Raw genomic sequence first — 57,671 nt, 5'->3', positions numbered from 1 at the left:
TGTCTGTATTTTCAGGTGAATATTTTATGGCATTATAAATTAAATTTGACAAAATTAATTCTAAAATCCGCTCATCTTGATGTAAGTTAAATTCATCACTATTTTGAGATATATTAATTCTTTGTCCACCTTTTAATAGCATATTTGCATTATAAACCACCTCGTTTACGACTTTACTCAGATTAAAATCAGTAAATTTATAGGTTACTTTTCCTAATTCTAAACGTTCAATTGATAAAAAATCATTGAGAATATTGTTGAGGTAATGTACTTTGCTTGTAATTATATTTAAGTGTTTATCTCTTTTTTCTTGTTGTGCAGTGAGTTTATATTTTTCTAGTAAAATAGTTGATGTTAAAATGCCACTTAAAGGTGTTTTAAATTCATGCGATACTAAAGATAGAAATTTTGTTTTAAGCTCGTTTAACTCTTTTTCTTTAGTCAGGGCTATTTTTAATTGTGCTGTTCTTTTTTCGACCGTATTTTCTAACTTTTCAGTATAGTTTTTTCGTTCTGTAATATCTAAAATTATAGCAACCAGTAATTCTTGATCTTCAGATGACGAAATTTGTAAGTGTACCTCAATAGGGTAGGTAGAGCCATCTTTTCTTTGATGCACGGCTTCAAATTCAATTTTTTCTTTTTCCTTATTAAGTAATGGAGCTATCATTGTTCGAAAATCACTTTCGGTAATTTCCGGTTTAAGGTCTAGAGGCGTCAATTCTTTTAGCTCTTCTAATGTATAACCTATATTTTTTTGTGCCCCTCGGTTAACATTTAAAAATTTTAATGATCCTTTATCGAAAATAAATATTTCATTTAAAGATTCATCAAAAATGGAAGCCCAGTGCTTAAGTTCTTGCTCGGCATACATTCGTTGCGTAATATCATTTTGGATTCCAATAAAATGGGTAACAATTCCTCTATTGCTTTTTATTGGAGTTACAGATAGATCATTCCAAAATAAGGTGCCATCTTTTTTATAATTACGCAGTATGACCTTGCAACTTTTTCCTTCTTTTATAGCGATACGAATTTGTTTTAAGTTTTCTTGATCTCTATCATCAGTTTGTAGAAACCGGCAATTTTTATTTAAGATTTCTGATTCTGAATATCCAGTGAGTCTAATAAAAGCCGAATTGCAATAAATGATAGGGTTATCATCCTGTGAAGCATCCGTTATTACAATACCGTTTGCAGCGGATTGCAGTGCTTCGCTTTTTAGGAGTAAATTTCTTTCATTTTCTTTTCTTTCAGTAATATCAATCAATAAAACCATGATATAGGTTTTACCATAAACCGTAAAAGGGTTTAAACCAATTTGTATAGGGAAAACTGCTCCATTTTTCTGTAATCCATAAAGCTCTATACTATCTGAAATTTGTCTTTTTTCACCTTTTTTTATAAATTTTTTGAAGAGAACCTTTTGAATTTTATGATATTTTTTTGGAATAAGCTTTTCTAGAGATTTGCCTATTAATTCAGTAGATGGATAACCAAAAACTTTATTGGTAGACGAATTTGTTGATACAATTTTTTGATCATTATCTATAATGATAATGCATTCAGAAATAGCTTCAGAAAGGATGCTAAATATATCTTGATTTTGTTGAAACATTGTACAAGATCTTTTACATGATAATAAGAGTAGTAAAGTTACAAAATTTACATAAGCATAAGCATAATATACTATTAAACTATAATTAGTTGCTTTTTAGATGATATGTATCATTTTTAAGGACTTGACTATTTATTAACTTTATTGCAAATATTAATCAATGCTTGAAAGCTATGCATATAGTAGACGTTGTTAAAAATTGGATTGCTGATAATCCATTTGTAGTGGGAATCGTTAAATACTTATTATGGGTGCTTTTTATTATTATCGTTATAAAATTGACGAGGAGAGTTTTAAGAAGAAGAATTACAAACACAAGTGCCAGGTATAAATCTCAAAAAGGCATTGAAATATTAGGGTATATATTATTAATTCTTTTATCTCTTTTCTATTTTTCAGGTTCAATGAAAAATTTCACTATTGCTATTGGTGTTTTTACGGCAGGTATTGCTTTTACATTACAAGAATTGATTTTGAGCTTGGCTGGATCCGTTTATATTTTTTTAGTTAAAGTGTACAAACCTGGAGATAGAATTGAAATTAATGGTATTAAAGGCGATGTTATTGATGTTGATAGCATTTATACCACCATGATGGAAATTGGCCAATGGGTAAGCAGTGATAACTACAGTGGTAGAATTGTAAAATTAAGTAACGCCTTTGTGTTTAAAGGCCCCATTTATAATTATTCTCAAGATTTCCCCTTCATTTGGGATGAGTTTAACTTACCCATTAAATATGGATCGGACATTGAATTAGCAAAACTTATCGTTATTAAAATAGCACGTAAAATATTATCAGATTATACCTTAAACTCAAAGGCTAAATGGAATGATGTTGTAAATAAATATTATATAGAAAATGCTGAGGTAGATCCAGCTTTAGCGATAACCTTAAATGATAATTGGATTCAATTCAATCTTAGATATATTGTTGATTATAAGAAACGCCGTGGTACAAAAGATGTATTGAATGATGAAATTAGAAAAGAAATTTATTTGACTAATGGAAAGGTAATGTTAGCATCTACAACATTGGAATTGATAAAAATACCTAAACTAGAAGTAGATGTAAATAAAGCGAAGTAGTTGCATTTGACACAACTGACATTGGTCATTTTAAAACATTTAATTTCTTATTATTTTTAGTAAAAATATTAAAGGATGATACAGGTAGTTAAAGATAAAGAGTTAATTCAAATACTCAGTTCCAATTATATCGGTTACCTAGGGTATATATTTCAGAGTAGGCCATTTGTTGTACCTATAACATACTATTATTGTAAAGAGAATAATTGTATAATAGGATACACAGAAGGTGGTCAAAAAACAATGGCTATGCGAAAGAATAATTTTGTTTCATTAGAAGTTGCAGAAATTCAATCGCCTAGTAATTGGAGATCTGTGCTTGTACATGGTGAGTATGAAGAATTATCAGGTATTGATGCTAAATATTATCTTCATGATTTTTCTATATGTATAAAGGAGATAATTAGAAAAAAAGAACTGAAAGACCTTCATTTTATTAGTGAGTTTTCAAGTAAAATTTATGATGATGGGGAGCCTATTGTCTTTCAGATTAAAATTAATGAAATAACAGGAAGGAAAAGAAAAAATTAAAGTCAATTTATAATTATTTATTTTACATGCTGGCTTTAACATATATATATAATTCTAACTATCTAAATTTCCGAATCATGATTACTAAAGAATTACAACAATTAAGATTGGAGAATAATTTTAAACATTTTTATGTAAAAATTTCAAGCTTTATACCTAGTCTTAAAGATTTTATAGCAAGAAAGCTAAATATTGCTGAGGATTTAGGGGTGATAGATAAGAATTTTTTTAATCCTAATGATATTTTGGATGAGGTATACCTTGACGTTTTTGAAAATTTCAATAATAAAATTGCGAAAAAGGATTTAAGAAGAATGCTTTTTGAAAAAAGTGTTGAAAAAATTGATGAAATAACCATATTAGGTCACCAATTTGAAAATAATATAAATATTGGTGAAATATTAAAAGAGGAATTACAAGCCATGGATGAAAGGTATACTGTTGATGGCGATGGTGACTTTATATTATATGAGGAATTAGATGATATTTCTTACCATCAAAACGATTTTAAGCCTAAACATATTCTCTTAGATCAATCCATAGAAAAACTAATTACAAATAAACTAAATTTAGAAGATTTGACATTACAATCTGCTAAAAAACGACAATTATTAGGAAATCTATTTTTTAAGATGCCACCAAGAAGTAAAGCTATTATTGAATTATATGTTTTTGCAAATCAGAGTGTTAGTGAGATATCTGAAATTTTGATTATAGAAGAACTGATGGTCAAAGAAGTGGTCAATAAAATAAAAGAAAAATTTGGCCTTTTTCTTTAGATGAGTTCTGTATTGATGAACATATTTTATAAAAAAATTGAATAATAATTTCAATGATTATAAATGATCTAAATCATTTTATTACATAAATATCAGTGGTAAATTTGTATTGATATGAAATCCAAATCAACACAATTAGCAACGAAATTTAAATCTTTTTTTGAAGAAATAGGTGATCTGGCATATTTTGCAGGTCGTTTTTTTAAAGAAGTCTTCACGAGACCTTTTGAATTTAAAGAATTGTTACGACAATGTTATAATATGGGTATCCGTTCGTTGTTATTGGTGGGCGTAACTGGTTTTATTTTAGGTTTAGTTTTTACACTGCAATCACGACCCACTTTAATGGAATTTGGAGCCGAATCTTGGATGCCTTCCATGGTTAGTATTTCTATAGTGAGAGAAATTGGACCCGTTATTATTGCATTAATTTGTGCAGGAAGAATTGGCTCTGGTATCGGTGCTGAACTAGGTTCTATGAGAGTGACAGAGCAAATTGATGCCATGGAGGTATCAGGTACAAATCCCTTTAAGTATTTAGTAGTAACACGTATTTTGGCCGCTACATTAATGCTACCTTTACTTATTATTTTTGGTGATGCTGTTGCATTAGTTGGCTCCGCAATTATAGAGAACCTTAAAGGCGAAGTATCATTTTTACTCTATTTTAATAAAGTGGCAGATGCATTAGAATTTTCTGATGTTATTCCGGCAACTATCAAAACATTTTTCTTTGGTTTTGCCATTGGTTTGGTGGGTACATTTAAGGGGTATTATTGTAAAAAAGGAACTGTTGGTGTTGGTGAAGCTTCTAATTCTGCTGTAGTTTATACTTCTATGCTCCTTTTTGTAATAGATTTTATAGCTGTTTTTATAGTTGATATATTTTTTGAAGTTTAAATATGGAAAAAACAAACAACAAAGAACCCGTTTTAAAAATAGTAGACTTGAAAAAAAGTTTTGGAGATAATCATGTGCTTAATGGATTTTCTTTGGAGTTATACAAAGGCGAAAGTTTAGTTATTATGGGAAAATCAGGTTCTGGTAAGTCTGTAATGATTAAATGTTTAATGGGCTTGTTAGTGCATGATAGTGGTCTTATTGAAATTATGGGTCATGATCTGTCTAAACTCACACTGAATCAATTAAACGACTTAAGATCACAAATAGGGTTTCTTTTTCAAGGTAGTGCTCTCTATGATTCTATGACGGTACGTGAAAATTTGGAGTTTCCACTCCGTAAAAATAAAGAAAAATTTAAGCAAAAAGATGCATTAGTATTAGAAGCATTAGAAAGTGTAGGTTTGGCTCATGTCATGGATTTAATGCCGGAAGAACTCTCAGGAGGTATGAAACGTAGAGTTGCTTTAGCGAGAGCCATTATTTTAAAACCTAAAATAATAATTTATGATGAACCAACCACGGGATTAGATCCGATAACGTCAAAAGAAATTATTCAATTGATGAGAGATATTCAAGAAAAATATGGAGCTTCATCGTTAATAATAACGCACGATGTTGATTGTGCTAGAGTAATTGCGAACAGAATGATTTTGCTAATTGATGGTGTAAATTATGCCGAAGGTAGTTTTGCAGAATTGGCATTATCAACTGATAAAAATATTAAAGCATTTTTTAAATAATTAAGTTATGCAACAGACGAAAACACAGAAATTTAAATTGGGTTTATTTATAATTGCGAGTACACTATTATTAATTTTTGCACTTTATTTTATAGGGAATAAACAAAATATTTTTGGTAAAACCTTTAGAATAAGTGCTGTGTTTAACAACGTTAACGGACTACAATTAGGTAATAATGTTAGATATTCTGGTATTAATGTTGGTACCGTAAAAAATATCGAAATGATTAATGATACTACAATTTGTGTAGACATGATAGTTGAAGATAAAATTTTACAACATTTAAAAAAGAACGCATTAGCAGCTATAAGTTCTGACGGTTTGGTGGGTAGTATGATTATTAACATTGTTCCTGTAAAAGAAACCTCTGAAGCATTAATGTCTGGAGATACGATTAAATCATTTAGCAAAATTTCAACGAGCGATATGATGTCAACATTAAATACTACCAATGAAAATGCAGCACTATTAACGTCAGATTTACTAAAAATAACCACCGAAGTTAATCAGGGAAAAGGAACGCTGGGAATGTTAATCAATGATGAAAACTTGGCGTTAACTATAAAAGAGACTTTTTTAACTTTAAAATCCGCCAGTATTGGTGCTTCAGAAACTATAGATAAACTAAATAAAATTATGAATTCTGTAAATTATAATGAGAGTGTGGCGGCTGTCTTATTGAGTGATTCTATTTCAGCCAATAAAATGAAATCTATCATACAAAACCTTGATTATTCTAGTAGTAAAATAGATTCAGTGTTAAGTAATATCAATAATGTGGTTTTAGGAATACAATCAGGTAATGGAGCACTCAATTATATGATTAATGATACTGTTTTTGTTAAGAATATTGACAGTACTATGACGAACTTAAAGGATGGTAGTACACTTTTGAATGAAAATTTAGAAGCGTTAAAGCATAATTTTTTATTCAGAGGTTATTTTAAAAAATTGGAGAAGAAGAAACTGAAAGAGAATAATAAAGACAATTAAAAGATACCACAGTGTTAAATTATAAGGTTGGTAGTAGAATTACAATTCATTAATCAAAGGTGAACTACAGAGACCAATCTTCTTCAATCTAGTTATTCATTTTTTTGTATTAAGTTTTGTTCTTCTAATACAAACACTACTAAATTAACATAATCTTTTACCGTTTCTTTTATGGAATTAGGGTCTATAATATCAATATAACCTTTCCAAATGAGCGTTCTCTCTTCGCCTTTACAAATACAATACAATGAGGTTTCTACATGATATACTTTATATTCATCATAATAATTGCTATTAAAATATATTTCTTGATTATTGTAATAATCATATTTAAACCCATAGTTTGTGTCTTTGTCAAATTTATTAAAAAATGCCGTACGGTCTTCTACACCTGCAACTTTTGTTAACAAAACGCTGTCGAATCCATCTTTTATTAGGCTGTCTTCTAGTGAAATTAAGTCCTCTTCAGTTCGTCTAAAACTCATAAAAGATTCCTCAAAAAGCTCGTAACTCGCTACTGCTTCAGTACCTCTTGATAGGTATTTTTGTTTTAATTTCTCTTCAAATTTTTGTCTAGCCTCGTCATTAGAAGTCATTCCGATTATTAATATTTTACCTGGAGCGAAGGAGTCAATATCCGGATTTTTCCAATTGTTTACTAATTCAGCCGAAGAACAGCTGACAAGTATAAACCCAAGTAGTATACTGATTATATTTTTCATAATAGTGCTACATTTAGTTCTTTAAATTTAACACTATAATTTTATAACCTAAATGATATTCATCAGTTTGATATGAAATGAATAGATTAAGAGCAATGCGTTAACTTTACAGAAAAAGCAACTATTAGAATAATAAGATTTATAAGTTTTGTTTATGCTCTATATTTAGTTTTTGAGACCCTTAAACAATACTAAATGGGTATTACTAATAGAGGTATAGCACTATGAAAGCTTACTTTTTTTATGACAGCTTCTTCTATTAATTTTTTAAGGAATTTTTTTTCAGAATTTACTAAGCACACTAAATCAGAATTGTGGTTTTTGCTGAAATTCATTATTGATTTTGCAACTTTACCTTCTAATTCGGTTTGTTCAAAAGAAGTGGAGCTATCCTTGAATAAAGCTTTGATATCTTTTAAATTATGAAATTGCGTTTCATCTAAATCATCACCTTCGTTTATATTCAATAAACAGATATTACTTTTATGAATCGCTTGCAATTCAATTAGAGAAAAAAGTTCAATGGAGTAGAATCTTCTTTTTAAATCACTAGCAAAAATGATGTTTTTCAATTCTGTAAATTCATAATCTTTTGGCACTGTTAATACGGGGCAAAGTTCTATATGATTAATAACGCTAACCGCATTGCTTCCCATAAAAATCTCCTTTGCACCAGTAGCACCAGTAGTGCCCATAACAATAATATCAATATTGTAATTCGTAACAACTTGTTTAATCTGAAAAACTAAATCACCGGCCTGAGAAATTGTTTGGTATTTGTGATCGTCATTTAATAAATTTTTATCTAAATAATTTTGAATTTTTTTAAGTCCTTTTTCTGATTCTTCTTTTAATACCCTATGAAGATGAGTATTTCTATACTTAGACATTCGGTTACTAGTTCTAGAAGTACCAGCTTGGTAGGTATGTAAAATATAAAAATGGGCAGGAATAGCATCGTACAATCTAATGGCATAGAGTAACGCATCCCAGGCATTATCAGAAAAGTCGGTAGGTATTAAAATATTTTTCATTAGTACTAATTTTAATTAAACAAATTGTAATCAGTATTTTAACAAATAATACTCTGTTTTTAAATATATTATTCAGGTATTACTAAAAGCGGAATTCTAGGATGAAAAGCTAATTTTTTTATCACAGGTTCCTTTAGCACATTCTCAATAGGACCATGTTCATAATTTACCATGGCAAGCATGTCTATCTTATAATCATTGATAAACATAATTATGTTTTCTGATTTTTTTGAATTGTCATCGATATAATGAAAATTGTATTTTTGGTCGGCCAAATAGTTCTCTAGTCTTTCTATATTATGTTTTTGAGAAAGCGTTAAACTTTTTTCGACATTGATATGTACAATTCTTATTTCAGAATTATATAACCTGGTCATATTTTTAAGTGTCTCTAATTCTCTATCTGTGTATTTGCGGTTATAATCTGTTGGAAAACCAATTTGTTTTGGAGCAACAAAACTATATTCGTCTGGAATGACTAAAATGGGGCAATTTTTAACTTTATTAATTATTTCAACGGTATTACTACCGGCAAAGAATTCAACAGCGGCAGTACACCCTTTGGTGCCCATTATTACAAGCTCAATATCATTTTGTTTAATGGCTTTATCAATGGCGGTATGTAATTTGTCATTGCTTATAATGTTCTTATAATCATGTTTTACACTCGCATTTTCCCTTTTAGTTTTTAATTCTAATTCTTGTATTTTTTTTAACGCTTTTTTATGTGATTCCTCAACATAATGTGGTGTTATGTATGTTCTAGAAGTAGAGTTAATAAAATTAGTAGAATGTAAAAAGTAAAAAGTACAAATCTCATTTTTATATAACTTTAATGCATATTGTACGGCACTTTTTGAATTTTCAGAAAAGTCAATGGGTATTAATATATTTTTCATGTTATTTAAATTAAAAATTAGAAGGAACAACCAAGAATGGAACCGTTAAATGAAACCCAATTTGATTGATAATTTTCTTGAAAAACAAGTTTTCTAAAAAAGTATGTTTATTTTTAATCATCATTAACATGTGAACATATGTAGATTTCTGAAATTCATTAATTGCTTGTGGAATTTCTTGATCTTTTACGGAATAAAATTCTTTATTTCTTGAATTTAATAAATTATCTAATTTAATTTTATGGGAGTTTTCTTCCTCATTTAAATCTCTATTTGAAGAAACGTGCAGTATATGCACTTTAGATTTGTATATACTGCTAATTGTTTCTAAAATATCTAAATGCTTAGCTGAGTAATCAATTTTATAGTCCGTAGGAAAAAGAATATCTTTTGGTTTTTCAAAGAAAAAACCATCAGGTATTGCCAAAACGGGACATTTGACTTTTTTTATGGTATGAATGGTATTTGTACCAAAAAGTACTTCTTCAACACCAGAAGCTCCTTTTGTACCCATAATTATTAAATCTAAATTCTTTTGAGCTACTAGTAAATCAATTTCATCGGTAAGTGTGCTAAATGAGGAGATTAATTCAAATTCGTGCTTGGGGTTGTTATATTTTTCAATTACATATTTTTCAAGGTCATTAAGTGCTTCTAATGAATTGTTTCTTATAACATCTACAACATTACCTATATAAGCACCGCTACTCATTTGATAATCGTAATTATATATAATAGGCGTATAGGTATTTAAAATATAAAATTTACACGGTTCATTATTAAATAATTCTAATGCATAATTAATAGCATTTTTAGAATTTTCAGAAAAGTCTGTGGGTAAAAGTATATTTTTCATGATGATTAATTTTTTTTCAAAAGAACAATAATTGTAACTTAAATAAAATGACCTAAATCAGTCTTACTTTTTCTAAATCAAGAAAGATTTAGTTTTAGACAATTACTAACATTAAAACTAATCAGTGGATATTTACCATAATCATTCATTAACAATACGGTATCTTTATTTAATAATTTTTTTATAAATCCACCTTTCTTACGATCAAGCATCGCTATTAAATCAGCATCATTTTTTTCAGCATATAAGCGTAATGAATTAAAAACGTCATCTGAAGAAATAACTTCAAAGCTAATCTTATCATATTTTATTTTATTAGCAATCATTTCTTTAAACCATGCCATTTGAACTTCACCCGGGTATTCATTTTTTAAAGAAGCATGTACTACTTTTATTTCTGATTTTAAAGGTTCTGCAATTTCGGTTAATTTACAAATAGCATGTATGTCATCTTCTTCAAAGGCAGTAGCATATACTATCGTTTTTATTTTTGAGATTTTTTTTTGATAAGGAATTGATAGTATAGGAAACAAACTTTTTTCTATTAAATTTTTAGTGGTATTACCCATTATAAAATCTTTAATTGTCCCATTACCTTTTGTACCAACAACTACAAATGTTGAATCTAATTCTTGAGCTTTATCGATAATTCCGTTTAAAACAGATTTATTCTCAACAGCTTCAACAGTTATATTTGTTAAATCATAACCTAAATTATCGATACAAAATTGTTCTAATTTAGAGGCGTGTTTTTCAAAATAGTTTACGCCAAAGTCTGGTTCAGTATCACCAACTATATTTAATAATGTAGATGGATAGTGAAACACATGAATTACCTTTAATTGGATATTCATTTTTGTGCTTAAGCGATATGCATATTGTAACGCGGTAACAGAATACTTTGAATAGTCAGTAGCGTAAAGTATATTTTTCATGGCATCTACTTTAAAAATTGTATGGTAAATTTAGGAGTTAAAACCTATAAAAAAAATGATAATTATCATGATAAGAATAACGACAATATTTTATGTAATTGCAATAGGTAAACTCTAAACGATATATTCCGTGTTTTTTCTTTGCATTTATTTGATATTCTTATTGTTAGATTGAGAAAAAATCAATACTTTTGCACTCCTTTTTACGAGTACAGATTTAGAAAGGAATTAGAAAACAAAAATTAATATAAACTCTTTTATTGATATTGTCGTTAAAAATCTGAATTTCAATAAAATACAAAATTTATTAGACCATATGTCTAAACTACAAGAAAAAATAGATCAATACACAGAAGAAGTTAACAAATTAGGTTTAAAATTAGATACTAATTTATTAGCAAGTGTAACCAAAGGATTAGGTCCTTCAATCTACAAAGTTGATGCTGAAAAAGTATCAAGTTCTGATACAAAAGAATTAGATACTGTAAAGAAGAATTTTTTAATCAAAAAATTAGGATTAGAAGATACTCCAAAATTAGATGAAGCTATCCAAAAGGCTATTGAAACAATAGGGTCTTCAAACAGAAATAAGTACAGAGCTATTTTCTATACTATTTTAGTTGAAGAATTTGGAGCACAAGCAGTATATGCTGAAGATGCAAAAGAAGAAGTTGAAGCTCCACAAGAAGAAGTTGAAGCTCCAAAAGAAGAAGTAGCAGCTAAAGAGACTCCTAAACAAGAGGAGAAAGCAGCTGTTGTTGAAGAAGTAAAGGAAGAGGCTCCAAAGAAAGAAGAAAAAGAAGTTGTTGCTAAAACTGAAGAAGTTAAAGCAGAAGCTCCTGCTCCGGAACCAACGAACACTCAAGAATTTTTAGATAACTTTAACTGGCATAAATACGAAGAAGGTATTGAAGCAGTTGATGAATCAAAATTAGAAGAATTTGATAAAGCACTTAAAGGAACTGTAGGTTTTGTTGAGGAGCGTCAAGTGATAGATGGTGAAGTTATTAGATTGACAGATAGAGAAGCGATTATTGATATCAATTCAAAATCAGAAGGTGTAATTTCTTTAAACGAATTTAGATATAACCCAAATTTAGCAGTAGGTGATACTGTTGAGGTATTGGTAGATAAGCGTGAAGATAGTACTGGTCAATTAGTATTGTCACATAAAAAAGCAAGAGTAATCAAGGCTTGGGAACGTGTTAATACAGCACATGAAACTCAAGAAGTGGTTAATGGTTACATCAAATGTAGAACTAAAGGTGGTATGATTGTAGATGTTTTCGGAATCGAAGCATTCTTACCAGGTTCTCAAATTGATGTTAAACCAATTAGAGATTACGATCAATATGTTGATAAAACAATGGAATTCAAAGTGGTTAAAGTAAATCACGAATTTAAAAACGTTGTAGTATCTCACAAAGCATTAATTGAAGCTGATCTTGCTGAACAGAAAAAAGAAATCATTGGCCAATTAGAAAAAGGACAAGTACTAGAAGGTATTGTTAAAAATATTACTTCTTATGGTGTATTTGTTGATTTAGGTGGTGTTGATGGTTTAGTTCATATTACAGATTTATCTTGGAGTAGAATTAATCACCCAAGTGAAGTACTTGAATTAGATGAGAAAATAAATGTAGTAATCCTTGATTTTGATGATAACAAATCTAGAATTCAATTAGGATTAAAACAATTACAGAAACATCCTTGGGAAGCGTTAGATAATGAACTTAAAGTTGGTGATAAAGTAAAAGGAAAAGTTGCTATCATTGCTGATTATGGTGCATTTATTGAAGTAAGTCAAGGTGTTGAAGGATTAATTCACGTTTCTGAAATGTCATGGTCTACACATTTACGTTCTGCACAAGATTTCGTGAAAGTAGGTGATGAAGTAGAGGCAGTAATCTTAACTCTAGATAGAGAAGAGCGTAAAATGTCTCTTGGAATGAAACAATTACATCCTGATCCTTGGACAGATGTAACAACTAAATATCCTGTAGGTTCTAAACATACTGGTACCGTAAGAAATTACACTAATTTTGGTGTGTTTGTTGAGTTAGAAGAAGGAATTGACGGTTTAGTTTATATTTCTGATTTATCTTGGACAACTAAAGTAAAACATCCATCTGATTTTGTAAAAGTTGGTGATAAATTAGAAGTTGAAGTATTAGAATTAGATGTTGAAGGACGTAAATTAAATTTAGGTCATAAACAAACTACTGAAAATCCTTGGGATGCTTATGAAGATAAGTTCTCAATTGATTCTGTTCATGCAGGTGAAGTAACTTCTGTAACTGACAAAGGAGCTTTAGTTTCTTTTGGAGATGATGATGTTGAAGCATTTGTGCCACAACGCCACATGGAAAAAGAAGATGGATCTAAAATCGTTAAAGGAGATAAAGTTGACTTTAAAGTTTTAGAATTCAATAAAGAATATAGAAGACTAGTAGTTTCTCATACCGCAAACTTTAGAGAGCAAGAAGAGAAAACAGTTAGAGCAACTAAAAAGAAAATGGACGATAATATAGAGAAATCTACATTAGGAGATATTTCTGCTTTAGCAGCTTTAAAAGATAAAATGGATGCTGATAAAAAGTAATCATTAAATCTTCATAAATTTTAAAGCCGTCTCAATTAATTGAGATGGCTTTTTTTATGTTGTAAAATGATTTTTTACTTTTTATATAATAAAGATTTACCTTTAAATACTTCTTTAAATTTTTGTTTCAATTTTAAAAGTGAATGTTTTATCAAGTAGTTGTATAAATTATGATAATCTTCTAATGAATTACATTTATTTATGGTTACCATTTCTTTTGGTAGTTCAGCATTCATCTGATCGCATAGGAAAGCTACATAATCGATCATATTATACTCAGTTACTGCTTTAATCTTACCGTCTTTAATGTATGCTTGTTTTTTTTCAAAAGTATCTTCTTTGATTATTTTATCAATATTTGATTTGTTCAAATCTAAATTAGATTATTTTCTCGATTGGGAATAAAAAATATAGATTAGTGCATGGTAATATTGATTCAATAATAATTAAGACTAAAGCATTACTATATTTGAACCTCAACGTCATTTATGAGTTTGTAGCGTTGAAAGTTTAAAACAAAACCATGACATAAAATTCGCTGAGTGAAACTCAAATTTTTTAACAAGTACTACAAATAATGAAAGTAGAGAAGGGGACAAACCCGACTGTTAAAAGTATGCTAGAATGAATTGATTATTATTCTATAGCCTTGTCTAACAAAGCATAATGCATACTCGTATCTCGCAGGTAATTATAGCTTTCAATCTTACCTATAAGTTTACCATTTGCATCTGTTAATACAACTGTTGGATGTACACTTTGATTAAACTGTTTACTAAGAGCTGTATTTTTCTTTTTTTGATCAGTGGAAACAGCATTATCTCTCAAATCAGAATTTACTCTAACTAAAATTAGATGGTTTTTAGCAATATTTTGGAATTTTTCGGTATAGAAAAAATCTTCATTTAACATCTGACAAGAATCAGTTCGGTCATGTCCAGTAAAATAAATTAGTATACCTTTATTTTCAGATGAAGCCAATTTTTTTGCTTTAGCAAAATCGGTTTGCCAATTTAAATCAATTGACTTTTTATTTTGTGCAATACCATTTGTGTTGTAAATAAATAGAACTAACAATATGTAAACTATCTTATTCATTTTATTCTTATTGTTCATTATTGGCCTTTATATTTCTTTTTAATCCAATCATTGCGGCATTCAATTCAAACCCTAATAAAAGTATAATGGAATTAAGCCAAATAAATAGCATCAGTACAAGTAAAGTACCTACAGTTCCGTAAAGCTCGTTATATTGTGCGAATTTCTTAACATAAATTCCAAAAATCTTAAAGTTTAATAAAATTAATAAGGTGGTTAGTACAGCTCCTGGTGAAAAAAATGAAATTTGTCTTCCTTCTTTTGTACCAAAAAAATAAAATAATGCGACTGTTATTAAAATCATGGCTAAAACGATAATATATCTACCCATATCTATCCAAAATAAGTCATCAGAAACATATCCTTTTTCTTTAAAACTACTAATAGCAATTTCAAAGTAAATGATTACTGCAACTGTAACGAGCAATAATAATGCCAATACGATTGATATAGCCATAGATATCAAAAATTGCCTGATCATTGATCGTGTTTGTAATTTGTGGTAACTGTCTTCAAAACCACCAAATAGAGCATTGATACCATTGGTCATTAGAATTATGGACATAATAAAACCAAAAGACAATAAACCACTGTATTTATTATTGATGATGTCGTTAAGTACAGAATCTACAGCTTCAAAGGTTTGAGGAGGTAACGCTTGATGGATAAAATCCATAAAACCAGCCTGAAAACCTTCTATCGTGATGTAAGGAATTAAAGTTAAAATAAATAATGCAAAGGGGAATAAGGCCATGAAAAAACTAAAAGCAATACCACCAGCTCTTGCTGTTAAGGCACCTCTAACAATACCTAAAACATACATTTCAAGAACGTTATATAATGACATGCCTTCTAAGCCCGGAACCTTAATCTTTATAAAAAGCTTAACGAACCAACCTAAAATTGGTATTTTTAAGAGTTTTTCCTCAGTTGTCATATTTCACTAATCTAACTTAGCATCAAAATTTGTATGCCATTTGTCCTGAACTTTTAAAACCTGTTCAATTACATCTCGTACACAGCCATTACCCCCTTTTTTCTGTGAAACATACAGTGAGACATTCTGAATTTCAGGAACAGCATCTTTCGGGCATGTTGGCAATCCTACAATTTCCATCACGGGGTGGTCAGGAATATCATCTCCCATATATAATACATTTTCAGCCTTAATATTGTATGTGTCTAAATATTCCTTTAATTGTTTTACTTTATGATGTGCTCCTAAAAAGATGTCGGTAATACCTAAAGCTTTCAATCGTAATTTTACAGCTTCGTTGGTACCACCCGAAATTATACAGACATTAAACCCCATATCAACAGCTGTTTTTAGTGCATATCCATCTTTAATATTCATTGATCTAATTAGTTGGCCGTCAGGGAATATCATTACATTTCCATCTGTTAAAACGCCATCTACATCAAAAATAAAAGTAGTAATTTGAGGCATTATTTCTTTATAACTTTTTTCCATAAGTGTTTCGTATTGATTGGGTTAATAGGTTGTAAATTTCCTTTTCATCGTCTTTTAGCAATTTTAAATGATTTGATATTGTTTTTTTATCATTTCTAACTGCAGGTCCTGTTTGAATAGACCCAGGATTATTATTTTTGATTTTATTTGCTGATTCTAAAATTAGAGGATGTAAAATTTCAAAAGGGATATTGTTGTCATCACAAATATCATTACCAATTTTGTACATGTAATTCACAAAATTATTAGTAAAAACGGCGGCGAGATGAATATATTTTCTTTGGTTTGAGTCTATAGAGTAAACATTATCAGAAAGTAACAAAGCCAGTTGTTGTAAGCGATTAAAATCTTCCTTTTGTTTAGTTTCAATACAAATGGGAATCTCTATAAAATTAATAGGTTTGTCTTTCGTAAAGGTTTGCAATGGATAAAAGACACCTTTATTAGTAGTTTTTATGGCGTCTATTGAAACACTTCCAGAAGTATGTACCACCAATTTATCTTTTATCAATAATTGCTCTGAAAATTCAGTAATAGCGTCATCAGATATAGCTATGATATAAATATCGGCCTCTTTAAGTTGAGCTAAATTAGAAGTAGTATCAACTTTCTTTTCAAATTTTGTTAAAGCAGCAGTATTTCTACCATAAACCTGTACCAGATTGATATTTTTTGTTTGCAAGAATGCATCGATTAGATGATTGGCAACATTACCCGTTCCTAATAGAATTACTGAAATCATCTCCTGATTTTGAATTTTCGCGGTTCACAATAAAACGTTAAAAGTAGTAATTTACACACAAAATTAAGTATCTTCGCCCGAGTTTATTTGCATCTTATATCCGTATGAAAAAAATATACAATATTCTCTTCTCAACCCGTCTTACTGCTATTTTATTTGTTGTCTTTGGTGCCTCTATGGGTATTGCAACATTTATAGAAAATGATTATGGAACCCAGGCTTCTAAAGCTTTAGTTTATAATTCGTGGTGGTTTCAATTAACCATGCTCATTTTTGTTGGTAATTTTATAGGTAATATATTTAGATATAGATTACTTCGCAAAGAGAAGATTTCCGTTTTAATGTTTCACTTAGCTTTCATTGTTATCATAGTGGGTGCCGCTATTACAAGATATATAAGTTATGAGGCTATTATGCCTATTCAAGAAGGTGAAACTACTAATTTAATGCTGTCAGAGAAAACTACGCTTAATGTTCATGTAGATGATGGTAATGAAGCAAGAGAGATCAATAAACTTTATTATTTTACTCCAGAAATTGGGTCAGAAACGCGATTTATACCGATGGTTTCTAAATTTTTTAATTTTTTAAGAGGCGGTAATAATTTTTCATTGAAGGCTGATTTTAGAGATAAGCCAGTAACGGTTAATTATGTTAGTTTTCTACCGAATGCCTTTGAGAAATTTGAAGAAGATGCCTCAGGCGAAGAGTTTTTACACTTTGTAGAGTCGGGTGGAGGAGGAAGACATGATCATTATATCAAAAAAGGTGAAGTTGCTAATATTCACAATGCCTTAGTTGCTTTTGAAAATCAAACTGAAGGTGCTGTAAATATATTTACAGAAAATGACACATTGAGAATTAAATCGCCTTTTGAGGGTAATTATATGGTTATGGCTACACAAGCCACAGGTACTATTGCTAAAGATTCTGTGCAGGTGTTCAATTTAAGAGCGTTGCATAACATAGGTAGTTTACAATTTGTAGTTCCTGAAAAAGGTACAAAAGGTAAATTAGTGGAGGTTTCATCTGACAAAAAAGAGGAACATCCTGCGGATAAGTTAACCATTGAAGTGATAACTAAAAACGATAAAAAAATAGTCGATTTATACGGTTATAAGTATGCAGCAACGCCCCCTGAAATGTTTTCTATGGATGGGTTAAACTTCAGAATTTCTTATGGAGCGAAACAATTACAATTGCCTTTTTCGATAAAACTAAACGATTTTCAATTGGATAGATATCCTGGTTCAAATAGCCCAAAATCATATGCTAGTGAAGTAACCGTAATGGATAATGGTGAAAACTTTGATTTTAGGGTTTTTATGAATAATATATTAATTCATAAAGGGTTTAAATTTTTCCAATCTAGTTATACCATTACTGATGAATATGAAGAAACACACCTATCTGTTAATCATGATGCTGTGGGTACGTGGATTACTTATTTAGGGTATTCATTGCTTTATACAGGGTTGATTATGATATTGTTTTCAAAGACGTCACGTTTTGCAGATTTACGTAGAATGTTGAATAGAATTAAAAAGAAAAAAGAGGCTCTGACACTATTGATATTGATGTTTAGCGGATTGATTTTTGCACAAGGAAGTCATATTCAGCATGGTATGTCTAAGGTACAGGTAGATTCTACCTTAACCGCACAAAAAGTTTCTGTTGAACACGCACAAAGATTTGGAAGTCTAATTATTCAAGATGAAAACGGTAGAATGAAACCCGTGAATACTTTTACTTCTGAATTGTTAAGGAAAGTAAGTAAAAAGGATACTTACAATGGTATGAATGCTAACCAAGTGGCAGTTTCTATGGTTACCAATCCTAGAATTTGGATGTCTGTTCCTTTTATTTATGTAAAGTCAGCAAATACTAAGTTACGGGATATATTAGGTGTTCCAGAAGATCAAGAATATTTACGCATGTCAGACATGTTTACCGATAGAGGTGAATATAAATTAAGTCAAGAAGTTGAAAAAGCTTATAAAAAGAAGATTAAAAATAAATTTGAAGAAAGTGTATTAAATGTTGATGGTAGGGTTACACTATTATGGCAAGCTATAATTAGAGGAAATATTTTTAAATTCTTCCCATTGCAAGGGGATGAAAATAACAAATGGTTTTCATCTGGGGAACATGAGGCAGGATTTACAGGAACGGATTCTTTGTATGTAGCTAATATTATTCCGTTATATTCAGGAAGTTTAAAATTGGCTACATCAAAAAATGATTATTCAAAAGCCAATGAATTTTTAGAAAGTATTCATAAATACCAACATAAGTTTGGTGGAGCAGTAATGCCTTCTGACCGGAAAGTGGAATTAGAGATTTTTTACAATAAATATGATATTTTTAAGAGTCTGTTTATGTATTACATGTACGGGGCCTTATTCTTGTTTATTGTAGTAATGGTTCAAATTTTCAACGGCTCCACACTTGTTAATAAATTAGTAAAGGCCGGTATTTTTATAATTGCAGCTTTATTTATTTACCATACAATTGGGTTGGGTATTCGTTGGTATATTTCTGGGCATGCACCTTGGAGTAACGGTTATGAATCAATGATTTATATCGCTTGGGCAACCATGCTTTTCGGATTATTATTTGGTAAAAAATCGGCACTAACTGTTGCGGCTACTACTTTTGTAACTTCAATGATTTTAATGATTGCTCATTGGAATTGGATGGATCCTTCCATTGGTACATTAGTTCCTGTATTAGATTCCTATTGGTTAATGATTCACGTGGCTATTATAGTAGCCAGTTATGGACCTTTTACCATTGGTATGATTTTAGGACTAATTTCTCTAGTTTTATTTGCTATCACTACAAAGAATAATAAAAAGAAGATAGACTTAGCGATTAAAGAAATTACTGTAATTAATGAAATGGCAATTACTATAGGTTTGATAATGTTAACCATCGGTAACTTTTTGGGTGGTATGTGGGCCAATGAGAGTTGGGGACGTTATTGGGGCTGGGATCCAAAAGAAACTTGGGCTTTGGTAAGTATCATGGTCTATGCATTTGTTTTACATATGCGTATTGTGCCGGGGTTAAGAAGTCGATTTACTTTTAATATGCTAGCAGTATTTGCGTACACTACTATTTTAATGACCTATTTGGGGGTAAATCATTTATTATCTGGTTTGCATTCGTATGCCACTGGAGATGCTGCACCTATCCCTAATGAAATTTGGGGCTGGTTAATCGTTTCTACAATAATTAGTATTTTAGCGTATATTAAGTATAAAAAATATTACAAGAAAACAAAGAAAAACTCATAGAGGTGTAGAGAATTATTATTAAGTTTAAACTAGAGAAAAATGAAACATTATATAATAGTTTTATCAGTTTTGATGCTGATAAGTTGTAAAGAAACTAATAAAGATACAAAAGAGAATAGTTCAGAAAAAGATACCATCACCAATCAATCAGCAATGGCTGTAAATCAGGAAAATATGGAAGATATTTATCAATTTAAAGTAAAAACCTTAACGGAAGATGATTTTGATTTTTCAACTTTAAAAGGTAAGAAAATATTAGTGGTAAACACAGCTTCAAAGTGTGGACTGACACCTCAATATGAACAATTACAACAATTGTACGATACTTATAAAGATAAGAACTTTGTCATTGTTGGTTTTCCTGCAAATAACTTTGGTAAACAAGAGCCAGGTACAAATACTGAAATAGCTGAATTTTGTCAGCAAAACTATGGTGTGTCTTTTCCAATGATGTCTAAAATATCTGTAAAAGGAGATGACATGCACCCATTATATCAATTTTTAACAAAAAAAGCCAAAAATGGTTTGGAGGATTCTGAAGTTTCTTGGAATTTTCAAAAATACCTAATTGATGAAAGTGGACACGTAGCTAAAGTTATAGATCCTAAAACATTACCAACAGATGATGTTATCGTGAATTGGATTAAAGGATAGAAAGAAGCTCAATCAGAGGTTTTTAATAAAAACAACTAGTGAACGTCTCTTCGAGTGTTTTTCGTGCTGTGGTAGCATCAAGAAAAACGTATCGAGAAGTAGTTTATACTCCCTGCGAAGATTTACAGTAATCAAAATAATTTTTAATAGCATCACTCAGGCTAACGATTAGGTTTTATTGTATCTAAAAAATATCAATAGCACGTCTCTTCGAGTGTTTTTCGTGCTGCGGTAGCATCAAGAAAAATGTATCGAGAAGCGTTTTAAGTTTAGACCTCATAAAAGTTATCCATACAAATTATCTATATTTTGTCTTTCCATTCATATTTCTATTAGGATAACTTTTTGTAAATTACACTTCTTTTAATTTACAAAAATGACAACGAAAAAACCAGGTGTAAATACTATTTGCACACATACAGGAGAAGTAAAAGATACGCAATTTGGTGGAGTCATTTCGCCGATTTATATGACAACCTCCTATCCATTTATGGATGTGGATGTAAAACGATATCCGAGATATTTTAATACACCAAATCAAAAAGCCGTTGCCGATAAAATTGCGGCCTTAGAGCATGCAGAAGCAGGTATGGTTTTTGGCTCAGGTATGGCCGCAATCAGTACAACACTATTTGCTTTTTTAAGTCATGGAGATCATATCGTTTTAGCAAATGAGATTTATGGTGGTACGTTTAACTTAATAGTCGAAGAATTTGATAAAATGGGAATTGAATATTCTTTTACAGAGGGAATTGAAGTCAACCATTTTGAGGAAAAAATACAATCGAACACTAAGATAATTTATTTAGAAACACCTTCAAATCCATTATTGAGTATAACGGATGTAGAAGGCGTGGCAAGGCTTGCAAAAAGCCAAGGTATAATGACAATGATTGATAATACCTTTGCTTCACCTATTAACCAAACACCATTAGACTTAGGTATTGATGTTTCTATACATTCAGCTACAAAGTATTTAGGAGGTCATAGTGATATTAGTGCAGGTGCCGTGGCTTCTTCAGAGAAAAATATGGACATCATTTGGAATAAAGCCAAAAATTTAGGTGGACATTTAAATGATTTTATTGCCTATTTATTAGAAAGAAGTATTAAAACGTTAGGTGTTCGTGTAGATCGACATAATTCAAATGCACAGTATATTGCGGAATATCTAGATATTCATAAGGCGGTTGAAAAAGTATATTATCCAGGGTTAGAATCGCATCATAATCATGAAATTGCAAAAAAACAAATGCATGGCTATGGTGGTATGTTGTCTTTTGAATTGAAATCGGATTATAATGCTGTAACTTTTCAGAACAATCTAAAACTAATTAAGCCCAGCATGAGTTTAGCAGGGGTAGAGTCTACTATATTATTGCCTTCACTAACTTCACACGGATTATTAACGGCTGAACAACGCATGGAAATAGGTATTTCAGATAATTTGTTGCGTTTCTCAGTAGGAATTGAAGATGTAAATGATATTATTGCGGATATTGAGTTAGGTCTAAAAATAAACTAATTTGTAGTTCCTTTATTAATCGATTATTTCATAAAAAATAATAAATGAATTATAAAATAAAGCAATTAATAGTATTGATACTTTTAGTTATTACTATTACAAATTGTAATAAAAAAAAGGAAAAATTAGTAGTCAAAGATAATTCTTCATTAGGTTTTGATTTCTCTGAAATAGAAAGTGATCCGAAGGTACTTGATAAATTAGAAGCTTTTCAAGATAAAAAGTTTGGTTTTTTTGTGCATTGGGGAATCTATAGCCAATGGGGAGCGGTAGCTTCATGGCCACTTATTAAAAAATTTGAAGGCACGCGGACTTACGGACCAGCGTTTGCGGACCGTGATTATGATTTTAATAGATATTTTAAGGATTATTATAATTTAAATAAAACATTTAATCCCGAAAAATTTGATCCAGAGCAATGGGCTAACGTTGCTGAATCTGCAGGTATGAAATATTTTGTTTTTGTAACGAAACATCATGATGGTTTTAACATGTTTGATACGGAACAATCAGATTTTAGTATCACAGGTCCAGACAGTCCTTTTAAAACTAATAAAAATGCAAATATTGCAAAAGTCCTGTTTGATGCTTTTAGAGCCAAAAAATTTAGCGTTGGAGCTTATTTTTCTAAGCCGGATTGGCATAATGAAAATTATTGGGCACCAGAATTTCCAACACCTGACCATAGTGTGAATTACGATCCAAGAGAGTATCCAGAAAAATGGGATAGTTTTAAGAATTTCACATATAATCAAATAGAAGAATTAGTTACTGATTACGGGAAAATAGACATGCTTTGGTTAGATGGTGCACAAGTTTTACCTGTTGCCAATCAGGATATTGATTTAGATAGAATTGTGAAAATGGTGAGGGAAAAACAACCGGGAATTATTGTTGTTGATCGGTTAGCAGGCGGTAAACACGAAAACTACCTGAGTCCTGAGGGTTTACATAATTTACCTGAAAAACCTTTGTCTAAACCATGGGAATTATGTATGTCTTTAGGTGAAGGATGGTCGCATCGTGTAAATGACGTTTTTAAATCTTCTAAAGAAATTATAGATATTTTAATAGAGGTAGTCTCTAAAGGTGGGAATCTTTTATTGGATGTTGGTCCACCTGCAAGTGGTGAAATTCCAGAAGCGGCAATAAAAAGTATGAAAGAAATAGGGGATTGGCTAAGTGTTAATGGTGAAGCTATATACAAAACAAGAAGGTTTACCTATTTTCAGGAAAATGATAAGGTGAGATATACGCAGAGTAAAAATGGTAAAACTATTTATGTATTAAGTTCTGATTGGCCTGAAAACGAATTAAAGCTCACAAAGGTTATTCCAAATAAAAGTTCAAAAATATTTTTATTAGGGTCTGATAAAGAACTGAAATGGGTTTGTAAAGATGATAAACTTACTATTAAAATACCTAATGAGCTAAAAAAAGAATTGAATCAAGCTACTATGCAAGCATTCGCCTTTCGTATTGAGGGTTCTCCTATAATGATGGTAAAAGAACCAACTATTACAAGTTTAAATAAGGAAAATAAGAGCACTTATATGTTTAATGACACCTATACTTTTGAAATAAAAAGTGGTACGCCAGAAGCTAAAATCTATTATACTTTGGATGGATCTATTCCAAGCGAAAATTCCTTACTGTACAATGAGAAAATTACTATAAAAACAAATACACTAGTAAATGCAATAGCAAAATGTAAGGGTTTTGCTGATAGCCCCATATTTGTCCAGAATATTAAAAAAGTAAAATCATTTGAGAAAATTTCAGTGCTGTCAAAGGCTAACAATATTGATGCTTATGCAAAAGTGAAAACACTTTCTAATTTAAAACGTGGTTCTCTTAATCATAAAAGCCAAGAATGGCTTAAATTTGAAAAAAATAACCTTATTGCAACGGTCGATTTAGGAAAAACAGAACCGATCAATAAAATTTCTGTGGGATTTTTAAAAAATGTGTATGAATCTATTTTTGTGCCAGATTCTGTTAAAATTTCTATATCAAATGATGGGGATATATTTAAGGTTATTGGAAATTTAAAGTATAATATATCTCCTTTTGAAATGAAAGTTTATGTTAAAGATTATGTTTTAGATAGTATAAATCGGTCTACACGATTTGTTAAAATAGAAGCTGAAAATATGGGAGTTTGTCCACATCCTCATTTTAATTCAGGAGGAAATGCTTGGTTATATGCCGATGAAATTATAATTGAATAATAAAATAACAATACATTTAAAATGATTAAGATGAAATTAAGTATAACAATACCGATGCTCTTTATTACACTGTTAACAACAAACTTATTTTGGTCTCAACACAACGTTGATAGTACAAAAATAGTACGCGTGTTATCGTTTAATATTTTACACGGAGCAACGACAAAAGGTGATTTTAACTTAGACCTTATCGCTAAGGTAATAAAAGATGCAAACCCAGATTTTGTCGCTATGCAAGAAGTAGATGATAGGACAAATAGAGCAAAAAAATACGATTTAGTCACAGAGTTAGGATGGCGTACAAAACTGAGTCCGTTATTTGGAAAAGCAATGGACTATGACAATGGTGAATATGGTGAAGGTATTCTGTCTAAGACTAGCTTTTTAAGTACTAGAAATATAGCATTGCCATATTATGACGATCATGAACCTAGAGCCGCCTTAGAGATAACAACTACATTAAGTACTAAAGATACTATTTCTTTTATTGGCACTCATTTAGACCATTTAAATGATGAAAGGGATAGGGTATTACAAGTAGAAAAATTAAATGAAATATTTTCAAAGAATAAGTACCCAACTATTTTAGCTGGAGATTTAAATGCAGAACCCAACAGTACACCAATAAACATATTAGAAAAAGTATGGACAGCGGCTTATGATAAAAATAATATTGAATATACATATCCATCAGATAATCCAGTTATAAAAATAGATTATGTACTGTTTTATCCTAAAAATAGATGGAGAGTACTAGAAACTAAAGTTATTCAAGATACTATTGCATCTGATCATTGTGCGTATTTGGTTACCTTAGAATTGTTGGATGAATAATTTTTTAGGATAAAGCACTAACTTTTTTAGTCTTGAATATTGTATTTACTTGACTTAAGTCTATTCGACTTTACTGTTCAATATCCACTGCAGAAAAACTTTCTAAATTTTGTTCTGTATCAAAACTTACATGAACTTCAATAGGTCTACAACACACTTCGCAATCTTCAATATAAGTTGTGTTTGTTATGGAACTATCCAATAACATTGATATTTCTTCCCAACAATAAGGGCATTGAAAAAAGTGTTCAAACATTTTAAAAGTCAGTATTTAATAAATCTCCACTTAATTGTAATACTTGCAATTCAGCTAATTTAGCGTCGTATTTCGCACTGTTTTTTGCATTCTTTGCATTAATGAGGTTTATTTGAGCTTGTCTGAATTCTATAGATGTTATTTGACCTAATTTAAAACGTTCTTCCGTTCTGTTGAAATTATTAGTATTGGTTTGTACGTTTTTTTCTTGAGTCTGTAAAATAAATAATTTATTCAAATAATCGTCATAGGCATTATTAAAAGTACGTGTAATATCAAGTTCCGTTTCCTCTTTTAGTAATTGTTGATTTTCTAGATTTATTTTAGCGTTATCAACCAATGTCTTAGTTCTTCCGCCATCAAAAAGATTCCAAGAAAGGGTTAGACCAGCGGATAAACCTGTATTTGTTGAAGTAGCTAAAAAAGAGGCGGCATTATTATTGTTTTTATTCCATCCATAAGTACCATTTAATCCCAATGTCGGTAAATAACCAGATTTGTTTGCTTTGATCTGAAATTCACTAATAGTGATGTTTTTATCTAATTGTAACATCTCCACATTATTGGTTTTAACTTTTTCAAATAATGTTTCTTTATGGGGTGTCAACGTGAAATTCACTAAAGTATCAACTGTAAAATTGGGAGCATTATTTTTTCCTAAAACAACATTTAAATCACGTTTTGCATTTATCAAGGACTGTTTTGTGTTTAATAGATTGATGCTATCATTGTTAACATCAACTTCTGCATTTAGCACAGCTAATTTCGTGTTTTGCCCATATTCAAATTGATACTGTACACGTTGTAATCGATCCTTAGAAATATCAAGACTTTGCTGAAGAAGGATATGATTTTCAGTTAATTTTGCCACGTTATAATATACTGAAAATAATTGTAAAACTGTGTTTTCAATGGTTTGACGGGCTTGTAATTCAGAAAGATTATATTGTTCTTTTAAGCTTTGATAATCATAATGTCTACCCAATCCATCAAAAAGCACATAGTTTAAGCTAACAGAGGCATTATAGCGATCACTTTCAGCTCCAGTCAAACTAGTTACTCTACCATCAGCATAAACGGCTTCTGTATTGTCTATATTATAAGTAGCCCCAGCATTACCTGCAACAGTAGGTAAAAAACCTGAATTATAAATACTCTTATTGTTTTCCGAAATTTTTAAATTGTTATCAGCAATTTTAATTCCATAATTATTTTCTAAAGCCATTTTTACAGCTTCACCTTTTGAAATGGTTTCTTCTTGTGCTTGTACTGCACCAACAAATAATAAAGTGATATATATATACTTAATGTATTTCATTATTTTGTATTTAATTCATCATTAGTGTCATCAAACTTATCCATAAGTTCTTCTATTTCATCATTCATCATCTCATTATTTATTATGTTGTCATCCATAAGTTCTTCATTTTCACTTTCTAGTTCAATAATAGCTCTTTCAACTTCTTCCCTGGTTACATCGTTACCAGTACGCATCCATTTTACAAATACTTTTAAATAATTAAAACTAGATAACATTAAAGGTAGCATGACTAAAGTAAGTATAGTTGCAATGCCAATACCATAAGAAATGGATAATGCCATTGGTTTTAAAAATTGTGCTTGACGGCTTTTTTCTAATAGTAATGGTGCTAAACCTGCAATAGTAGTTAATGATGTTAGCATAATTGCCCTAAATCGCGATTTACCGGCGTGAATTAAGGCGTCATCGTATTTCTCACCTTCTTTAAGGTAGGTATTAAATTTACCTATAAGTACCAATCCATCATTAACCATAATACCAATTAAAGCAATAATACCTAACCATGATAAAATGTTAATTGAAAAACCATGAAAATAATGGCCCCAAACGACACCAATTAAACTAAAAGGTACCATGAGTATAAGTAAAAGGGGTTGACTATAAGACCTAAATGTAAAGGCAATAGTTATATATATCAGCATTAAAATAATAGGTCCAACTATTTTTACAGAACCTACAGTTTTTGCTGCTTCTCTATTCTGTCCTTCATATGATGCTGAAACCGAAGGGTATTTAGAAAAAATATGAGGCATTACATTGACTTTAATATCTTCTAAAATATCTGAAGCACTTTCTTCAGGGTTTTTCGTATCTGCATTTATTTGAATTTCTCGTTGTCCACTTAAATGGTTTATAGCAATATCTCCTCTTTCAATTTCGTAAGTGGCAATTTCTCCAAAAGGGACTCTTGTACCCGATGGTGTAATCAACCTCATATCTTCTAAATCAGTTAATGAAGATCTATCTTCTTTTTTGTACCGTACCCAAACTTTTATCTCATCTTGCCCACGTTGAAAACGTTGTGCTTGATAACCGAAAAAACCAGCCCGTATCTGTGCTGTAACCGTTTGAAGGTTTAGTCCTAAAATATAGGCATTATCCTTTAGTTTTATTCTAATTTCTTTAATCCCCAATGGGTCATTATCTGAAATATCTTTAAGTAAGGTGTTTTTTTCTAATTCACTTTTCAATTCAAGTTTCGCGGCTTTTAGCTCTGTAATATTATTTCCTAATAAAGATACTGAAACAGGGCTACCACCAAAATTTCCACCCGAACCAAAGGTCAAGCTTTCAACACCCAAAACCTTACCTACTTTTTCACGTATGGCGTTTGTGATTTCAGGTGAGCCGATGTCTCTAGATTCGCCTGGTAATAAATTAATAGTTAGTTCTCCAGTAGATGTTCCTGGCCCAATACGTTTTATAATATTTTCAATTACTTGGAGATTACCAGTTTGCTTCTTTGAGTATTCTTCATTAACTTCCCATGCCACTTTTTCGATATTTGAAATAATAGAATCGGTTATTTTTTCATTCGTTCCTTGCGGCATTGTAAGATCGATAGAAACCCTGTCACTTGCAACAGATGGGAAAAAAGAAGTTCTAACAATTCCACCGCCCAAGGCTCCAATACTAAAAATTAATAGGGCAATTGGAATAGCAAAACCTAACAGTTTATGCTTTAAAAAGAATGTTAAATAGGGGATATATAATCTATCGCGTACATAAACTAAAAAATCATCGGCTTTTTGGTTTATTTTTCTAAAAAAGGTAAACATTTTACCCGATTTGGCACCTGAATCCATCAGAGCTTTTGAATGGGCAATGTGAGCTGGTAAAATAATTAAGGCCTCAATTAACGAAACGCTGAGTGTTAATATTACCACAGTAGATACTTCACTGAAAAATTTACCCATTCTTCCGTCTAAGAAAAAGAATGTAGAGAAAGCTAATAGCGTGGTTATAATTGCTGATACTATTGGAGGAATTACTTCCATGGTACCATCTATTGCAGCTCTAATTGGCGATTTTCCCTTGTCTTTATAGTGATGATAGATATTTTCTCCAATTACAATACCATCATCTACTAAAATACCTATGACGATAATCATCCCAAAAAGGGATAGTACATTAATAGTAACCCCTAATTGAGCAGCAAAAATAAACATTCCTAAAAAGGATATTGGCAAACCAACTGCTACCCATAAAGCCAAACGGATGTTTAAAAATAATGCTAAAAACAGAAGTACCAAAAGCACACCAATTATCCCGTTTTCGAGTAATAGATCGGTACGTTGATTTAATGTAATAGAAGCATCACTTGATATATTTAAGGTAACATTATCATGTTGCTGATTGAATTTATCAATATATTCTTTTACCGCATCAGCTGACGAAATTAAATCTTCATTGTTCGTATTACTAACAGAAATGTTAATTGCAACATTACCATTATAATACAGTCGGTCAGGGGTTTCATTCCAAATGTCTTTAATTTCAGCAATATCATGAAGTCTTATAATGTTTCCAGAAGGGTCTGTTCTTACAATTAAATTAAACAATTCTTCACCGTAATAAAATCGATTCCTCGCACGGATCAGATAATCTTCTTCAGAGGTTTTTATGTTTCCACCTGTAATGATTAAATTCGAATTTTGTACAGCATTCGCTACTTCAACAAAGGATAAATTATAAGCTCTTAAATCATTTTCACGTACTGCAATTTCAATCTCTTCATCTGGAAATCCAGATAAACTTACTTGTGAAATACCATCTATTGCTCTAAGATCATTTTCAACAGTTCTGGCATATTTTTTTAATGTTTTTAATGGAAGGTTTTCTCCGCTTACAGTAAAACTAATAGTTGGCCTAATACTTTCAATTTTAGCAACTACAGCGGGTTCCATACCACTAGGGAAGGAGGGAACGCGATCTACGGCATTTTTGACTTCTGTCAGAATAATGTCAATATTTCGTCCTCGTTCTATTTCAACAGTAACAGTAGCTGAATTTTCACGAGATACAGAAGTTACTCTGTCAATACCCACCAGTCCTTTTAAATTATCTTCAATTTTTAATACAACCCCTTCTTCCATCTCTTGAGGTGAAGCACCAGGATAAACCAAACTAATTCTGATAATTTCAGAATCAACCAACGGAAAAAAAGATGATTTCATTGAAAAAATACCAATAGCACCAAAAATCACAAAAGCCCACATCACTACATTAACAGCAACGGGATACTTAATAAAATAAGTAATAATTTTTTTCATACTATTTTATTTCGGTATTTATCTTTACAGGCATTCCGTTATAAGCACCTGATACTGGATTGGCTAATAAATGAGTATTATCGGGTAACCCTTTAATAATTACACTTTCGGCTTCAAAATAGACAGGGTTTACATTTTTTAATTCTAAAAGAGTGTCATTGACAACATAAACGCTGGTATTGTCAATTAAAAGTTTTCTATCGATTTTATAAGCATTATGTTCTGATTTTGCCGTTAAATCAGCTTCTAAGTACATGCCTTCTTTTAACAATTTATCTTTAACTTCAATATAAGCCTTTAGCGTTTGAGAAGTTTGGTCTATTTTTCCATTTACACGAATTACTCTACCTGTATATGATTGCGTTTTTTCTAAATCATGCAAAGAAACCGCGTTTCCTACTTTTAACAAATTACTAAACTCAGAACTTATGTTAACTTCCATTTCATAGATACTAGGATCAATAAATTCTCCTAATTTCTGACCTGATCTAATTAATGTGCCAGGAGTAACTAAAGCTTCGGTTAATATTCCATTATATGGAGCTCTAATTTGGTATTTGCCTAACTTTACTTCTAGGTTTTTAACACTATAATATGTTGTAGTAATATTTCTTCCTGAAATGAAATATTTTTCTTTATCAGATGCATACTCTGGTAGTTTTGGTGTCGCCTTATTCAAGTCAAAACTCTGAAGGTAAGATTGCCATTTTTCAAATTCATTTGGAAAATCTAAACGAATATCCGGCATAATAGAAGTAACTAAATTATATAAATTACTTTTTTGAGACTGTAAACTAGCATAAAATTCATCACTATTAATTCTTAATAAAGTTTGACCTTTTTGATAATTGGTACCGGCTTTAAAATCTTTTCCTGCAGTGCTTAAGACCCCTTGTACCTCAGAGTAAAGTTCAATTTTATTTTTAGCAACTAAATTTCCACTAGCAGAAATAATGATAGGAACTTCTCCATTTTTAACCGTGTCTATAGAAACAGTTTTTATGATTTTATCAAACTTAGGTTTAGGTTTGTTTTTATTTTTTATGAAATAGTTGGCGAGGAGTATAGCACCTACTAAAAGGATAACACTCAAAATAATTGATAATATTTTTCTCATTCAAAACAATTTATGGGTTAGTTAACCATTTGTGCAAAAATAGTTAATAATAAAAAAGTAGAATGATTAGATTGTTAAAGTTTTCCTAATGAAATTCTTTCTTATCTTTGAACTAAATTAAATAGGTATATGAAATTAGACATTTTAGCAGTAGGAGCACATCCCGATGATGTAGAGTTAGGTTGTGGAGCAACAATAGCAAAAGAAATTTCATTAGGAAAAAAAGTTGGTATATTAGATTTAACTAGAGGTGAATTAGGTACAAGAGGTTCTGCAGAAATACGTGATAAAGAGTCATCAGATGCAGCGAAAATATTAAAAGTTGAAGTAAGAGAAAATCTTGCCTTTAGCGATGCATTTTTTGTGAATGATAAAGCACATCAAAGAGAAGTTATAAAAATAATCAGAAAGTATAAACCCAACATAGTTCTGTGTAATGCTATTGACGATAGACATATTGATCATGGTAAAGGAAGCAAACTGGTTAGCGATGCTTGTTTTTTATCAGGTCTACGAAAAATAGAAACTGAAGTTGATGGAAAAAATCAAGAAGCTTGGAGACCAAAACATGTATATCATTATATACAATGGAAAAACATTGAGCCGGACTTTGTGGTTGATGTAACCGGATTTATTGATAAGAAAACAGAAGCCATAAAGGCTTATGCTTCGCAGTTCTATGACCCAAATAGTAAGGAGCCAAATTCGCCCATTGCTACTAAAACATTTTTGGAAAGTATTGAATATAGAGCCAAAGATTTAGGACGTTTAATAAGTGCAGATTATGCTGAAGGATTCACGGTAGAGCGTTATGTAGCCGTTGATAATTTAGATGATTTGATATAGTGAAAAGACTAATTCATAAACACTATTAAAAGTTGTGTTGCATAGAAAAGTAGTCAATTCACAGACTGTAACGAACATTTTCTATCTGATGACATTTATTTTTTATCAAATCTTTCAATGACATTTTTGGCACGTCTGTTGCCAGAATCTATAGCTAGTGCTTTTTTATAATTAACGATGGCTTGCAGTGTATCTCCACTTTTAAAATAAGCTTCCCCTAAACTATCAAATACATTATCGCTGTTCGGGTGTAAAACAGCATTAATTTTTAGTACATTAATGGCTTTTTGGGTTTCATTTCGTCCAAGATGATAATAACCTAAAGAGTTCATTTCGTTTTCGTTTACTGCTATGTTTAACGAGTCTTTTTGTTGAATAGCTATATAACCAGCTAATGCTTCTTCATAATTATCGTTGGCTAGATATTCGCTAGGTGTTAATTCATTTTCTTCTAATTTTTTAAAATTAAATGTAATTTCAGTACCCTTTTCTTTTGGAAGTAATACCAAATATTCTTTTTGATCTTGAGGATTTGTTTTGAATGTAATTTTTTCGTTCATTTCTTTTACAAAAAAGATATCATCATCAAATTTCATTGGTTTTATGTCTTTTATTCCTTTCCATGTTAAAAGTAAAACCTTATCCTTAAAGTAAACTTCAATCACTTGATCGGAATCGTATAAATAGCGTCCAGTTACGTTTTTAATAAACGCATCACTATTTGTTGGTTTTGTACAATTGATACTAATTATGAATAAAAATAAATATAAAAATTTAGGTTTCATCTAACTTTGATTTGGTGGTTTTATTAGTTAGTAGCACAAATTAGGTTTAAAGTTACAAATTTTTCATTTTTTATTTGAACAATACTACAAATAGATTATATTTGCATCCGCTAAGCTGGAAACGGCTAGCTGAATATATTAAATGGTGGTTGTAGCTCAGTTGGTTAGAGCATCGGTTTGTGGTACCGAGGGTCGTGGGTTCGAGCCCCATCTTCCACCCAAAAATAAGGCTTCTTAGAAATAAGAAGCTTTTTTTGTTTACGAATTGTTTTATTTTTAATTTAAACATTAATAATAACAGAATACAAGCAAACAAAACTTTAGCATTTTATTAAGATTAATTTCAATAAATTTGTAGACACCCAAAAAAATAATATATGAGAAAATTTTACATTACACTTAGTGCTTTTTTAGCAATAACTTCTTTTTATGCTCAAGGCAATTCAGATACTACATTAGATAAGGCGGTATTAAAACAAGCTTTACGTTACGCAGATTCAGATGTTGCTAAAAAAAGTATGTATGATATTATAGCGAAAGAAGGCGACAATAGTACTTATAAAGACAGTTTAGCTTATTTATATTTTAACGACAGAAAGTATGCTTCTTGCTTTATGGTATGTGCAGATGTATTGAGTAAAGATGGTAGTAAACTACAAATTTTGGAGATGCAGGCGGTCTCTTTAGAAAATATGGGAGCTTATGATAAAGCGGCTCAGACCTATGCTAAATTGACTGTAAAGTCGGGTAATAATTACCATGCTTATAAATTAGCGAATTTATATTTTGCGTTGAAAAAATATGATGAAGCAATGTCAGCTGTTAAAAAGGCACAGGAATTAAAAGATACAGGTGAGATAAAAGTGAGTTATGCCGTAAATAAAAATTACCAACAACAGGTAGCACTATTGGCTGCAATATCAAACTTAAAAGGATTGATTGAGTTTGAGCAAGAGAAGTTAGATTTAGCTAAAGCTAGTTTCCAAAAAGCAGTTGAAATTCAAGAAGATTTTGTCTTAGCAAAAGAAAATCTTGAAGCTGTAATTGCAGGTAAGCAGGTAAAGAAAGAGTAACAACTTAGTACTTATTGAATTAAATTATAAAAAGTTGAATTAGAATCTTAGATTTTAATTCAACTTTTCTTTTAAATATGATGATGTATAAGATTCCTTTACATTAACTAAATCTTCAGGCACCCCTTGAAATAGTAATTGACCACCCGTTTTCCCTCCATCTTTACCTAAATCGATAATATAATCAGCACATTTTATTAAGTCAATATTATGTTCTATAACCACGATAGAATGCCCTTTTTCAATTAGGGCATTAAACGAGGCGAGTAGTTTTTTAATATCATGAAAATGCAATCCGGTTGTGGGTTCATCAAAAATAAATAAAACCTTATCTTTTGTAATTCCTTTTACTAAGAAGGAAGCCAACTTAATACGTTGTGCTTCTCCACCCGATAGGGTAGAAGAGGCCTGACCTAATTGCACATAACCTAACCCCACATCTTGCAACGGTTTTAACTTGGTTACAATCTTTTTTTGTTCATGCTGTTTAAAAAAGGCAGTTGCTTCATCAATTGTCATTTCTAAGACATCAGAAATGGATTTATTTTCAAATTTAACTTCTAAAATTTCTTTTTTAAAACGTTTGCCTTTACAGGTTTCGCAAGGTAAATGTACATCAGCCATAAATTGCATACCGATAGTTACTTCGCCTTCTCCTTTACAAGTTTCGCATCTACCACCATCTACGTTAAAAGAAAAATGTTTTGCTTTATAGCCTCTTATATTAGATAATTTTTGTTGTGTAAATAAAGCCCGGATATCATCATACACTTTTATGTACGTAACAGGGTTTGATCTACTTGAACGCCCTATTGGATTTTGATCTATAAACTCGACACTTTTAATAGTCGAAAAATCACCTTCAATATCCGTAAATTGTCCTGGTTTTTCACCATGATTAAATAATTTTTTCTGTAAGGCAGGATAAAGAATATTTTTAACCAAAGTACTTTTTCCACTTCCAGAAACTCCAGTAATTATGGTTAACGTATTCAATGGAAATTGAACATCAATATTTTTTAAATTATGTTCTCTTGCACCTATTATTTTTATATAACCAGTACCTTTTCTTCTTTCTTTTGGAACTTCAATTTTTAATTTTCCCTTTAGGTAATTAGCCGTTAATGTGTCGGCTTTTAAAATTTCATTATAAGTACCATATGCCACCAATTCACCACCAAAAGTTCCTGCTTCAGGTCCAATATCAATAATGTAATCTGCCGCTTTCATAATATCTTCATCATGTTCAACAACAATTACAGTATTGCCTAAATCGCGTAATCCTTTTAATACATTTACTAAGCGTTCTGTATCTTTAGAGTGTAAACCTATACTGGGTTCATCTAAAATATACATAGAGCCTACCAAACTACTTCCTAAAGAAGTAGCCAAATTAATACGTTGGCTTTCACCTCCAGACAGGGAATTAGAAGCTCTATTTAAACTTAAGTAATTTAAACCGACATCTGACAAGAAAAGAAGTCTGTTGTTGATTTCTTTTAATAATCTTTTGGCAATTTGTTGATCGTGTTCCTCAAGTTTCAGGCCTTGAAAAAAATCAAGAACCTCATTAATAGGAAGGTTTACGAGATCAGTTATGGTAGTATCACTTATTTTAATATTGGCAGTTTCTTGTCGTAATCTTTTACCGTTACATGTGGTGCATTTTGTTTTGCCACGATATCTCGAAAGCATTACTCGGTATTGAATTTTATAGGTTTTTTCTTCAATATGTTTGAAAAAAGTGTTTAACCCATGAAAAAACTTGTTTCCATCCCAAAGTAATTGAATTTGCTCTTCTGTTAATTCAAAATAAGGTTTGTGAATCGGAAAATCAAATTTATAGGCATTATCAACTAAAGCTTCTTTATATTCTAAAAATGATTCTGTTCGCCAAGGTACAATGGCGTCATCATAAATAGATAATGATGTATTTGGTATTACTAAATCTTTATCTATACCTATTATATTTCCATATCCTTCGCAAGTAGGACAAGCTCCATATGGGTTGTTAAAACTAAATAAATGTGTATTGGGTTCTAAAAAAGAAATTCCGTCGAGTTCAAACTTGTTGTTAAAGATATTTTGTTTGTTATTTGATAAGTCTTCAATAACACATTCACCTTTACCTTCAAAAAAAGTAGTTTCAATGGCATCTGCCAATCGGTTGTAAAAGTCTTCATCGTCTTGTACAACGACTCTATCAACTACCAACTGAAATTCTTTTTGCTTTTTAGGTTTAAAGTCATTGATTCTAACTACCTCATTATCTACTTTTATCCTAGAATAACCTTGCTGCTCTAAAATTTGTAGCACTTTTTCTAAGGTTCTATCTTCATCTATACAAATAGGTGCCAATAATAATAATTTACTACCATTATCATACTTTTTAACATGATCAATTACATCAGCAACTGTATTTTTTTTCACCTCATTACCTGAAATTGGCGAATATGTTCTTCCAATTCTGGCAAATAAAAGTTTAAAATAATCATAAATTTCAGTTGAAGTACCTACCGTAGAACGAGGATTTGTGCTATTTACCTTTTGTTCAATAGCAATTGCAGGAGCAATACCCTTTATATATTCAACTTTGGGTTTGTTTAATTTGCCTAAAAATTGTCTTGCATATGACGATAAACTTTCTACATACCGGCGTTGCCCTTCTGCATATAAAGTATCAAATGCTAAACTTGATTTTCCTGACCCAGATAAACCAGTAATAACTACTAATTTATTTCTAGGAATAGCCACATCTATGTCTTTTAAGTTGTGTAATGCAGCCTTTTTTATAATTATTTGTTCTCTTGGATCTAAGTTGTCTATCTTCACGGAAGCCCTTTAAAATATGAAATAGCGACAAAGATAGTGACTTATTTTTGTAAAAAAAATATAGTACGGCATAAAATAATATTAAAAAAAGTTTGTTTTATTAAAAAGAATGTCATTATATTTGTCCTGTTGTATCTAACCAATATGACAAAAACAATTAGGAACTAGTTTCCCCCTTAACTAAAAAATAAACGCTTATAGTATAGTTCTACTTTTATAATTAATTAACGAAGTCTCATAGCTTCATTGACAAAAAAAGGGAATTATGCAAAAACAAAAGTTGGACGATAGCGTCTTAGTTAAGAACTACATTAATGGTAGTGAAAGATCATTAGAAATATTAGTTGGTCGTCACAAACAAAAAATCTACAGTTTTATTTATTCGAAAGTATTAGATAGAGATATCGCAGAAGATATTTTTCAAGATGCTTTTATTAAAGTAATCAAAACTTTAAAATTAGGTAACTACAACGAAGAAGGTAAATTCTTACCTTGGGTAATGAGAATTTCTCATAACTTAGTTATTGATCATTTCAGAAAAAGTAATAGAATGCCTTCATTTAAAAATACTGAAGAATTTGATATTTTTTCAGTTTTAAGTGATTCTTCTTTAAATGCAGAGAAAGAAATTATAAAAAATCAAATACATTTTGATGTAAGAAGGATAATTGAAGAATTACCTGAAGATCAAAAAGAAGTATTAATTATGCGTATTTACAGAGACATGAGTTTTAAAGAAATCTCTGAAAATACGGGTGTTAGTATCAATACTGCATTAGGGAGAATGCGATATGCCTTGATTAATTTGAGAAAAATTATTGAAAAGAATAAAATAGTTTTAACTAATTAACAATAATGTAAATATTTCTTCGTTATATACTTAACCCTAATAATTAATTTTAGTATATATGAAGAAAATTTACACTGAAGAATTGTTAAATACGCAATTCGCCCCCAAACAAAGTACAATCTCATTTATTTTGAATTACTCAAAATCAATTGAAGTAGTTAAAAATGAGGATGACAAACAAATTTTGTTTAATTTGAATTAAAAAGGAAAGGCTTGTAAGAAATTACAAGCCTTTTTTTATTTTTTGTAATAGGCATTGAGAACACTTTTTCTGCCTATTTTTTTTGTAATAATATCTTTTTCAATATCCCATGCACGGGCAGGAGAAAACTCTCTAGCATAATATATAATTTGGAGATGTAATTTATTCCATATTTCTTTTGGAAATAATCGTTTAGCATCTTTTTCTGTTTGAACTACATTTTTACCATTACTTAAATTCCATCGATACATTAATCTATGAATATGCGTGTCAACAGGAAATGACGGAATATCAAAAGCTTGACTCATAACAACAGACGCCGTTTTGTGACCAACAGCTGGCAGTTCTTCTAAATCTTCAAAATTCTGCGGAACATTGCCATTATGCTTTTCAATTAATATTTTAGATAAACCGTAAATTCCTTTCGATTTCATAGGTGAAAGCCCAACAGGTTTTATAATTGCTCTAATTTCTTCAACACTTAACTTAACCATATCATAAGGATTGTCTGCTTTTTCAAATAGGAGTGGAGTGATTGTATTCACCCTAGCATCAGTACTTTGTGCGGAGAGTAATACAGAAATTAACAATGTGTATGGATCTTTATGTGTTAATGGAATGGGCGGTTTTGGATATAATTTTTCTAATTCTGTTATTACAAAATCTACACTTTCTTTTTTAGTCATTTTTAATTAGCTTTGATAAAACTTATATTCAACAAAAATAACAATAATGACGACATTAAAAATAGGAGAGAAGGCACCTCATTTTGAAGCATTAGATCAAAAAGGTAAAATTCGTAAATTGGAAGATTATAAAGGAAAGAAATTAATCTTGTTTTTTTACCCAAGAGCAAGTACACCTGGATGTACCGCTGAAGTTTGTAATTTACGTGATAATTATGCAACGCTTATTGAAAAGGGTTTTGAATTATTAGGAGTAAGTGCAGATACCGCAAAAAAACAGGAAAATTTTATCAAAAAAAATACATTACCTTTTCCCCTTTTAGCAGATGTTGAAAAGGAAGTTATAAATGCCTATAAAGTATGGGGACCTAAAAAGTTTATGGGTAGAGAATTTGATGGCATTTACCGAACTACTTTTGTAATTGATGAAAAAGGAATTATAGAAAATATTATAACTAAAGTTAAAACTAAAGACCACGCGGCTCAGGTTTTGGCTTAAAAGAGTATAGAAAATGAGTAGAAAAATAAGAATAAACAGAAATAAAAAGCAAATTGTAAAATTCATTATTTTAATATTCTCCATAATAGTGATTATTCTATTTTTGAATTTTCTTTATAATAGTTTTTTTGAAAGTTAAAGAATAGCTTAAGGCATTTATGAAGTCTAACATTGTAACCTGTAAAACTAAAAAAAAATGGAAAAATATTTATTTTTAAGTCTACTACTATTGGTTTTTGGTTGTAATAATAAGACCGTAAAAGAGGATGTTACTATTAATATAAAGCCAAATATTGTATTAATTGTAGTTGATGACCAAGGTTATGCAGATTTTGATCCTTTTGAAAATAAAAGTGCAGATATTTCTACACCCAACATGTCCAGAATTGCAAATGCGGGTATGGTTTTTACTCAGGCCTATACTACGGCTCCAGTTTGTAGTCCTTCAAGAGCAGGATTAATAACAGGAAAAAATCAATTTAGATGGGATAAGCATGCGAGTTGGGGGCCAGGGTTGCCAGATAGTGTAAAAACTATTGCAGAATATTTGAAAGAGGCAGGTTATGCTACTTCTAGAGTTGGTAAAAATGATTTAGGTCAAAAATTTCATAGAAATGATGTACGAGAATATCCTTTAAATCATGGTTACGATGAATTTTTAGGGTTTTCAGCTCATGCTCATGACTATTGGCTGAATTCAAAAAAAATTAAAGATAGAACTCCTGATCCATATGGTACAAGTGCTCTTCTAGGACCATTAATGCATAATATGGGAGAGAAGAGTTATGACGAAGGGTATTTAACCGACATTTTCACGGATGAAGCTATCGATTTTATAAAACGTAAAAAAGACACACCTTTTTTCTTAACATTAGCGTATAATTCAGTGCACCATTTAATACATCAAGTACCACAAAAATATTTAGAAAAATTTGATGTAAAACCTATTGCAAATTATGATCCTGATAGTTTGGTTGCCTTTGATAAACAGGAAACAGGTTCCTATGCAGCATATTATGATAAATATTCGCGTTTAGGAGCTATTCAAGATGAAGATCTAAGAAAGTATTATTTAGCAAATTTAAATTGTTTAGATGATAATATTGGTCGTGTATTAGATGTATTAAAGTCAGAAAATTTAGAAGGTAATACAATAATAATCTATGTTTCAGATAATGGAGGTACACCATTAAATGGGGCAAATAATGCACCACTTACAGCAGGAAAGTATTCTATTTGGGAAGGTGGAATTAGAGTGCCAATGGCAATTCGTTGGCCAGGTAAAATAGAAGGAGGTAGGGTAGAAGATAATTACGTGTCTGCCCTAGATATAATGCCGACATTATTAGAAGCAAGTGGAGTACAATTGGATGATAATACTATTGATGGTATTAGTCTTTTAGAGCCTGAAAAAGAGCGTTTGTTAGTTTGGAAATGGCAAAAGACATGGGCGGTTAGAAAAGGGGATTGGAAACTGACTAATACAAATGAGAATAGTTGGAAAGGAAGGCCATCAAATTTATACATAAAACCTATTGTCAATGATCTTACATTAAAATTGTTTGACTTAAATAACGATCCTGGTGAGCGAGTTAATCTTGCTGATAAATATCCTGATAAAGTAGTTGCATTAGAAACCGCATATACTAATTGGATGAAAGAAAATATAGGAAAATACTAACAAATAAAGCCTCGAATTTCGAGGCTTTATTTGTTACTTATTTATTTTTTTTGCAAACTTTCTAGTGGAATATCCAAAAAGACGATGATCTTTTATAAGTTCAGCTACACGATGAGGAATCATTTCTTCCCAACCTTCTTCACCATCGGCAATCATTTGCAATACATTTCTTGAGAAAATATCTAGTATTTCAGGATTAAAGTTTTCTATATCTAACATCTTACCATTGTACTTAAAGAATTTATATAATTCTTTCATACGAGGGTGTACCTTTAACGTATCACTAGTTATAAATTCGCCCGTATCTTGGTCTTTCAATGGATATAGATATACTTTTAAATCTTTAAAGAATAATTTTCCAAAAGCTTCCAATATACCACCACTTAAGTGACGATAATACTTCTCATCAAAAATCTGAACTAAGTTGTAAACACCCATTGCTAAGGCCATTCTTGCTTTCGTAAATTGAGCAAAATATTCAACCAGTTTATAATATTCTTGAAAATTGGTGATCATTACGTTTTGTCCTAAAGAGCAAAGCAATTCAGCTCTGTCTAAAAAGTCACGTTCATTAATTTCACCTTCGGCTCTTAAATTAGCTAAAGTAATTTCAAATATAATTTTAGCATTGTCTTCAGATACAGTTTTTTCATTCAAAAACATTTTTTGAGCATTTTCAAACATATCCATATTCACTTTGGTAACGGGTCTAAAGCTACCACGCAATGCTAAAATATTTTTTTTATATAAAACTTGAGCGGGTAATAAATTGTTCCCATCTGGCCCAAACATTACGGCATCAGTCATTCCGTTTTTTACCAACTGAAGACTCATCAACCTATTATCTACATACATAAAACGAGGTCCAGAAAAATTAATCATGTCTATTTCAATTTGATCTTTGTCCAAATTGTCATAGAAAGATTTTAATAATTCTTTCGGTCTATCATTCATGTAAAAAGCACCAAAAATAAGATTTACACCTAATACGCCTAATGTTTCTTGTTGTAAACGGGCATCATTTTGTTTAAACCTAATATGTAAAACAATTTCGTTATAATCCTCAAGCGGATCTAATTGAAATTTAATACCAACCCATCCATGTCCTTTAAATTTTTTAGCAAAATCTATTGTGGCAACAGTATTGGCATATGAAAAGAATAGTTTTTCAGGATGTTTAGATCTACTTAAGCGATCTTCCATTAACTCAATTTCATGAGTCAACATTTTTTTTAAACGGGGCTGAGTAACATATCTATTGTCTTGTTCAATGCCATAAATAGCATCAGAAAAATCTTTGTCATATGCTGACATTGCTTTGGCAATAGTTCCAGAAGCACCACCGGCTCTAAAAAAATTACGCACAGTTTCTTGACCCGCACCTATTTCGGCGAAGGTTCCATAAATATTGTCATTAAGATTAATTTTTAACGACTTTCTTTTTATGGAAGGGATATTCGCAATTTCTTTATCACCTTTTAAAGTAACTGACATTTCTGGCTATTTTTGTTTTACAAATGTAAGAACTATACCTTAAATTTGTTAAAAATTAAACGTTATTTTTGTAAAAAGATTTGATATGAACATTACTTTTTTGGGTACAGGAACTTCTCAAGGCATACCAATTATTGGGAGTAATCATCCAGTCTGTTTATCAGACGATACTAAAGATAAAAGGTTGCGTAGCTCTATTATGGTTGAATGGGGTAACTTTAGATACATTATTGATTGTGGTCCTGATTTTAGACAACAAATGTTGAGAGAAAATGTAGATGCAATTAATGGTATTTTATTTACTCATGAACATGCCGATCATACTGCTGGTTTAGATGACATCAGACCTTTTTCACATAAAATGGGTAACGTGCCATTATATGTTCCAGAAAGAATTATTGGTAATTTAGAGCAACGTTTTTATTACATTTTCACCAAAGTAAATAGATATCCTGGAGCACCAAGTGCAGGAATTCAAGTTGTAGAAAATGAAGTATTTACACTAGGAGACAAGGAAGTACTTCCTATAGAAGTAATACATGGAAAATTACCCATATTTGGTTATAGATTTGATGATTTTGCTTATTTAACTGATCTTAAAACAATTGAGGATAAAGAAAAAGATAAACTTAAAAATTTGGATACACTTGTCGTGAATACCTTAAGAAAAGAGCCACATCCAACCCATTTAAATTTAGAAGATGCACTCAGTTTTATTGATGAGTTACAACCTAAAAGAGCGTATTTGACACATATCAGTCACAATTTAGGTTTTCATAAAGAAGTACAAGAGCAGTTGCCAGAAAATGTGTTTTTAGCTTATGATGGTTTAAAAATTAGCGTGTAAAAAAAATCATTCTAGACTGTATCCTGTTTTGATTTGAGTCTTGCTTTTTTTACTTCAATTTTCTTAAGCATCCAGTCGGGGTAGTTACTATCATCTTCTGCTTCATATATTCTAACCTTTTGACTTTCGTCCGGTTTTAATAAATCTTCCTGTTTACATCCTAAAATTTTTGCTGCAGTTTCAACACCTGAATAGCTCGCCCCTGCAACACCGTGAGATAAAACACTTGAACCGCATAAATATAGATTTTCAATTTCGGTTTCCGATTTATATGCAAAAGGTCCAATTTGCTTAAAACTCTTTTCTGTACCATAAACACTACCGTTAGTGGTGTTGACATAATATTCGTTTGTTAATGGTGTGCCTAAATCTTTATGTACAATATTTTCTGAAATACCTGGAACAACCTTTTCTAGACTGTTTATTATTTTGTTCATTATTTGCTCCTTAAATGCTAAGTATTCAGAGGACCTTTCATGATCATTTTCATTCTTAAATTTATCAAAAGCTTTACGGTTAATATATGTTATTGCTTCTATTGTATGGTAACGACCATCAAAGCTGGCAGGGTCTTTTAGGGTTGTACAACTTATAAAAAGTCCAGAAAACTCATCTCCTTCTAAAATATCAATTTTTTGCATATCGTCATGCAAATCATCCATATCTTTATTGGGCAAAAGCCAAATGTTTCCTGAATCTAAACCCGCTCTTTTCACATCCATATCCACCGTTAAAAATAACATTAAAGAGGTACATGAATATTTAGTCTTCGTTAAGCGTTTTAAAAGTTTGGCACTAATATTTTCTTTACCTACTAAATTCAAAAAAGTAATTCCAGGATCAGCATTTGAAATGATTCTATCCGCAAATAGCTGTTCTCCATTTTCAAGTTCAACACCAATTGCTTTTTTCTTGTTGTTGTTGTCTAGTAAAATGGACTTTACACCTTGTTGAGTTTTTACCTCACTACCATGTTTTTTAATGCTATTAGTCATGGCTTTTACAATTGCTCCGCCGCCGCCCATTGGGTAATAACTCCCACTAAAATAATGTCCCATAACGGCACAATGTAAAGGAAATGGAGCTTTTGATGGTGGTAAACCATGATCGCCATATTGTATATAAAGTATTTTTTGTAATAACGGATTTTTAATATGCCAATTCATAACTCTTTTTAAGCTGAAAAGAGCAAATTTACCCATGTGCCTCGTTCTATAAGGTACTGTTAAATGTTGCCAAAAGCCTTTTAATTTCGGAATGAGTTGCAACTCAGTAGTTACATTTTTAACAAGGGTTAAATATTTCTTTATCTGTTTTTCCTCCTTTGGAAAACGTTGAGAAAGAGAAGTGGCGAAATCATTAATATTTGCAGGATAATCAAAACGTTCATCACCAATCCAACAATGTTCAAAACCATTAGGGTTCATTCTATAAAAAACCAAATCATTTGCAATACCCAAACCTTTGTAAAGTTCATTAGTCGATTCTCCTTCACCTAGTAGACCTACATAGTGAACACCAGGTGTAAAACGGTACCCGTTAAGGTAAAAACTATGACACCAACCACCTGGTACATCGTGTTTTTCTAATACTAACACTTTTTGCCCTGCTTTGGCTAAACATATTGCTGCAGAAAGTCCGCCTACGCCAGAACCAATAATGATGGAATCGAATTTTGAATTTTTATGATTTTCCAGTTCGTTTTTTTAATTGATGAATATGAAGTTTACTAATCTAAAAAATTATTATCAAATAAAAAAGGATTTTCGTTCGCCGTATCAATAGTAACCTTTAAAGCGTTCGTACCTCCTGTAATTTGTACGCGAGTAATATTTTTTTCCTCATAAGGATTGTCTTTAATCCAAAAATGGCCATCACCATTAACAAGTAATATGGGTTTGGTAAAATCTTTTGCTGCAGTTCTAAATAAATCAGTAAATGGTTTAAACTTGTCTGGGCCAGCCTCAACCATATTGGCATGAGAAAAAATCACAATAGCTTCTACATTATTTTTATTAGTCTCGATTAATTGTTGAACCCATATTCCATTTTCTGTTAAACGTGTTTGCCATTCGTCCGCATCATGCACTGAACTTCCAACAATATTTAAGCCAATAAACAAAACGTTATTCTGAATCCAGTTAAAGTTTTCTATCCTGTTGGGTTGGTTCGTTACAGCGTGTTTGAAATTCCAGTTTTTATTGAATTGTAAAAAATAAGTATTCCAAAATTCTAAACCTTCATTTGGATTGTCACAATCGTTATACTCATTATCTCCTAAAACAATAAACGTAGGTGCCTTAATTTTTTTTAGAATAGTACTGACGTCTTTATATACATTTTCCTCACAGGGTACACTTCCTTTTTTTATATCACCAACATGAACAACAAATTCAGACGCTTCTTGTGCATTGTGTTTTTCAATTAAATTGACTAGACCTTCTAATTGAGTATCACCATAAGGCACATCTCCAATTACGGTAAAAGCTATTGGTTCTGCCTCCTTGTTTTCAATTTTATCTTCAGCTTTTTCGCAAGATGACAAGAAGAAATAAATAATTAATAAAAAGATTAAATTTTTCATTGTGCTGTTTACGAAGTTAAGCATTTTATCCTAACCGTAATTATTACTGCTAATATCTAGTAAATAAGTGAAGGGTGGGTTAAAAAAAGATTATTAAAGTTCCTTTTCTTTGGATTGGCAAGGTAAGGTTAATTGTTAAATTCGGGCTTCGATCCATTGCTTTAAACTATAAAAATTTTGAGGAGCTACTCCATGTCCAACCTGATATTCTTCATAGCTATTTTTAATACCTAAATTATCTAAAAAAGGTTTTGTTTTTCTCGCCCAGTCAACAGGAATAACTTGGTCTACAGTACCATGAGAACTATAGATTTCTAAATTTTTGAAGTTTTCAGAATTTAAATTACCGGGAAATAATTCACTATTAATATAACCACTTAACCCAACTACATATTGTACTTTTTCAGGATGACTCAATGCTACGGCATAACTTAAAATGGTACCTTGACTGAAACCCAATAAAAATACTTTTTTAGGATTAACATCAAAATTGGTTATTACTTCATCGATAAAGTTGCTGATTATCTCTTTAGATTTTAAAGCTTCATCTGTATCAGAAAATTTACCGTCTGTATTGTCAAAATGGATTGTATACCACGCATAGCCTCCAGGTCCCATAGTTAAAGGAGCTCTTGCACTTATAATTAATAAATCGTCGGGTAATTCATTAGCGAATGAAAATAAATCTTGTTCATTACTACCATAGCCATGAAGTAGTATTAACAGTGGTGGATTTTTAATATCACTTTTTGGTTTTCTTACTAAATATTCTAAAGATAAATTCATTGATTTGATTTGTAAAGATTAATGGCTTTTATAGGAATAAAAAACGTTGCTAAAATAAGATTAACTAGTTAAATTATCTTGATTTTAAAATAGTTTATAACAAAAAAACCACGCTAAAAGCGTGGCTAAAATATAAATTTTTAAACTAATTTATCCGATAGTTTTGAACCATTCTTCGAATTGATCACCTAAAACAGGTACTTTCGATAATTTGCCTTGAGAAGCTCCAACTGCTCCCATAACCATAAGCACTAATGGTAAAAAACCTATATAAAATCCTAAACTACCCAAGGGTAAAAATCTTAAAATTATATTAAGTGCAATACCTATAAGAATAATACCAAGCATTTGTCTAATGTGAAATGATGCGAATGCATTTTTTTTATCGTTATTCATAACAAAAGCAATAATTGTACCTATAAAAGTAATGTAGGCAATTATACCCATTGTTTTTCCTTCGTCGATTGTGTTTTGATCCATAATTTTTTTAAATTTAAAGTATTAGTTAATTGGTTGCAAATATATTAATATTAATTGATTACAAATTTGTTATTGGCAAAAATACCATATACTTTTCCTTTTAATTGTTTGCCCATAAAAGCTGAGTTTTTAGATGTTGAAAAAATATTTTCTTCGTCAAATACATACTCCGTATCAGGATTAAATAACGTAATATTTGCCATTTCTCCTTTTGTAATTGTCGGATTTTCAATGTTAAAACGCATTCTAGGTAAATTTGTTATGCTATCGATGGTTTTTTCTAAGGGAAGCACTTTATTTATAGCTCCAAAAAAACTCTCCATACCAATGGTACCATTCTTTGCGTTTTCAAACTCTACTCTTTTATTTTCTATATCAATCGGGTTATGATCAGAAGTAATCATATCAATTGTACCATTTACAATTCCTTTTTTTAATGCATTTACGTCCGTCTTTTCTCTTAATGGTGGTTTCACTTTATAATTGGTATCAAATTCATTTAGTTCACTGTCATTTAGAAATAAGTGATGAGCACTTACACTACAGGTTACGTTTAATCCCTTTTTCTTGGCCTCAGCTATTAATTTAACGGACTTCTCCGTTGATATAGTAGGTATATGTAGTTTACCACCAGTATACTCAAGTAAAAATAAATCTCTAGCAATTTGTAATTCTTCCGCAAGTGCAGGTATTCCCTTTAACCCTAATTTAGTAGAAATAGCACCTTCATTTGCAACACCATTATTACTTAATGAATTATTTTGTGGAAAACTCATTACTAGTCCGTCAAAGTTTTGGGCATAGAGTAGTGCTATTTTCATCAAATTGGCATTGCTAATTGATTTGTTGTAATCGCTAAATGCAATAGCACCAGAATTAGACATATCGAACAATTCAGCAATTTCCTCACCCTTTGCTTGTTGGGTTAAGTTCGCAATTGGATATAAATTAACAATATTACCCTTCGCTTTGTTAATTAAAAACTCAACCGCAGATTTGTTGTCAATTACAGGATACGTGTTAGGATTCGTAGCAACTGCGGTAAATCCACTTTTTGCAGCTACGCTTAATCCGTTTGCAACAGTTTCACGTTCTTCAAAACCAGGTTCTCCAAAAGAAACACTAGTGTCAAACCAACCCACTGAAATATGAAGATTTTCTAGCTCAATTTCTTTTATATTATTGATGTTTTTAATGATATTAGAAATTTCAGAAATCTTACCGTTTTCAATTAAAACATCTTGTGTTTTAAGATGAAAAGGACTTTGACGATCAATTATTTTTGCAGATTTTATGAGTAGATTCATGCGTTCTAAATAAGTTTATGCGTTTTCTGTTTAATCTTTTATTTGTGTAGAGAGATTAGCACAATTAGCTAAACCCCTCTATTAGGCTCTTGGTTATAGAAATTTGAGAAATAGAATTTCAATGATTAAAAATAATATTGCAGCTATTAAAAACCATTGCCAATAGCTTGTTACTTTTGTTGTTTCAGATAAATTCACAAATGCTTCTTTTACATTAGAAGTGTAATTTATATTTGTTGCATTACCAAAATAATCTTCTACGTTAACATAGTTTAAATTACCCTCTTGTCTATTATAATTATATGCAATTTGCTTTATTGATGTATTATTATGCAAGATGGTTGTAAAACCACTTTGTATCGGATTTGTTTCTGTTGTAATGGTTACCTTATCAGGATTAATTTGTTGTAATGGAATATAGTCTTCCTTCTTGTTGGCAACATGTAAGACTTCATCTTTAGACAGTTGTATTGGGATTTCAAACGTATTTATATTTCCAATTGTGTAATATAACTGTGAAGAATTATGACTGTATAAACCAAAATTATAAAAAATTGGAACAATTAATGGAGAGTTTTTGAAATTGGAATTCTGACTTGAAATTGGAGCAGCGAGCCAGTAAATTTTACCTTTATTAGTGATTGTTTGAGATATAAAAGAGTTACCATCTTCAAAATCTACAATAGAAGACGCTCTTGTTAAATTACTTCTATAATGACTTTTAATATTAGGATATTGGAAGTTTTTAATTTGTTTTTCAAACACTCCCTTTAATAAAGGATGGGCAAAATTTATCGTAGTTACAGCGATTTCAGAAGTAACCTGCCCTAATACCTTGCCCATTTTTAAGCTTGCTAAAGCCGCATTATATGAATTTAAATTCATATTTAAAGAAGGAATAATAACCAAGCTACCTCCATTGTTAGCAAAAGTTTTTAGAGTTGAGTTTAAAGCAACTGAAATACTTTCTAACTCGTTAAGTAGAATTAAATTTTGTTGATTTAAAGTGTTGTAATCAAGATTATTTAGTGTTGTTGAAGTGAAATTAAACTCGTCATTAGTGTAAATTTTAGATAAAAAACTATTATCACTACCAATAGCGGTTACATTAATTTTTTCAGGCCTATCAATATTAAAATATAAATCATTATCAAAAGTTAGGTTTTCATCTTCAAGTTGTAGTTTACCATTAAAATTTCCTGAATTAGGTATATTAAAGTTGATGTTACCAGACGCATCTTTGGCGAGATTAACAGCCGATTTACCTGCTAATAATTCGTTATTATACAAGCTAACTGAAATGTTTTCTTTTGAGTTTCCGTAATTCTTTACAAGCGTTGTTAATTGTATTGTCTCATTATTTTGATCCGATATATAGATGCTATCAACACTAAGGTTTGAGACTTGTTTAGGTAAAATTTGAGTAATGTAATACGAGTTTAAACTATCTATTTCAAATTTATTTTCATTAGTATAGTATTGAAAATCAGAAATTAAAAATATATTATGTAAAGCTTTAGATTTTTTAATATTGTTTTTAATTTCAAATAAGATGGCAGATAAATTTGTTTTAATAGGGTAATAATCTATTTCTAATAACGTATTTTTTAGTTCTTTAGCAGATAAATTTTCATACACATTATCATTGGTATAAAGATTAATAGGTTCTAATTGTTGCGTATTCTCAATGATATCTTGTACAGCTCTTTTTAGTAATTGACCTTCAGTTCCTTTTGCTTGCATGGAGAAGGAATTATCTAAATATATAGAAGTATGTGTTGGGCTATTCGTTTTAGAAGCAGCAATAAAAGGTTGAGCAAAGGCGAGAATAATGACTGTAAATAATAATAACCTAGTAAAAAGGATTAGAAATTTTTTAAGCTGAGAGCTTTTTCGCGTTTGTAATTCAACTTCTTTTAAGAATTTGACATTGGTAAAGGCTACTTTTTGAAAACGGCGTAACTGAAATAAGTGGATTAATATAGGGATAATAAGCAAAAATAAGGCGTAAAGTAACTCGGGATGCTTAAATTGCATTGTTCAAAATGATTTGTCAAAAATAGTAAAATATTAGATATTGACTATTCTTATTACATATTCTTTTGTAATTTTTAAAAATATTTTTTTGATTGAAATAGTAAATCTTGTAAGTAAGCGTTTTAGTAGGAGACGAATCATGAATTAACTAATTAGTATTATGCCTGAAAATCATTATCATACAACAATCATAAAAAAAAATGTGAGTATAAATTTAGCATCATTCTTCGCAATTTTCTTATTTGCTGGTTCATTTTCTGTACAGTCACAAAACATGACGAACAGTGACTTAGAAAAAATTATTTATGTGGTTTCTGATAGTATTAGAGGAGAATCGGGTAATTGGCAATTTATGATCAAAGGAAGAATGCTAGCCTGTATTACAGATACAACGAATAACAGACTTCGAATTATGTCGCCCATTATTGAGCAGAAAAAATTAGCTCATATAGATTTACTTAAGCTCATGGAAGCTAATTTTCATTCTGCATTAGATGCGAGATACGCTATTTCTGATAATCTATTATGGTCTATGTATGTACACCCATTAAAAGAATTACAAAAAGATGAAATTTTGAGTGCTATTAATCAGGTATATACAGCCGCCTTAACTTATGGTACCACCTACAACAGTAGCGAATTAACTTTTCCTAATAAAAAAGAAATTGAAGAAGAGAAGGAGCAAAAAGGTAAGATGTAACGTTTTTCTAAAAATTTATTAGTAGTCCGTCTTTATATCTTTATTAAAAGGAACTTTAAATTGATACCCTACATTTTCGTCTAATTTCCCATCTAAAACATCAAGTCCGTAAATTACCTTATTAGGATTGCCATAGACAAAGGTGCCAAAAATCCGATCCCAAAATGAAAATATATTACCAAAATTAGTATCTGTCCAAGGTCTTTCAAAATGGTGATGAAATTTATGCATGTTAGGCGTAATAAAAATCAAACTCATAGGCTTGTCTATCCATACCGGTACATTGATATTAGCATGTGTGAGATACGTAAATAGAATGGTTACTATTTTATATACAACATAAAAAGCAAAAGGAGCACCAATAATTACAATGGCTATTAAGGCTGCAATTTCTCGTAAAACATAATCACCAGGATGATGTCGTGTACCCGTAGTAGCGTCAACCTTAGTGTCGCTATGATGTATCATATGGAATCTCCACATCCAACTTACTTTATGTAAATAATAATGAACAGCATATTGTGCTACAAAATCTAAAAAGAGAATTGTTATGAATAGTTCTGCCCATATAGGTAAATGAACCCAATGTAAAATACCTATTTGATGTGTGCCTATATAACTAAATACACCAACAGTTAGTAATCCAAATACTATATTAATAGTTAAACTTGTACCTAAGAATACTAAGTTAACCCCTGCATGTTTCCATTTTTTATAATTGAGTTTTACTAATGGATATATACCTTCTAAAAACCAACTGAATAATAGACAAGCCAATATCCAAACTAGTTTTTGCCATGATGGCATTTGTTCAAAGAATTGTAAAAAGGATTCCATTTTTGTAGTGGGTTTTTACAAATATAAAAAAAGGCGTTGTAAATTATCTTTACAACGCCTTTAATATTGAAATTAAAATTAATTACTTTTTTGCTTTCTGTTTCAGCAAAGCAATTTCTATTACCTCTTTCATATTCTCAACAAAATGAAATTTCAAGCCTTTTAAATAGTCCTCTTTAATTTCATCAATGTCTTTTTGATTGTCTTTACATAAAATAATTTCTTTGATGTTAGCTCTTTTAGCCGCTAAAATCTTTTCTTTAATACCACCAACAGGTAAAACTTTTCCACGTAAGGTCATTTCTCCAGTCATGGCTAAATGCGATTTCACTTTTCTGCCTGTAAAAGAAGAAACTAACGAAGTTAACATAGTAATACCTGCACTTGGACCGTCTTTTGGAGTAGCTCCTTCAGGTACGTGTATGTGTACATTTTTGGTTTGTAAATCTTCAATATCAATTCCAAATTCATCAGCATTTGCTTTGATGAACTCCATTGCAATGGTTGCTGATTCTTTCATTACTTTACCTAAATTACCTGTAATGGATAAATTCCCTTTACCTTTTGATAAAATAGATTCAATAAATAAAATATCACCTCCAACACTTGTCCAGGCCAATCCGGTTACTACTCCAGGGACTTCATTGGTTTCATATTTATTACGTTCTAAATTTGCAGCTCCTAATATTTTTATGATATCGTCATTGCTAATTTTAACTTGATACTCTTGCTCCATCGCAATAGATTTCGCAGCATATCTTACCACCTTTGCTATCATTTTGTCAAGCGTTCTAACACCAGATTCTCGGGTATACCCTTCAATAATACGTTCTAATTGAGGTTTCCCAATTTTAATGTCTTTAGAAGTTAAGCCGTGTGCTTTTAATTGTTTTGGTAACAGGTGTTTTTTAGCAATTTCAATTTTTTCCTCAATAATATATCCAGAAACATTTATCATTTCCATTCTATCGCGTAATGCCCAAGGAATATTACCCAAATTATTTGCTGTAGCAATAAATAGTATTTTAGATAGGTCGTAACCGATTTCTAAAAAATTATCATAAAATGAATTATTTTGCTCAGGATCAAGTACTTCTAGCATTGCTGAAGAAGGATCACCATTATTGTTACTTACTAATTTGTCAATTTCGTCTAATACAAAAACGGGATTGGAAGTTCCAGCTTTTTTAATATTTTGAATAATTCTACCTGGCATTGCACCAATATAGGTTTTTCTATGTCCGCGTATTTCTGCTTCGTCACGCAAACCACCTAAAGACATTCTTACATATTTTCTTCCTAATGATTCAGCAACAGATTTACCTAATGAAGTTTTACCAACACCAGGAGGTCCGTATAAACAAATTATTGGCGATTTCATATCTCCTTTTAATTTAAGGACTGCCAAATGTTCTATGATACGTTCTTTTACTTTTTCGAGTCCAAAATGATCTCTATTTAGTATTTTTTCAGCACGTTTTAAATCGAATTTATCTTTAGAGTATTCTTCCCAAGGCAATTCTAATAATAAGTCTAAATAATTGCGTTGCACTGAATATTCAGCTGCCTGCGGGTTCATGCGTTGCAAACGATTTAATTCTTTATCAAAAGTTTCGGACACTTCTTTGCTCCACTTTTTCTTTTTCGCAGTTTGACGCATTTCTTCCAACTCCTCATCATATGATGCTCCACCCAACTCCTCTTGAATGGTTTTCATTTGTTGGTGTAAATAATATTCACGTTGTTGCTGATCCATATCCTCACGGACTTTAGAATGGATAACATTTTTTAATTCAAGATGTTGCAATTCCGCATCCATCTTTTTTAATGTTTCTAAGGCTCTTTTTTTTAAGCTATTAGTGTTTAAAAGAGCTTGTTTTTCTTTAACTCCTAAGTTCATGTTAGAAGAAACGAAATTAACTAAGAAAGAGTTGCTTTGAATATTTTTTATAGCAAAAGAAGCCTCTGAAGGTAAGTTCGGATTCTCTTTAATTATTTTTAGTGCGATATCTTTAATAGAATCTATAATCGCTGTAAACTCCGTATCTGTTATTTTTGGAATTTCTTCTACCAATTCTTTTGCTGTAGCTTTTATATAAGGCTCTGTTTGCACAAATTCACCCACTTCAAAGCGTTTCTTACCTTGAATAACAACCATCGTATTACCGTCAGGCATTTTTAGTACCCGTAAAATTCTAGCTACGGTACCAATACTGTGTATATCTTTACGAGTAGGGTTTTCTACTGACTCATTGTTTTGAGCAACAACACCAATGGTTTTATCACCAGCATTAGCCTCTTTAATTAGTTTTATAGATTGGTCTCTACCTGCAGTTATAGGAATTACAACCCCCGGAAATAACACCGTATTTTTTAATGTTAAAATGGGCAATACCTCAGGTATAGCTTCATTTTTTATTTCTTCTTCATCTTCAGGCGTCATTAATGGAATCAATTCAGAATCCTCATCAAGCATGTTTTGAAGTGACAGATTGTCAATATTTAAAAATTTTGGATCACTCATATGTATATATAGGTCAATATGACATTAAACGTTTATTTCAATAAAATAATACATTGTTGACAAATAGATAATTGTTTGATAAACATTATTTTAACTATTCTAAAATGTATTTTCAAAATATATATTTCAATAGTTGTGCCAATGGGGAAGAAGTGTGTTTAAAATTGTGGTTATTGGGTTATGAGAAGTCGATTTTAATAAGTAGAAGGTTTAAAAATTGAGGTAATAATTAATTTCAAGGATTTGTTAAAGTCATTCTTCTTTTTCTCATTATTAAAGAACTTAGCTAAGATGTCAATATAGATACCAATTTCCATATATTTATTAGTCTAAAAATCAATTAACTATTGACTAAATTAATTTATTTTTCATAAAACTGTAACAAATAAAAACTTACTTTGTCTTTTAATCAGAAACGATACATTGCGAGATAACCAACAACATATTACACAGCTTTTGCAGCAATGCAAAAATGGAAAACAAAGTGCTCAATTCGAGATCTATAAGTTGTACTATAAAGCAATGTATAATACAGCCTTAAGGATTTTGAAAGACAGTTTTGAAGCTGAAGATGTAATGCAGGAGTCGTTTCTAATTGCATTTACAAAATTGAGCACTTTTAAAGGAGAAGTAACTTTTGGAGCTTGGTTAAAAAGAATTGTAATTAATAAGAGTATAACGCAAATTAGAAAAAACAGTAGGATTCAAGAAGTACCTCTAGAAGTTGTAAAAGAACAGGCGGAAGAAAACAGTGAAAATGTAAATTACGAAGCCATTAATCCAAAGGTGATTATTAATGGAATCAATCAATTAAAAGATAATTATCGAGTGGCGTTGACCTTGAATTTAATAGAAGGGTATGATTATGAGGAAATTTCTGAAATAATGAAAATTACAAATCAGAATTCTAGAACAACAATTTCAAGGGCAAAAAATAAATTAAGAAGAATTTTAGCGACAGATTATGCAAGATAAAAAAGACAATTTAGAAGAAAGGTTCTTTGAGCTGAATGGTCAATTTGATATAGAAGAACCTGAAATAGGACATTTTAATAGATTTGAGGCTAAACTTGCTCGTCAAAACACTACGAAATCGAAATGGAACCCAAATACTTGGAAGTGGCTGGCCGTTGCGGCATCAATTGCTTTGGTTTTTAGTATTGGTTTTAATTCTTTTAAATCGGAATCCGTAGGATTTGAATTGGCAGATGTTTCACCCAAAATGGAAGAGACACAAAGCTTTTTTGTATTGACAATACAAAACGAATTAGAGCAAATTAATTTAAAAAGAAATGAAGATAACACACAGGTTATAGATGATGCTTTAAAACAATTAGACAAGCTTGAGAAAAATTATAAAGAGCTTACTATAGAACTTAAAACGAGTAATAAGGACAAACGAATTATTTATGCAATGATATCTAATTATCAACAGCGTATAGAAGTATTACAATTTTTACTAGAACAAATAGATGAAATAGAACAATTTAAAAACACGAATAATGAAGAAACAATTATATAAAATGGTAATATTTTTATTGTGCTTTCCCCTTTTGATGCAAGCGAATGAAAAAGGAGATTTTAAACACGAGAAATCGAAAACAATAAAAAAGAATTATACGGTAAACAGTAACGCTTTAGTTAGAATTGATAATAGATATGGTAACATAGATGTTGTTTCTTGGGATGGTAATTCAGTTGAAATAGAAGTGAAAATTACCGTTAAAGGGAATGATGAAGATAAGGTTGTAAATCGCTTAAATACAATAACTATTGAATTTGATGCCAATAGAAGTGAGGTTTATGCCAAAACAATTATTGAAAAAAAATCATCTACCTGGTCTTGGGGTTCAGGTAAAAACAATAATGTTAATTACCAAATTGATTATAAAATAAAAATACCAATTACCAATAAAGTCGATTTAGAAAATGATTATGGTAATATTACTTTGAATGAACTGAAAGGAGACTGCACTATCAATTGTGATTATGGATCTATTATTATTGGAGACTTACACAGTAACAATAATGATATAAATATAGATTATTCTACAAATTCTACTATTGGTTTGATGAATGGAGGCTCTATAAATGCTGATTATTCAAAGTTTACAGTAGAAAAAGCAGGAACTATTGATCTAAATGCAGATTATACCACCTCAGTTTTTGAAAAAGTAAAAACACTAGATTATAATTGTGATTATGGGAGTCTTAAAATTGACAATGCAGAAAATGTGGAAGGAGTAGGTGATTACTTATCATTAAAAATGGGTACTATATCAAATAGAGTAGAAATTGAAGCTGATTATGGTTCTGTGAAGATTGAAAATCTACTAGATGGTTTTAGCCGTGTTGATATTGATGGTAGCTATACGGGAATAAAAATTGGAGTTCCAAAAACTAAAGGTTTCAGTTTTGATATTAAACTCAGCTATGGAGGTTTTAAATATGACAAAGACATGGTGAATTTTAGTAGTCAGATTGTGAAATCAAGTTCTAAATCATATCAAGGATCTTATGGGAAATCAAATGTACAATCAAAAATATTTATAGACTCAGGTTACGGAAGTGTAACTTTTTATTAAAACTATAACTCAAATTCTAAAAACTTAAAAAATGAAAAAATTAATCGTATTATTAGCAATTACAGCATTTAGTATTCCTTCAAATGCTCAATGGAAAAAAATAAAAGGTAATGGTAACGTAACTACAACTACGAGAACTGTTTCAGAATATGATAAAATTGGTATTTCAGGCTCGTTTGATGTTAAACTCGTAGCAGGTAAAGAAGGTAAACTTACCATTGTTGCCGAAGACAATTTATTAGAATATTTAATTACAGAAGTAGAAGGTGAAAATTTAAAAATTAAATGGAAAAAAGGAATAAATATAAAAACAAAAGAAAAAATAGTAATTACTATTCCTTTTAAAGATATTGAGGAAGTTGCATTGGCTGGCTCAGGAGATGTAATTTCTAATGATGTTATTAATGCTGATAATTTTAAAGCTGCTCTTTCTGGATCCGGTGATTTTAAATTAAAGCTAAAGGTAAATATGCTTAAATCTGCAATATCAGGATCAGGGGATATGAATCTAAGTG

50 protein-coding genes and 1 tRNA gene (2 of these 51 running past the window's edge) are annotated in these 57,671 nt (G+C 30.6%); 24 read left to right on the top strand and 27 right to left on the bottom strand.

All coding sequences use genetic code 11. The features are described from left to right. Nucleotides 1-1,618: the 5' portion of a PAS domain S-box protein gene (locus D3P13_RS22235; RefSeq protein ID WP_117883100.1), read on the bottom strand. It extends 263 nt beyond the left edge of the window; the window shows 1,618 of its 1,881 coding nt (coding positions 1-1,618); its start codon is at nucleotides 1,616-1,618; its stop codon lies beyond the left edge, outside the window. A 173-nt stretch (nucleotides 1,619-1,791) separates the two neighbouring features. On the opposite strand from D3P13_RS22235, the gene D3P13_RS12965 reads away from it, so the two are divergent. The 6 genes from D3P13_RS12965 (at nucleotide 1,792) to D3P13_RS12940 (ending at nucleotide 6,653) form a co-directional block, all read left to right on the top strand. Beyond that, complete coding sequence (locus tag D3P13_RS12965; protein WP_117883098.1) at nucleotides 1,792-2,706, top strand: mechanosensitive ion channel domain-containing protein; 915 nt, start codon at nucleotides 1,792-1,794, stop codon at nucleotides 2,704-2,706. A gap of 75 nt (nucleotides 2,707-2,781) precedes the next feature. Next, nucleotides 2,782-3,237: a pyridoxamine 5'-phosphate oxidase family protein gene (locus D3P13_RS12960; RefSeq protein WP_117883096.1), complete on the top strand. Its 456-nt coding sequence runs from the start codon at nucleotides 2,782-2,784 to the stop codon at nucleotides 3,235-3,237. Nucleotides 3,238-3,314: 77 nt separating this feature from the next. Further along, a complete protein-coding gene (locus D3P13_RS12955) occupies nucleotides 3,315-4,016 on the top strand; it encodes a hypothetical protein (RefSeq protein ID WP_117883094.1) in 702 nt (233 codons plus the stop codon). A 114-nt stretch (nucleotides 4,017-4,130) separates the two neighbouring features. Continuing rightward, the gene (locus tag D3P13_RS12950) at nucleotides 4,131-4,916 is read left to right on the top strand and encodes an MlaE family ABC transporter permease (RefSeq protein ID WP_117883092.1); all 786 of its coding nucleotides are present in this window, start codon (nucleotides 4,131-4,133) and stop codon (nucleotides 4,914-4,916) included. 2 nt (nucleotides 4,917-4,918) lie between these two features. Continuing rightward, complete coding sequence (locus D3P13_RS12945) at nucleotides 4,919-5,659, top strand: ABC transporter ATP-binding protein (RefSeq protein ID WP_117883090.1); 741 nt, start codon at nucleotides 4,919-4,921, stop codon at nucleotides 5,657-5,659. A 7-nt stretch (nucleotides 5,660-5,666) separates the two neighbouring features. Further along, nucleotides 5,667-6,653: an MlaD family protein gene (locus tag D3P13_RS12940; protein WP_117883088.1), complete on the top strand. Its 987-nt coding sequence runs from the start codon at nucleotides 5,667-5,669 to the stop codon at nucleotides 6,651-6,653. A 92-nt stretch (nucleotides 6,654-6,745) separates the two neighbouring features. On the opposite strand, the gene D3P13_RS12935 is transcribed toward D3P13_RS12940, so the two are convergent. From D3P13_RS12935 to D3P13_RS12915, 5 genes are all read right to left on the bottom strand, one after another. Further along, nucleotides 6,746-7,375: a hypothetical protein gene (locus D3P13_RS12935; RefSeq protein WP_117883086.1), complete on the bottom strand. Its 630-nt coding sequence runs from the start codon at nucleotides 7,373-7,375 to the stop codon at nucleotides 6,746-6,748. Nucleotides 7,376-7,566: 191 nt separating this feature from the next. Beyond that, the gene (locus tag D3P13_RS12930) at nucleotides 7,567-8,409 is read right to left on the bottom strand and encodes a universal stress protein (protein ID WP_117883084.1); all 843 of its coding nucleotides are present in this window, start codon (nucleotides 8,407-8,409) and stop codon (nucleotides 7,567-7,569) included. 68 nt (nucleotides 8,410-8,477) lie between these two features. Beyond that, the gene (locus D3P13_RS12925; protein ID WP_117883082.1) at nucleotides 8,478-9,308 is read right to left on the bottom strand and encodes a universal stress protein; all 831 of its coding nucleotides are present in this window, start codon (nucleotides 9,306-9,308) and stop codon (nucleotides 8,478-8,480) included. A 10-nt stretch (nucleotides 9,309-9,318) separates the two neighbouring features. After that, nucleotides 9,319-10,164, bottom strand: coding sequence for a universal stress protein (locus D3P13_RS12920; RefSeq protein ID WP_117883080.1), 846 nt, complete (start codon nucleotides 10,162-10,164; stop codon nucleotides 9,319-9,321). A gap of 77 nt (nucleotides 10,165-10,241) precedes the next feature. Continuing rightward, nucleotides 10,242-11,099 carry a universal stress protein gene (locus D3P13_RS12915; RefSeq protein WP_117883078.1) on the bottom strand — a complete coding sequence of 286 codons (858 nt, stop codon included), beginning with the start codon at nucleotides 11,097-11,099 and terminating at the stop codon, nucleotides 10,242-10,244. A 316-nt stretch (nucleotides 11,100-11,415) separates the two neighbouring features. On the opposite strand from D3P13_RS12915, the gene rpsA reads away from it, so the two are divergent. Continuing rightward, nucleotides 11,416-13,701, top strand: coding sequence for a 30S ribosomal protein S1 (gene rpsA / locus D3P13_RS12910; protein WP_198680028.1), 2,286 nt, complete (start codon nucleotides 11,416-11,418; stop codon nucleotides 13,699-13,701). Nucleotides 13,702-13,775: 74 nt separating this feature from the next. Here rpsA and D3P13_RS12905 read toward each other — a convergent pair whose 3' ends face one another. From D3P13_RS12905 to D3P13_RS12885, 5 genes are all read right to left on the bottom strand, one after another. Next, on the bottom strand, nucleotides 13,776-14,072 hold the full coding sequence (locus D3P13_RS12905) for a hypothetical protein (protein ID WP_117883076.1): 297 nt from the start codon (nucleotides 14,070-14,072) through the stop codon (nucleotides 13,776-13,778). 265 nt (nucleotides 14,073-14,337) lie between these two features. Next, entirely contained in the window at nucleotides 14,338-14,799 is a 462-nt protein-coding gene (locus D3P13_RS12900) for a thioredoxin family protein (RefSeq protein ID WP_157972914.1), read from the bottom strand. 7 nt (nucleotides 14,800-14,806) lie between these two features. Then, nucleotides 14,807-15,736, bottom strand: coding sequence for a YihY/virulence factor BrkB family protein (locus tag D3P13_RS12895; RefSeq protein ID WP_117883072.1), 930 nt, complete (start codon nucleotides 15,734-15,736; stop codon nucleotides 14,807-14,809). A 6-nt stretch (nucleotides 15,737-15,742) separates the two neighbouring features. Further along, a complete protein-coding gene (locus tag D3P13_RS12890; protein ID WP_117883070.1) occupies nucleotides 15,743-16,270 on the bottom strand; it encodes a KdsC family phosphatase in 528 nt (175 codons plus the stop codon). Next, nucleotides 16,254-17,012 carry a Rossmann-like and DUF2520 domain-containing protein gene (locus D3P13_RS12885; protein ID WP_117883068.1) on the bottom strand — a complete coding sequence of 253 codons (759 nt, stop codon included), beginning with the start codon at nucleotides 17,010-17,012 and terminating at the stop codon, nucleotides 16,254-16,256. Before D3P13_RS12885 ends, D3P13_RS12890 begins: the two co-directional genes overlap by 17 nt. Before the next feature lie 104 nt (nucleotides 17,013-17,116). On the opposite strand from D3P13_RS12885, the gene ccsA reads away from it, so the two are divergent. The 5 genes from ccsA to D3P13_RS12860 all read left to right on the top strand — a co-directional run bounded on the left by ccsA (nucleotide 17,117) and on the right by D3P13_RS12860 (nucleotide 25,555). Then, on the top strand, nucleotides 17,117-20,311 hold the full coding sequence (gene ccsA, locus D3P13_RS12880; protein ID WP_117883066.1) for a cytochrome c biogenesis protein: 3,195 nt from the start codon (nucleotides 17,117-17,119) through the stop codon (nucleotides 20,309-20,311). Between the two features lie 39 nt (nucleotides 20,312-20,350). Further along, a complete protein-coding gene (locus D3P13_RS12875; RefSeq protein WP_117883064.1) occupies nucleotides 20,351-20,965 on the top strand; it encodes a glutathione peroxidase in 615 nt (204 codons plus the stop codon). Nucleotides 20,966-21,341: 376 nt separating this feature from the next. Next, nucleotides 21,342-22,490, top strand: coding sequence for a trans-sulfuration enzyme family protein (locus D3P13_RS12870; RefSeq protein ID WP_117883062.1), 1,149 nt, complete (start codon nucleotides 21,342-21,344; stop codon nucleotides 22,488-22,490). A 44-nt stretch (nucleotides 22,491-22,534) separates the two neighbouring features. Further along, nucleotides 22,535-24,721, top strand: a complete 2,187-nt coding sequence (locus tag D3P13_RS12865) for an alpha-L-fucosidase (protein WP_117883060.1) — start codon at nucleotides 22,535-22,537, stop codon at nucleotides 24,719-24,721. 30 nt (nucleotides 24,722-24,751) lie between these two features. After that, on the top strand, nucleotides 24,752-25,555 hold the full coding sequence (locus tag D3P13_RS12860) for an endonuclease/exonuclease/phosphatase family protein (protein WP_232829186.1): 804 nt from the start codon (nucleotides 24,752-24,754) through the stop codon (nucleotides 25,553-25,555). Nucleotides 25,556-25,625: 70 nt separating this feature from the next. On the opposite strand, the gene D3P13_RS12855 is transcribed toward D3P13_RS12860, so the two are convergent. Genes D3P13_RS12855 through D3P13_RS12840 form a run of 4 tightly spaced genes read right to left on the bottom strand, consistent with a single transcriptional unit; the run spans nucleotide 25,626 to nucleotide 31,521 of the window. After that, entirely contained in the window at nucleotides 25,626-25,811 is a 186-nt protein-coding gene (locus tag D3P13_RS12855; RefSeq protein ID WP_117883056.1) for a CPXCG motif-containing cysteine-rich protein, read from the bottom strand. 1 nt (nucleotide 25,812) lies between these two features. After that, entirely contained in the window at nucleotides 25,813-27,129 is a 1,317-nt protein-coding gene (locus D3P13_RS12850; protein ID WP_117883054.1) for a TolC family protein, read from the bottom strand. Then, complete coding sequence (locus D3P13_RS12845) at nucleotides 27,129-30,404, bottom strand: efflux RND transporter permease subunit (protein WP_117883052.1); 3,276 nt, start codon at nucleotides 30,402-30,404, stop codon at nucleotides 27,129-27,131. Before D3P13_RS12845 ends, D3P13_RS12850 begins: the two co-directional genes overlap by 1 nt. Nucleotide 30,405: 1 nt before the next feature. Beyond that, nucleotides 30,406-31,521: an efflux RND transporter periplasmic adaptor subunit gene (locus D3P13_RS12840; RefSeq protein WP_117883050.1), complete on the bottom strand. Its 1,116-nt coding sequence runs from the start codon at nucleotides 31,519-31,521 to the stop codon at nucleotides 30,406-30,408. A 129-nt stretch (nucleotides 31,522-31,650) separates the two neighbouring features. Between D3P13_RS12840 and bshB1 the strand changes: the two genes are divergently transcribed. After that, nucleotides 31,651-32,367 (top strand): bacillithiol biosynthesis deacetylase BshB1, encoded by a 717-nt coding sequence (bshB1, locus tag D3P13_RS12835; protein WP_117883048.1) that lies wholly within the window; start codon nucleotides 31,651-31,653, stop codon nucleotides 32,365-32,367. Between the two features lie 95 nt (nucleotides 32,368-32,462). Here bshB1 and D3P13_RS12830 read toward each other — a convergent pair whose 3' ends face one another. Further along, nucleotides 32,463-33,152 carry a tetratricopeptide repeat protein gene (locus tag D3P13_RS12830; protein ID WP_117883046.1) on the bottom strand — a complete coding sequence of 230 codons (690 nt, stop codon included), beginning with the start codon at nucleotides 33,150-33,152 and terminating at the stop codon, nucleotides 32,463-32,465. 144 nt (nucleotides 33,153-33,296) lie between these two features. On the opposite strand from D3P13_RS12830, the gene D3P13_RS12825 reads away from it, so the two are divergent. Both D3P13_RS12825 and D3P13_RS12820 read left to right on the top strand, forming a co-directional pair. Next, nucleotides 33,297-33,372, top strand: a tRNA-His gene (locus D3P13_RS12825). Nucleotides 33,373-33,529: 157 nt separating this feature from the next. Then, the gene (locus D3P13_RS12820; RefSeq protein ID WP_117883044.1) at nucleotides 33,530-34,225 is read left to right on the top strand and encodes a hypothetical protein; all 696 of its coding nucleotides are present in this window, start codon (nucleotides 33,530-33,532) and stop codon (nucleotides 34,223-34,225) included. Between the two features lie 54 nt (nucleotides 34,226-34,279). Here D3P13_RS12820 and uvrA read toward each other — a convergent pair whose 3' ends face one another. Then, the gene (gene uvrA, locus D3P13_RS12815) at nucleotides 34,280-37,057 is read right to left on the bottom strand and encodes an excinuclease ABC subunit UvrA (protein WP_117883042.1); all 2,778 of its coding nucleotides are present in this window, start codon (nucleotides 37,055-37,057) and stop codon (nucleotides 34,280-34,282) included. A 265-nt stretch (nucleotides 37,058-37,322) separates the two neighbouring features. Here uvrA and D3P13_RS12810 point away from each other — a divergent pair, with 265 nt between their 5' ends. Next, nucleotides 37,323-37,907, top strand: coding sequence for an RNA polymerase sigma factor (locus D3P13_RS12810; protein ID WP_117883040.1), 585 nt, complete (start codon nucleotides 37,323-37,325; stop codon nucleotides 37,905-37,907). A 237-nt stretch (nucleotides 37,908-38,144) separates the two neighbouring features. On the opposite strand, the gene D3P13_RS12805 is transcribed toward D3P13_RS12810, so the two are convergent. Then, nucleotides 38,145-38,795 carry an endonuclease III domain-containing protein gene (locus tag D3P13_RS12805; protein WP_117883038.1) on the bottom strand — a complete coding sequence of 217 codons (651 nt, stop codon included), beginning with the start codon at nucleotides 38,793-38,795 and terminating at the stop codon, nucleotides 38,145-38,147. A gap of 46 nt (nucleotides 38,796-38,841) precedes the next feature. Between D3P13_RS12805 and bcp the strand changes: the two genes are divergently transcribed. After that, nucleotides 38,842-39,294 carry a thioredoxin-dependent thiol peroxidase gene (gene bcp, locus D3P13_RS12800; RefSeq protein ID WP_117883036.1) on the top strand — a complete coding sequence of 151 codons (453 nt, stop codon included), beginning with the start codon at nucleotides 38,842-38,844 and terminating at the stop codon, nucleotides 39,292-39,294. 196 nt (nucleotides 39,295-39,490) lie between these two features. Further along, a complete protein-coding gene (locus D3P13_RS12795; protein WP_117883034.1) occupies nucleotides 39,491-40,975 on the top strand; it encodes a sulfatase family protein in 1,485 nt (494 codons plus the stop codon). 33 nt (nucleotides 40,976-41,008) lie between these two features. On the opposite strand, the gene D3P13_RS12790 is transcribed toward D3P13_RS12795, so the two are convergent. Next, nucleotides 41,009-42,469, bottom strand: a complete 1,461-nt coding sequence (locus tag D3P13_RS12790; RefSeq protein WP_117883032.1) for a TonB-dependent receptor — start codon at nucleotides 42,467-42,469, stop codon at nucleotides 41,009-41,011. An 85-nt stretch (nucleotides 42,470-42,554) separates the two neighbouring features. On the opposite strand from D3P13_RS12790, the gene D3P13_RS12785 reads away from it, so the two are divergent. Further along, nucleotides 42,555-43,316: an MBL fold metallo-hydrolase gene (locus D3P13_RS12785; RefSeq protein WP_117883030.1), complete on the top strand. Its 762-nt coding sequence runs from the start codon at nucleotides 42,555-42,557 to the stop codon at nucleotides 43,314-43,316. An 11-nt stretch (nucleotides 43,317-43,327) separates the two neighbouring features. On the opposite strand, the gene D3P13_RS12780 is transcribed toward D3P13_RS12785, so the two are convergent. The 6 genes from D3P13_RS12780 to D3P13_RS12755 form a co-directional block, all read right to left on the bottom strand. Then, nucleotides 43,328-44,974 carry a phytoene desaturase family protein gene (locus tag D3P13_RS12780; protein ID WP_262511830.1) on the bottom strand — a complete coding sequence of 549 codons (1,647 nt, stop codon included), beginning with the start codon at nucleotides 44,972-44,974 and terminating at the stop codon, nucleotides 43,328-43,330. Nucleotides 44,975-45,045: 71 nt separating this feature from the next. Continuing rightward, nucleotides 45,046-45,900, bottom strand: coding sequence for a metallophosphoesterase (locus D3P13_RS12775; protein WP_157972913.1), 855 nt, complete (start codon nucleotides 45,898-45,900; stop codon nucleotides 45,046-45,048). A gap of 135 nt (nucleotides 45,901-46,035) precedes the next feature. Then, entirely contained in the window at nucleotides 46,036-46,686 is a 651-nt protein-coding gene (locus D3P13_RS12770) for an alpha/beta hydrolase (protein ID WP_117883024.1), read from the bottom strand. A gap of 150 nt (nucleotides 46,687-46,836) precedes the next feature. Then, nucleotides 46,837-47,166, bottom strand: a complete 330-nt coding sequence (locus tag D3P13_RS12765) for a DUF4870 domain-containing protein (protein ID WP_117883022.1) — start codon at nucleotides 47,164-47,166, stop codon at nucleotides 46,837-46,839. Between the two features lie 50 nt (nucleotides 47,167-47,216). Further along, entirely contained in the window at nucleotides 47,217-48,473 is a 1,257-nt protein-coding gene (locus tag D3P13_RS12760; RefSeq protein WP_117883020.1) for a dihydroorotase, read from the bottom strand. A 93-nt stretch (nucleotides 48,474-48,566) separates the two neighbouring features. Next, entirely contained in the window at nucleotides 48,567-50,510 is a 1,944-nt protein-coding gene (locus tag D3P13_RS12755) for a BatA domain-containing protein (RefSeq protein ID WP_117883018.1), read from the bottom strand. A gap of 160 nt (nucleotides 50,511-50,670) precedes the next feature. On the opposite strand from D3P13_RS12755, the gene D3P13_RS12750 reads away from it, so the two are divergent. After that, complete coding sequence (locus D3P13_RS12750; protein ID WP_117883016.1) at nucleotides 50,671-51,210, top strand: hypothetical protein; 540 nt, start codon at nucleotides 50,671-50,673, stop codon at nucleotides 51,208-51,210. An 18-nt stretch (nucleotides 51,211-51,228) separates the two neighbouring features. On the opposite strand, the gene D3P13_RS12745 is transcribed toward D3P13_RS12750, so the two are convergent. Together D3P13_RS12745 and lon are read right to left on the bottom strand one after the other, a co-directional pair. Continuing rightward, nucleotides 51,229-52,047 carry a sterol desaturase family protein gene (locus D3P13_RS12745; RefSeq protein ID WP_117883014.1) on the bottom strand — a complete coding sequence of 273 codons (819 nt, stop codon included), beginning with the start codon at nucleotides 52,045-52,047 and terminating at the stop codon, nucleotides 51,229-51,231. An 82-nt stretch (nucleotides 52,048-52,129) separates the two neighbouring features. Further along, entirely contained in the window at nucleotides 52,130-54,571 is a 2,442-nt protein-coding gene (gene lon, locus D3P13_RS12740) for an endopeptidase La (RefSeq protein ID WP_117883012.1), read from the bottom strand. A 423-nt stretch (nucleotides 54,572-54,994) separates the two neighbouring features. On the opposite strand from lon, the gene D3P13_RS12735 reads away from it, so the two are divergent. The 4 genes in view from D3P13_RS12735 to D3P13_RS12720 are tightly spaced (at most 31 nt apart) and all read left to right on the top strand, a layout consistent with a single transcriptional unit that may run on beyond the window. Next, nucleotides 54,995-55,546 carry an RNA polymerase sigma factor gene (locus D3P13_RS12735; RefSeq protein ID WP_117883009.1) on the top strand — a complete coding sequence of 184 codons (552 nt, stop codon included), beginning with the start codon at nucleotides 54,995-54,997 and terminating at the stop codon, nucleotides 55,544-55,546. Then, complete coding sequence (locus D3P13_RS12730) at nucleotides 55,536-56,093, top strand: hypothetical protein (RefSeq protein ID WP_117883007.1); 558 nt, start codon at nucleotides 55,536-55,538, stop codon at nucleotides 56,091-56,093. Before D3P13_RS12735 ends, D3P13_RS12730 begins: the two co-directional genes overlap by 11 nt. Then, on the top strand, nucleotides 56,074-57,156 hold the full coding sequence (locus tag D3P13_RS12725) for a DUF4097 family beta strand repeat-containing protein (RefSeq protein ID WP_117883005.1): 1,083 nt from the start codon (nucleotides 56,074-56,076) through the stop codon (nucleotides 57,154-57,156). The genes D3P13_RS12730 and D3P13_RS12725 overlap by 20 nt, the downstream gene beginning before the upstream one ends. A 31-nt stretch (nucleotides 57,157-57,187) precedes the next feature. Further along, a protein-coding gene (locus D3P13_RS12720) for a head GIN domain-containing protein (RefSeq protein ID WP_117883003.1) crosses the window boundary here: on the top strand, nucleotides 57,188-57,671 show its 5' portion. It continues 230 nt past the right edge of the window; 484 of the gene's 714 nt are visible here — the first part of the coding sequence; its start codon is at nucleotides 57,188-57,190; the stop codon falls past the right edge of the window.

Source organism: Aureibaculum luteum (genome assembly GCF_003449015.1).
In the GTDB taxonomy this organism is placed as follows: Bacteria; Bacteroidota; Bacteroidia; order Flavobacteriales; family Flavobacteriaceae; genus Aureibaculum; species Aureibaculum luteum.
The sequence above is the reverse complement of the archived record's forward strand: the minus strand, read 5'-3'. Positions and strand labels throughout refer to the sequence as shown.

Coding starts and splice junctions, on each gene's coding strand:
- D3P13_RS12965 (WP_117883098.1), top strand. CDS start 1,792: ATGCATATAGTAGACGTTGTTAAAAATTGGATTGCTGATAATCCATTT.
- D3P13_RS12960 (WP_117883096.1), top strand. CDS start 2,782: ATGATACAGGTAGTTAAAGATAAAGAGTTAATTCAAATACTCAGTTCC.
- D3P13_RS12955 (WP_117883094.1), top strand. CDS start 3,315: ATGATTACTAAAGAATTACAACAATTAAGATTGGAGAATAATTTTAAA.
- D3P13_RS12950 (WP_117883092.1), top strand. CDS start 4,131: ATGAAATCCAAATCAACACAATTAGCAACGAAATTTAAATCTTTTTTT.
- D3P13_RS12945 (WP_117883090.1), top strand. CDS start 4,919: ATGGAAAAAACAAACAACAAAGAACCCGTTTTAAAAATAGTAGACTTG.
- D3P13_RS12940 (WP_117883088.1), top strand. CDS start 5,667: ATGCAACAGACGAAAACACAGAAATTTAAATTGGGTTTATTTATAATT.
- D3P13_RS12935 (WP_117883086.1), bottom strand. CDS start 7,375: ATGAAAAATATAATCAGTATACTACTTGGGTTTATACTTGTCAGCTGT.
- D3P13_RS12930 (WP_117883084.1), bottom strand. CDS start 8,409: ATGAAAAATATTTTAATACCTACCGACTTTTCTGATAATGCCTGGGAT.
- D3P13_RS12925 (WP_117883082.1), bottom strand. CDS start 9,308: ATGAAAAATATATTAATACCCATTGACTTTTCTGAAAATTCAAAAAGT.
- D3P13_RS12920 (WP_117883080.1), bottom strand. CDS start 10,164: ATGAAAAATATACTTTTACCCACAGACTTTTCTGAAAATTCTAAAAAT.
- D3P13_RS12915 (WP_117883078.1), bottom strand. CDS start 11,099: ATGAAAAATATACTTTACGCTACTGACTATTCAAAGTATTCTGTTACC.
- rpsA (WP_198680028.1), top strand. CDS start 11,416: ATGTCTAAACTACAAGAAAAAATAGATCAATACACAGAAGAAGTTAAC.
- D3P13_RS12900 (WP_157972914.1), bottom strand. CDS start 14,799: ATGAATAAGATAGTTTACATATTGTTAGTTCTATTTATTTACAACACA.
- D3P13_RS12895 (WP_117883072.1), bottom strand. CDS start 15,736: ATGACAACTGAGGAAAAACTCTTAAAAATACCAATTTTAGGTTGGTTC.
- D3P13_RS12890 (WP_117883070.1), bottom strand. CDS start 16,270: ATGGAAAAAAGTTATAAAGAAATAATGCCTCAAATTACTACTTTTATT.
- D3P13_RS12885 (WP_117883068.1), bottom strand. CDS start 17,012: ATGATTTCAGTAATTCTATTAGGAACGGGTAATGTTGCCAATCATCTA.
- ccsA (WP_117883066.1), top strand. CDS start 17,117: ATGAAAAAAATATACAATATTCTCTTCTCAACCCGTCTTACTGCTATT.
- D3P13_RS12875 (WP_117883064.1), top strand. CDS start 20,351: ATGAAACATTATATAATAGTTTTATCAGTTTTGATGCTGATAAGTTGT.
- D3P13_RS12870 (WP_117883062.1), top strand. CDS start 21,342: ATGACAACGAAAAAACCAGGTGTAAATACTATTTGCACACATACAGGA.
- D3P13_RS12865 (WP_117883060.1), top strand. CDS start 22,535: ATGAATTATAAAATAAAGCAATTAATAGTATTGATACTTTTAGTTATT.
- D3P13_RS12860 (WP_232829186.1), top strand. CDS start 24,752: ATGAAATTAAGTATAACAATACCGATGCTCTTTATTACACTGTTAACA.
- D3P13_RS12855 (WP_117883056.1), bottom strand. CDS start 25,811: ATGTTTGAACACTTTTTTCAATGCCCTTATTGTTGGGAAGAAATATCA.
- D3P13_RS12850 (WP_117883054.1), bottom strand. CDS start 27,129: ATGAAATACATTAAGTATATATATATCACTTTATTATTTGTTGGTGCA.
- D3P13_RS12845 (WP_117883052.1), bottom strand. CDS start 30,404: ATGAAAAAAATTATTACTTATTTTATTAAGTATCCCGTTGCTGTTAAT.
- D3P13_RS12840 (WP_117883050.1), bottom strand. CDS start 31,521: ATGAGAAAAATATTATCAATTATTTTGAGTGTTATCCTTTTAGTAGGT.
- bshB1 (WP_117883048.1), top strand. CDS start 31,651: ATGAAATTAGACATTTTAGCAGTAGGAGCACATCCCGATGATGTAGAG.
- D3P13_RS12830 (WP_117883046.1), bottom strand. CDS start 33,152: ATGAAACCTAAATTTTTATATTTATTTTTATTCATAATTAGTATCAAT.
- D3P13_RS12820 (WP_117883044.1), top strand. CDS start 33,530: ATGAGAAAATTTTACATTACACTTAGTGCTTTTTTAGCAATAACTTCT.
- D3P13_RS12810 (WP_117883040.1), top strand. CDS start 37,323: ATGCAAAAACAAAAGTTGGACGATAGCGTCTTAGTTAAGAACTACATT.
- D3P13_RS12805 (WP_117883038.1), bottom strand. CDS start 38,795: ATGACTAAAAAAGAAAGTGTAGATTTTGTAATAACAGAATTAGAAAAA.
- bcp (WP_117883036.1), top strand. CDS start 38,842: ATGACGACATTAAAAATAGGAGAGAAGGCACCTCATTTTGAAGCATTA.
- D3P13_RS12795 (WP_117883034.1), top strand. CDS start 39,491: ATGGAAAAATATTTATTTTTAAGTCTACTACTATTGGTTTTTGGTTGT.
- D3P13_RS12790 (WP_117883032.1), bottom strand. CDS start 42,469: ATGTCAGTTACTTTAAAAGGTGATAAAGAAATTGCGAATATCCCTTCC.
- D3P13_RS12785 (WP_117883030.1), top strand. CDS start 42,555: ATGAACATTACTTTTTTGGGTACAGGAACTTCTCAAGGCATACCAATT.
- D3P13_RS12775 (WP_157972913.1), bottom strand. CDS start 45,900: ATGAAAAATTTAATCTTTTTATTAATTATTTATTTCTTCTTGTCATCT.
- D3P13_RS12770 (WP_117883024.1), bottom strand. CDS start 46,686: ATGAATTTATCTTTAGAATATTTAGTAAGAAAACCAAAAAGTGATATT.
- D3P13_RS12765 (WP_117883022.1), bottom strand. CDS start 47,166: ATGGATCAAAACACAATCGACGAAGGAAAAACAATGGGTATAATTGCC.
- D3P13_RS12760 (WP_117883020.1), bottom strand. CDS start 48,473: ATGAATCTACTCATAAAATCTGCAAAAATAATTGATCGTCAAAGTCCT.
- D3P13_RS12755 (WP_117883018.1), bottom strand. CDS start 50,510: ATGCAATTTAAGCATCCCGAGTTACTTTACGCCTTATTTTTGCTTATT.
- D3P13_RS12750 (WP_117883016.1), top strand. CDS start 50,671: ATGCCTGAAAATCATTATCATACAACAATCATAAAAAAAAATGTGAGT.
- D3P13_RS12745 (WP_117883014.1), bottom strand. CDS start 52,047: ATGGAATCCTTTTTACAATTCTTTGAACAAATGCCATCATGGCAAAAA.
- lon (WP_117883012.1), bottom strand. CDS start 54,571: ATGAGTGATCCAAAATTTTTAAATATTGACAATCTGTCACTTCAAAAC.
- D3P13_RS12730 (WP_117883007.1), top strand. CDS start 55,536: ATGCAAGATAAAAAAGACAATTTAGAAGAAAGGTTCTTTGAGCTGAAT.
- D3P13_RS12725 (WP_117883005.1), top strand. CDS start 56,074: ATGAAGAAACAATTATATAAAATGGTAATATTTTTATTGTGCTTTCCC.